Origin of the sequence: Limimaricola cinnabarinus LL-001 (assembly GCF_000466965.1) — a bacterium.
In the GTDB taxonomy this organism is placed as follows: Bacteria; Pseudomonadota; Alphaproteobacteria; order Rhodobacterales; family Rhodobacteraceae; genus Limimaricola; species Limimaricola cinnabarinus.
Window position 1 is genome coordinate 1 of sequence record NZ_BATB01000009.1, and the last position, 56001, is coordinate 56001.

General features: G+C 67.2%; 47 protein-coding genes, 1 tRNA gene and 7 pseudogenes. 35 read left to right on the plus strand and 20 right to left on the minus strand.

What is annotated here, in order from left to right; all coding sequences use genetic code 11:
* From sucC to lpdA, 8 genes are all read left to right on the plus strand, one after another.
* Positions 1-903: ADP-forming succinate--CoA ligase subunit beta (gene sucC / locus MBELCI_RS05245; RefSeq protein ID WP_045319752.1), on the plus strand; the 903-nt coding region annotated here is incomplete at its 5' end.
* A gap of 5 nt (positions 904-908) precedes the next feature.
* Positions 909-1790, plus strand: coding sequence for a succinate--CoA ligase subunit alpha (gene sucD / locus MBELCI_RS05250; RefSeq protein ID WP_021693117.1), 882 nt, complete (start codon positions 909-911; stop codon positions 1788-1790).
* A 107-nt stretch (positions 1791-1897) separates the two neighbouring features.
* A complete protein-coding gene (locus MBELCI_RS05255) occupies positions 1898-4867 on the plus strand; it encodes a 2-oxoglutarate dehydrogenase E1 component (RefSeq protein ID WP_021693118.1) in 2970 nt (989 codons plus the stop codon).
* Positions 4864-6108, plus strand: a complete 1245-nt coding sequence (odhB, locus tag MBELCI_RS05260; protein WP_021693119.1) for a 2-oxoglutarate dehydrogenase complex dihydrolipoyllysine-residue succinyltransferase — start codon at positions 4864-4866, stop codon at positions 6106-6108. Before MBELCI_RS05255 ends, odhB begins: the two co-directional genes overlap by 4 nt.
* Positions 6109-6165: 57 nt before the next feature.
* The gene (locus MBELCI_RS05265; protein ID WP_021693120.1) at positions 6166-6408 is read left to right on the plus strand and encodes a hypothetical protein; all 243 of its coding nucleotides are present in this window, start codon (positions 6166-6168) and stop codon (positions 6406-6408) included.
* Positions 6409-6491: 83 nt separating this feature from the next.
* Positions 6492-6878 (plus strand): MAPEG family protein, encoded by a 387-nt coding sequence (locus MBELCI_RS05270; protein WP_021693121.1) that lies wholly within the window; start codon positions 6492-6494, stop codon positions 6876-6878.
* Positions 6879-6897: 19 nt separating this feature from the next.
* Positions 6898-7308, plus strand: coding sequence for an MAPEG family protein (locus MBELCI_RS05275; RefSeq protein ID WP_045319767.1), 411 nt, complete (start codon positions 6898-6900; stop codon positions 7306-7308).
* Positions 7309-7327: 19 nt separating this feature from the next.
* Complete coding sequence (gene lpdA / locus MBELCI_RS05280; protein WP_021693123.1) at positions 7328-8716, plus strand: dihydrolipoyl dehydrogenase; 1389 nt, start codon at positions 7328-7330, stop codon at positions 8714-8716.
* Between the two features lie 102 nt (positions 8717-8818).
* Here lpdA and MBELCI_RS19785 read toward each other — a convergent pair whose 3' ends face one another.
* From MBELCI_RS19785 to MBELCI_RS05300, 3 genes are all read right to left on the minus strand, one after another.
* Positions 8819-9688: a CAP domain-containing protein gene (locus MBELCI_RS19785; protein ID WP_021693124.1), complete on the minus strand. Its 870-nt coding sequence runs from the start codon at positions 9686-9688 to the stop codon at positions 8819-8821.
* Positions 9689-10019: 331 nt separating this feature from the next.
* Positions 10020-10095, minus strand: a tRNA-Ala gene (locus tag MBELCI_RS05295).
* A 110-nt stretch (positions 10096-10205) separates the two neighbouring features.
* Complete coding sequence (locus MBELCI_RS05300; RefSeq protein ID WP_021693126.1) at positions 10206-10544, minus strand: TIGR02300 family protein; 339 nt, start codon at positions 10542-10544, stop codon at positions 10206-10208.
* Between the two features lie 146 nt (positions 10545-10690).
* Here MBELCI_RS05300 and MBELCI_RS05305 point away from each other — a divergent pair.
* The 3 genes and pseudogenes from MBELCI_RS05305 to MBELCI_RS05315 all read left to right on the plus strand — a co-directional run bounded on the left by MBELCI_RS05305 (position 10691) and on the right by MBELCI_RS05315 (position 12629).
* Positions 10691-11409 (plus strand): annotated as a pseudogene (locus MBELCI_RS05305) (M48 family metallopeptidase).
* Positions 11406-12065 carry a GntR family transcriptional regulator gene (locus MBELCI_RS05310; RefSeq protein WP_021693128.1) on the plus strand — a complete coding sequence of 220 codons (660 nt, stop codon included), beginning with the start codon at positions 11406-11408 and terminating at the stop codon, positions 12063-12065. Before MBELCI_RS05305 ends, MBELCI_RS05310 begins: the two are co-directional and overlap by 4 nt.
* A 93-nt stretch (positions 12066-12158) precedes the next feature.
* Positions 12159-12629, plus strand: coding sequence for a hypothetical protein (locus MBELCI_RS05315; RefSeq protein WP_021693129.1), 471 nt, complete (start codon positions 12159-12161; stop codon positions 12627-12629).
* On the opposite strand, the gene MBELCI_RS05320 is transcribed toward MBELCI_RS05315, so the two are convergent.
* Together MBELCI_RS05320 and MBELCI_RS05325 are read right to left on the minus strand one after the other, a co-directional pair.
* A complete protein-coding gene (locus tag MBELCI_RS05320) occupies positions 12607-13716 on the minus strand; it encodes an ABC transporter ATP-binding protein (RefSeq protein WP_021693130.1) in 1110 nt (369 codons plus the stop codon). The genes MBELCI_RS05315 and MBELCI_RS05320 overlap by 23 nt on opposite strands.
* Positions 13701-14756, minus strand: coding sequence for a LacI family DNA-binding transcriptional regulator (locus tag MBELCI_RS05325; protein WP_021693131.1), 1056 nt, complete (start codon positions 14754-14756; stop codon positions 13701-13703). The genes MBELCI_RS05320 and MBELCI_RS05325 overlap by 16 nt, the downstream gene beginning before the upstream one ends.
* Before the next feature lie 193 nt (positions 14757-14949).
* Here MBELCI_RS05325 and MBELCI_RS22245 point away from each other — a divergent pair, with 193 nt between their 5' ends.
* The 6 genes from MBELCI_RS22245 to MBELCI_RS05350 all read left to right on the plus strand — a co-directional run bounded on the left by MBELCI_RS22245 (position 14950) and on the right by MBELCI_RS05350 (position 21398).
* Complete coding sequence (locus MBELCI_RS22245; protein ID WP_268744177.1) at positions 14950-15249, plus strand: extracellular solute-binding protein; 300 nt, start codon at positions 14950-14952, stop codon at positions 15247-15249.
* Positions 15219-16115 carry a maltose/maltodextrin ABC transporter substrate-binding protein MalE gene (gene malE / locus MBELCI_RS05330; protein ID WP_021693133.1) on the plus strand — a complete coding sequence of 299 codons (897 nt, stop codon included), beginning with the start codon at positions 15219-15221 and terminating at the stop codon, positions 16113-16115. Before MBELCI_RS22245 ends, malE begins: the two co-directional genes overlap by 31 nt.
* A 124-nt stretch (positions 16116-16239) precedes the next feature.
* A complete protein-coding gene (malF, locus tag MBELCI_RS05335) occupies positions 16240-17784 on the plus strand; it encodes a maltose ABC transporter permease MalF (RefSeq protein ID WP_021693134.1) in 1545 nt (514 codons plus the stop codon).
* Positions 17781-18671: a maltose ABC transporter permease MalG gene (gene malG, locus MBELCI_RS05340; protein WP_021693135.1), complete on the plus strand. Its 891-nt coding sequence runs from the start codon at positions 17781-17783 to the stop codon at positions 18669-18671. The genes malF and malG overlap by 4 nt, the downstream gene beginning before the upstream one ends.
* A gap of 699 nt (positions 18672-19370) precedes the next feature.
* Positions 19371-20549 (plus strand): NAD(P)/FAD-dependent oxidoreductase, encoded by a 1179-nt coding sequence (locus tag MBELCI_RS05345; protein ID WP_439645918.1) that lies wholly within the window; start codon positions 19371-19373, stop codon positions 20547-20549.
* A gap of 15 nt (positions 20550-20564) precedes the next feature.
* Positions 20565-21398, plus strand: coding sequence for an NAD-dependent epimerase/dehydratase family protein (locus MBELCI_RS05350; RefSeq protein WP_021693137.1), 834 nt, complete (start codon positions 20565-20567; stop codon positions 21396-21398).
* Positions 21399-21493: 95 nt separating this feature from the next.
* On the opposite strand, the gene rpe is transcribed toward MBELCI_RS05350, so the two are convergent.
* Complete coding sequence (gene rpe, locus MBELCI_RS05355; protein ID WP_021693138.1) at positions 21494-22180, minus strand: ribulose-phosphate 3-epimerase; 687 nt, start codon at positions 22178-22180, stop codon at positions 21494-21496.
* A 235-nt stretch (positions 22181-22415) separates the two neighbouring features.
* Between rpe and MBELCI_RS05360 the strand changes: the two genes are divergently transcribed.
* Positions 22416-23141: a helix-turn-helix domain-containing protein gene (locus tag MBELCI_RS05360; RefSeq protein ID WP_021693139.1), complete on the plus strand. Its 726-nt coding sequence runs from the start codon at positions 22416-22418 to the stop codon at positions 23139-23141.
* A gap of 6 nt (positions 23142-23147) precedes the next feature.
* Here MBELCI_RS05360 and MBELCI_RS05365 read toward each other — a convergent pair whose 3' ends face one another.
* From MBELCI_RS05365 to MBELCI_RS21490, 3 genes are all read right to left on the minus strand, one after another.
* The gene (locus MBELCI_RS05365; protein WP_021693140.1) at positions 23148-23768 is read right to left on the minus strand and encodes a DUF1523 family protein; all 621 of its coding nucleotides are present in this window, start codon (positions 23766-23768) and stop codon (positions 23148-23150) included.
* A 221-nt stretch (positions 23769-23989) separates the two neighbouring features.
* A complete protein-coding gene (locus tag MBELCI_RS05370; protein ID WP_021693141.1) occupies positions 23990-24562 on the minus strand; it encodes a L,D-transpeptidase in 573 nt (190 codons plus the stop codon).
* Positions 24559-24984, minus strand: a complete 426-nt coding sequence (locus tag MBELCI_RS21490) for a hypothetical protein (protein WP_235047574.1) — start codon at positions 24982-24984, stop codon at positions 24559-24561. The genes MBELCI_RS05370 and MBELCI_RS21490 overlap by 4 nt, the downstream gene beginning before the upstream one ends.
* A gap of 66 nt (positions 24985-25050) precedes the next feature.
* Here MBELCI_RS21490 and MBELCI_RS05375 point away from each other — a divergent pair, with 66 nt between their 5' ends.
* A complete protein-coding gene (locus MBELCI_RS05375) occupies positions 25051-26034 on the plus strand; it encodes a P1 family peptidase (RefSeq protein ID WP_045319754.1) in 984 nt (327 codons plus the stop codon).
* A 49-nt stretch (positions 26035-26083) separates the two neighbouring features.
* On the opposite strand, the gene MBELCI_RS05380 is transcribed toward MBELCI_RS05375, so the two are convergent.
* Positions 26084-26884, minus strand: coding sequence for a hormone-sensitive lipase (locus MBELCI_RS05380; protein WP_045319769.1), 801 nt, complete (start codon positions 26882-26884; stop codon positions 26084-26086).
* Positions 26885-26972: 88 nt separating this feature from the next.
* Here MBELCI_RS05380 and MBELCI_RS05385 point away from each other — a divergent pair, with 88 nt between their 5' ends.
* On the plus strand, positions 26973-28451 hold the full coding sequence (locus tag MBELCI_RS05385) for an NAD-dependent succinate-semialdehyde dehydrogenase (RefSeq protein WP_021693145.1): 1479 nt from the start codon (positions 26973-26975) through the stop codon (positions 28449-28451).
* A 241-nt stretch (positions 28452-28692) separates the two neighbouring features.
* On the opposite strand, the gene MBELCI_RS05390 is transcribed toward MBELCI_RS05385, so the two are convergent.
* Positions 28693-29280 (minus strand): DUF1285 domain-containing protein, encoded by a 588-nt coding sequence (locus tag MBELCI_RS05390; protein ID WP_021693146.1) that lies wholly within the window; start codon positions 29278-29280, stop codon positions 28693-28695.
* A gap of 71 nt (positions 29281-29351) precedes the next feature.
* Between MBELCI_RS05390 and MBELCI_RS05395 the strand changes: the two are divergent.
* The 4 genes and pseudogenes from MBELCI_RS05395 to MBELCI_RS05410 all read left to right on the plus strand — a co-directional run bounded on the left by MBELCI_RS05395 (position 29352) and on the right by MBELCI_RS05410 (position 36079).
* Positions 29352-30355, plus strand: a pseudogene (locus MBELCI_RS05395) (AAA family ATPase).
* The gene (locus MBELCI_RS05400; protein ID WP_021693148.1) at positions 30352-31242 is read left to right on the plus strand and encodes a DUF58 domain-containing protein; all 891 of its coding nucleotides are present in this window, start codon (positions 30352-30354) and stop codon (positions 31240-31242) included. Before MBELCI_RS05395 ends, MBELCI_RS05400 begins: the two are co-directional and overlap by 4 nt.
* Positions 31242-34008 (plus strand): annotated as a pseudogene (locus MBELCI_RS05405) (DUF4159 domain-containing protein). The gene MBELCI_RS05400 and the pseudogene MBELCI_RS05405 overlap by 1 nt, the downstream one beginning before the upstream one ends.
* Positions 34005-36079, plus strand: a pseudogene (locus tag MBELCI_RS05410) (hypothetical protein). Before MBELCI_RS05405 ends, MBELCI_RS05410 begins: the two co-directional pseudogenes overlap by 4 nt.
* 76 nt (positions 36080-36155) lie before the next feature.
* Here the strand turns inward: MBELCI_RS05410 and MBELCI_RS05415 are convergent.
* Positions 36156-36848, minus strand: a complete 693-nt coding sequence (locus MBELCI_RS05415) for a DUF599 domain-containing protein (RefSeq protein ID WP_045319755.1) — start codon at positions 36846-36848, stop codon at positions 36156-36158.
* 104 nt (positions 36849-36952) lie between these two features.
* Here MBELCI_RS05415 and MBELCI_RS05420 point away from each other — a divergent pair, with 104 nt between their 5' ends.
* The 5 genes and pseudogenes from MBELCI_RS05420 (at position 36953) to MBELCI_RS05440 (ending at position 42340) form a co-directional block, all read left to right on the plus strand.
* Positions 36953-38383, plus strand: a complete 1431-nt coding sequence (locus MBELCI_RS05420) for an FAD-linked oxidase C-terminal domain-containing protein (RefSeq protein WP_021693152.1) — start codon at positions 36953-36955, stop codon at positions 38381-38383.
* Positions 38383-39488, plus strand: a pseudogene (locus tag MBELCI_RS05425) (FAD-binding protein). Before MBELCI_RS05420 ends, MBELCI_RS05425 begins: the two are co-directional and overlap by 1 nt.
* Positions 39489-39535: 47 nt before the next feature.
* Positions 39536-40825 carry a glycolate oxidase subunit GlcF gene (gene glcF, locus MBELCI_RS05430; protein WP_021693154.1) on the plus strand — a complete coding sequence of 430 codons (1290 nt, stop codon included), beginning with the start codon at positions 39536-39538 and terminating at the stop codon, positions 40823-40825.
* A gap of 81 nt (positions 40826-40906) precedes the next feature.
* Positions 40907-41725 carry a trypsin-like serine peptidase gene (locus MBELCI_RS05435; RefSeq protein WP_021693155.1) on the plus strand — a complete coding sequence of 273 codons (819 nt, stop codon included), beginning with the start codon at positions 40907-40909 and terminating at the stop codon, positions 41723-41725.
* 144 nt (positions 41726-41869) lie between these two features.
* Positions 41870-42340, plus strand: coding sequence for an Hsp20 family protein (locus MBELCI_RS05440; RefSeq protein WP_021693156.1), 471 nt, complete (start codon positions 41870-41872; stop codon positions 42338-42340).
* A gap of 189 nt (positions 42341-42529) precedes the next feature.
* Here MBELCI_RS05440 and MBELCI_RS05445 read toward each other — a convergent pair whose 3' ends face one another.
* The 3 genes and pseudogenes from MBELCI_RS05445 to MBELCI_RS05455 form a co-directional block, all read right to left on the minus strand.
* Complete coding sequence (locus MBELCI_RS05445) at positions 42530-43024, minus strand: pyridoxamine 5'-phosphate oxidase family protein (RefSeq protein ID WP_021693157.1); 495 nt, start codon at positions 43022-43024, stop codon at positions 42530-42532.
* A gap of 83 nt (positions 43025-43107) precedes the next feature.
* Positions 43108-45903, minus strand: coding sequence for a DNA polymerase I (gene polA, locus MBELCI_RS05450; protein ID WP_021693158.1), 2796 nt, complete (start codon positions 45901-45903; stop codon positions 43108-43110).
* 163 nt (positions 45904-46066) lie between these two features.
* Positions 46067-46240, minus strand: a pseudogene (locus tag MBELCI_RS05455) (zinc-finger domain-containing protein); the annotation flags it as partial.
* 106 nt (positions 46241-46346) lie between these two features.
* Between MBELCI_RS05455 and MBELCI_RS05460 the strand changes: the two are divergent.
* The 3 genes from MBELCI_RS05460 (at position 46347) to MBELCI_RS22500 (ending at position 48337) form a co-directional block, all read left to right on the plus strand.
* Entirely contained in the window at positions 46347-47300 is a 954-nt protein-coding gene (locus MBELCI_RS05460; protein WP_021693160.1) for an ABC transporter ATP-binding protein, read from the plus strand.
* A gap of 30 nt (positions 47301-47330) precedes the next feature.
* Positions 47331-47768 carry a mechanosensitive ion channel family protein gene (locus MBELCI_RS22495; RefSeq protein WP_369385369.1) on the plus strand — a complete coding sequence of 146 codons (438 nt, stop codon included), beginning with the start codon at positions 47331-47333 and terminating at the stop codon, positions 47766-47768.
* Between the two features lie 89 nt (positions 47769-47857).
* A complete protein-coding gene (locus tag MBELCI_RS22500; RefSeq protein ID WP_369385372.1) occupies positions 47858-48337 on the plus strand; it encodes a hypothetical protein in 480 nt (159 codons plus the stop codon).
* Positions 48338-48384: 47 nt separating this feature from the next.
* Here the strand turns inward: MBELCI_RS22500 and MBELCI_RS05470 are convergent, their stop codons facing one another.
* The gene (locus MBELCI_RS05470; RefSeq protein WP_021693162.1) at positions 48385-48750 is read right to left on the minus strand and encodes an HIT domain-containing protein; all 366 of its coding nucleotides are present in this window, start codon (positions 48748-48750) and stop codon (positions 48385-48387) included.
* Positions 48751-48760: 10 nt separating this feature from the next.
* Entirely contained in the window at positions 48761-50332 is a 1572-nt protein-coding gene (locus MBELCI_RS05475) for a DUF5928 domain-containing protein (RefSeq protein WP_021693163.1), read from the minus strand.
* Positions 50333-50469: 137 nt separating this feature from the next.
* Between MBELCI_RS05475 and MBELCI_RS05480 the strand changes: the two genes are divergently transcribed.
* Positions 50470-51288, plus strand: coding sequence for a sulfotransferase family protein (locus MBELCI_RS05480; protein ID WP_045319756.1), 819 nt, complete (start codon positions 50470-50472; stop codon positions 51286-51288).
* A 6-nt stretch (positions 51289-51294) separates the two neighbouring features.
* Here MBELCI_RS05480 and MBELCI_RS05485 read toward each other — a convergent pair whose 3' ends face one another.
* Positions 51295-52347, minus strand: coding sequence for an acyltransferase family protein (locus tag MBELCI_RS05485; protein WP_021693165.1), 1053 nt, complete (start codon positions 52345-52347; stop codon positions 51295-51297).
* Between the two features lie 139 nt (positions 52348-52486).
* Here MBELCI_RS05485 and MBELCI_RS05490 point away from each other — a divergent pair, with 139 nt between their 5' ends.
* Positions 52487-53212, plus strand: a complete 726-nt coding sequence (locus MBELCI_RS05490) for a phosphatase PAP2 family protein (RefSeq protein WP_021693166.1) — start codon at positions 52487-52489, stop codon at positions 53210-53212.
* Here the strand turns inward: MBELCI_RS05490 and MBELCI_RS05495 are convergent.
* Together MBELCI_RS05495 and nth are read right to left on the minus strand one after the other, a co-directional pair.
* A pseudogene (locus MBELCI_RS05495) lies at positions 53209-54191 on the minus strand (adenosine kinase). The gene MBELCI_RS05490 and the pseudogene MBELCI_RS05495 sit on opposite strands and share 4 nt — an antisense overlap.
* Positions 54188-54832 carry an endonuclease III gene (gene nth / locus MBELCI_RS05500; RefSeq protein WP_021693168.1) on the minus strand — a complete coding sequence of 215 codons (645 nt, stop codon included), beginning with the start codon at positions 54830-54832 and terminating at the stop codon, positions 54188-54190. Before nth ends, MBELCI_RS05495 begins: the two are co-directional and overlap by 4 nt.
* A gap of 220 nt (positions 54833-55052) precedes the next feature.
* On the opposite strand from nth, the gene MBELCI_RS05505 reads away from it, so the two are divergent.
* Positions 55053-55883, plus strand: a complete 831-nt coding sequence (locus MBELCI_RS05505) for a methylated-DNA--[protein]-cysteine S-methyltransferase (RefSeq protein WP_045319757.1) — start codon at positions 55053-55055, stop codon at positions 55881-55883.
* Positions 55884-56001: the final 118 nt, after the last annotated feature.

Sequence of the window (56001 nt, forward strand, 5' to 3'; positions counted from 1 at the left end):
CCGGCGGGCAAGCAGGTCAACCGTATCTACATCGAGGATGGCTCGGAGATCGAAACCGAGCTCTACCTCGCGCTGCTGGTCGATCGCGCCACCTCGCGCATCTCCTTCGTCTGCTCGACCGAGGGCGGCATGGACATCGAAGAGGTTGCCGCCTCCACGCCCGAGAAGATCCTGAGCTTCTCGGTCGATCCGGCCACCGGCTACCAGCCCTATCACGGCCGCCGCATCGCCTTCGCGCTCGGCCTCAAGGGCCAGCAGGTGAAGCAGTGCGTCAAGCTGATGGACACGCTCTACCGTCTCTTCGTCGAGAAGGACATGGAGATGCTGGAGATCAACCCGCTGATCGTCACCGACAAGGGCGACCTGAAATGCCTCGACGCCAAGATGGGCTTTGACGGCAACGCGATCTACCGCCATGACGACATCGCCGCCCTGCGCGACGAGACCGAGGAGGACAGCAAGGAGCTGGCCGCCTCGAAATACGACCTGAACTACATCGCGCTCGACGGCGAGATCGGCTGCATGGTCAACGGCGCGGGCCTCGCCATGGCGACGATGGACATCATCAAGCTCAAGGGTGCCGAGCCCGCCAACTTCCTCGACGTGGGCGGCGGCGCCACCAAGGAGAAGGTCACCGAGGCCTTCAAGATCATCACCTCCGACCAGAACGTCAAAGGCATCCTGGTCAACATTTTCGGCGGCATCATGCGCTGCGACGTCATCGCCGAAGGCGTGATCGCGGCCGTCAAGGAAGTCGGCCTGAAGGTGCCGCTGGTCGTGCGTCTCGAAGGGACGAATGTCGATCAGGGCAAGGAGATCATCAACAATTCCGGTCTCGACGTGATCGCGGCGGACAACCTGTCCGACGCCGCCGAGAAGATCGTCAAAGCGGTGAAGGGATAACAGCAATGGCGATTCTCGTCGACGAAAACACACGCGTCATCTGCCAGGGCCTGACCGGTTCGCAGGGCACCTTCCACACCGAGCAGGCCGTGGCCTACGGCACCAGGATGGTTGGCGGCGTCACCCCCGGCAAAGGAGGGCAGACGCATCTCGACCTGCCCGTGTTCGATAGCGTGCACGAGGCGAAGGCCAAGACCGAAGCCAACGCGTCGGTCATCTACGTGCCGCCGCCTTTCGCCGCGGATTCCATCATGGAGGCGATCGACGCCGAGATGGAGTTGGTGATCTGCATCACCGAAGGCATCCCGGTGCTCGACATGATGAAGGTCAAGCGGGCGCTGGTGAACTCCAAGACCCGCCTGATCGGGCCGAACTGTCCCGGTGTCATCACCCCCGACGCCTGCAAGATCGGCATCATGCCCGGCCACATCCACAAGCGCGGCTCGGTCGGCGTCGTGTCTCGGTCGGGCACGCTGACCTACGAGGCGGTCAAGCAGACCTCGGATTCGGGCCTCGGCCAGTCCACGGCCGTCGGCATCGGCGGCGACCCGATCAAGGGGTCGGAGCATATCGACATCCTAGAGATGTTCCTCGCCGACCCCGAGACCCAGTCGATCATCATGATCGGCGAGATCGGCGGCACCGCCGAGGAAGAGGCGGCGCAGTTCCTCGCCGACGAGAAGAAGGCCGGCCGCTGGAAGCCCACCGCCGGTTTCATCGCCGGGCGCACCGCCCCTCCGGGCCGCCGCATGGGCCATGCCGGCGCCATCGTGTCGGGCGGCCAAGGCGACGCGGAGAGCAAGATCGAAGCGATGAAGCGCGCCGGGATCGTGGTCGCCGACAGCCCCGCCTCGCTCGGCGAAGCCGTGCTCAAGGCGATCGGCTGAGACCTACCGGGAGGGGGCGGCACCGCCCCCTCCCCCTGCATCCGCGCCGCGCGCCCTATCTGGGCCCGGCGCCCCAGTTTTTTGCCCCGAGGATCGAGGATCCTGCCATGACCGAGCAAAGCCCCAACGACGTGTTCCACGCCTCTTCCTTCCTGCAGGGGACGAACGCCGACTACATCGAGCAGCTCCACGCGCGCTATGCCGAGAACCCGTCGAGCGTCGACGAGGCTTGGCAGGAGTTCTTCCGCAGCCTCGGCGACAGCGGCTCGGACGCCCGCGCCGAAGCCGCCGGTCCGTCCTGGGCCCGCGCCGATTGGCCGATGCAGCCCAATGACGACCTGACGGCGGCGCTCGACGGCCAGTGGGCCGCCCCCGCCGAGGCCAAGGGCGCGCGCGACAAGATCGCGGCCAAGGCCGCCGAGAAGGGCGTGGGCCTGAGCGAGCAGCAGCTGCGCGCCGCGGTGCTGGATTCGATCCGCGCGCTGATGATCATCCGCGCCTACCGGATTCGCGGCCATCTCGCCGCCGATCTCGATCCGCTGGGTCTGCGCGAGGAAACCGCGCATCCCGAGCTGGACCCGGCGAATTACGGCTTCACCAAGGCCGACATGGACCGACCGATCTTCATCGACAACGTGCTCGGCCTCGAGATCGCGACGATGAACCAGATCATCTCGTTGGTCCGGCGCACCTATTGCGGCACCTTCGCGCTGCAATACATGCACATCTCGGACCCCGAGCAGTCGGCCTGGCTCAAGGAGCGGATCGAGGGCTATGGCAAGGAGATCCAGTTCACCAAGGAAGGCCGCAAGGCGATCCTGAACAAGCTGGTCGAGGCCGAGGGCTTCGAGAAGTTCCTGCATGTGAAATACATGGGTACCAAGCGCTTCGGCCTTGATGGCGGCGAGGCGCTGATCCCGGCGATGGAGCAGATCATCAAGCGCGGCGGCAGCCTCGGCGTAAAGGACATCGTGATCGGCATGCCGCATCGCGGCCGTCTCTCGGTGCTCGCCAACGTCATGCAAAAGCCCTACCGCGCGATCTTTCACGAGTTTCAGGGCGGCAGCTTCAAACCCGAGGAAGTCGACGGTTCGGGCGACGTGAAATATCACCTCGGTGCCAGTTCGGACCGCGAGTTCGACGGCAACAAGGTGCACCTGTCGCTGACCGCGAACCCCTCCCACCTCGAGGCGGTGAACCCGGTCGTGCTCGGCAAGGCGCGCGCCAAGCAGAGCCAGCTCGGCGACACCGACCGCACGCAGGTGATCCCGGTGCTGCTGCATGGCGACGCGGCCTTCGCGGGTCAGGGCGTCGTGGCCGAGGGCTTCGGTCTGTCGGGCCTCGTGGGTCACCGCACCGGCGGCACAATCCATATCGTGGTGAACAACCAGATCGGCTTTACCACCGCGCCGCATTTCTCGCGCTCCTCGCCCTACCCCACCGACATCGCGCTGATGGTCGAGGCGCCGATCTTCCACGTGAACGGTGACGATCCCGAAGCCGTGGTGCACGCCGCCAAGGTGGCGACCGAGTTCCGCCAGAAGTTCCACAAGGACGTGGTTCTCGACATCTTCTGCTACCGCCGCTTTGGTCACAACGAGGGCGACGAGCCCATGTTCACCAACCCGGTGATGTACAAGAAGATCAAGAGCCAGAAGACCACACTCACGCTTTATACCGAGCGGCTCGTCAAGGACGGGCTGATCCCGGAGGGCGAGATCGAGGACATGAAGGCGCAGTTCCAGGCGATGCTGGGCGAGGAGTTCGAGACCGGCAAGACCTACCGCCCGAACAAGGCCGACTGGCTCGACGGGCGCTGGAGCCATCTCGACCGCCGCGACCACGAGAGCTACCAGCGTGGCCAGACCGCGATCGACGAGAAGACCATGACGGAGATCGGCCGCTCGCTCACCCGCGCGCCCGACGATTTCCCGTTGCACCGCACCATCAACCGCCTGCTCGAGGCCAAGGGCCAGATGTTTGAGACCGGTAAGGGCTTTGACTGGGCCACGGCCGAGGCGCTGGCCTTCGGCTCGCTGCTGACCGAAGGCTACCCGGTGCGGCTGTCGGGTCAGGACAGCACCCGCGGCACCTTCTCGCAGCGCCATTCGGCCTTCATCAACCAGGACAACGAGGAGCGCTACTACCCGCTCAACAACATCCGCGAGGGTCAGGCCCGCTACGAGGTCATCGACTCGATGCTCTCTGAATATGCGGTGCTTGGCTTCGAGTACGGCTACACCTTGGCCGAGCCCAACGCGCTGGTGATGTGGGAGGCGCAGTTCGGCGATTTCGCCAACGGCGCGCAGATCATGTTCGACCAGTTCATTTCCTCGGGGGAATCGAAGTGGCTGCGCATGTCGGGCCTCGTGATGCTCTTGCCGCATGGCTATGAGGGTCAGGGTCCCGAGCATTCTTCGGCGCGATTGGAACGCTTCTTGCAGATGTGCGGTCAGGACAACTGGATCGTCGCCAACTGCTCGACCCCGGCGAACTACTTCCACATCCTGCGCCGCCAGCTGCACCGCTCCTTCCGCAAGCCGCTGGTGCTGATGACGCCGAAATCGCTGTTGCGCCACAAGATGGCGATCTCGGACGCCGAGGACTTCACCACCGGCTCATCCTTCCACCGCGTGCTGTGGGACGACGCCGAGAAGGGACACAGCGACACCGAGCTCAAGCCCGACGCAGAGATCAAGCGCGTCGTCATGTGCTCGGGCAAGGTCTATTACGACCTGCTCGAGGAGCGCGATGCGCGCGGGCTCGACGATGTCTACCTGATGCGGATCGAGCAGTTCTATCCCTTCCCGGCGCTGAGCCTCGTGAAGGAGCTGGAGCGGTTCAAGGGCGCCGAGATGGTCTGGTGCCAGGAAGAGCCCAAGAACCAGGGCGCCTGGAGCTTCATCGAGCCCAACATCGAATGGGTGCTGAGCCGGATCGACGCCGCGCACAAGCGCCCGCAATATGTCGGCCGCCACGCGAGCGCCTCGCCCGCGACCGGCCTCGCCAGCCAGCACAAGACCCAACAGCAAGCGCTGGTGAACGAAGCGCTGAGCATCGAAGGAAACCGAGAATGAGCACCGAAGTCCGCGTCCCCACCCTGGGCGAAAGCGTCACCGAAGCGACCGTCGCCACCTGGTTCAAGAAGCCGGGCGACGCCGTGGCGGTGGACGAGATGCTGTGCGAACTGGAGACCGACAAGGTCACGGTCGAGGTCCCCTCGCCGGTCGCAGGCACCCTGTCGGAGATCGTGGCCGCCGAGGGCGACACCGTGGGCGTCGACGCGCTTCTGGCGCAGGTGAGCGAGGGCGATGCCCCCGCCAAGGCCAAGCCCGAGGCCCCCGCCGAGGATGGCCCCAAGGAGCAGCAGCAAGCGACCAATGTCTCCGGCGATCCGAAGGGCGAGCCCGCCGAGAAGGGCGGGGCCAAGGGCGACACCGAGGACGCCCCCTCGGCCAAGAAGCTGATGGCCGAAAACGACCTCAAGGAAGGCGACGTCAAGGGCACCGGCAAGGATGGCCGGGTGATGAAGGAAGACGTGCTCAAGGCGCTCAACGCGCCGAAAGCCGCCGAGACCTCCAAGCCTGCCGCGCGCGGTCCGGTGTCGTCGGATGACGCCGACCGCGAGGAGCGGGTCAAGATGACCCGCCTGCGCCAGACCATCGCCCGCCGCCTCAAGGAGGCGCAGAACACCGCCGCGATGCTGACCACCTATAACGAGGTGGACATGACCGCGGTGATGGAGCTGCGCAACGAGTACAAGGGTCTGTTCGAGAAGAAGCATGGCGTGAAGCTCGGTTTCATGTCCTTCTTCACCAAGGCCTGCGTGCACGCGCTGAAGGAAGTGCCGGACGTCAACGCCGAGATCGACGGCGATCACGTGGTTTACAAGAACTACGTCCACATGGGCATCGCGGTGGGCACCCCTACCGGCCTCGTGGTGCCGGTGATCCGCAACGCCGACCAGATGGGCTTTGCCGAGATCGAGAAGTCGATCTCCGAGATGGGCCTGAAGGCGCGCGACGGCAAACTCAGCATGGCCGACATGCAGGGCGGCTCCTTCACCATCTCGAACGGTGGCGTCTACGGCTCGCTGATGTCCTCGCCTATCCTGAACCCGCCGCAGTCCGGCATCCTTGGCATGCACAAGATTCAGGACCGGCCGATGGCGATCAACGGCAAGGTCGAGATCCGGCCGATGATGTATCTCGCGCTGAGCTACGATCACCGCATCGTCGACGGCAAGGGCGCCGTGACTTTCCTCGTGCGCGTCAAGGAGGCGCTCGAGGATCCGCGTCGCCTGCTTATGGACCTCTGAACTCCATGCGGGGCCGGGCGTTGAGCCCGGCCCCGTTGTTCAAGAAAGGCGCGCGCCATGCAGATGCTCTGCCAGATCGACACCCCCGACTACGCCTCTTGGAAGACCACCTTCGACAATGATTACGAAGAGCGGATGCAGGCTGGTCTCAGCCAGTTGCAGATCTGGCGCGACGCCGATCACGGTTCGACCGTGTTGGTGCTGTTCGAGGTCAACGACCGCAAGCGGGCCCAAGGCTGGATCACCAAGGAACAGGGCTTTGGCGGCGCCATGACCTGCACCTTTCTCGAGACCGTTTGACATGACCCCTTCTCCTGCCCGACACGCGCCGCGTGCGATCATGCTACACTCGCAGCGTGCATGTCGGTTGCGGGAGGGATTTCATGTCCAGCGAACTCAATATTCTGGCGCTTTACGGGCTTCTGGTGCTCGTATTGATTGTCGTTCAGGTGCTTTTCGCCATGTCGCAGGTCGGCTTGCCGATGCTGGCGCGACCACGCGACGACATGCCCCGGCTGACCGGCGTGGCCGGACGGATGGAGCGCTGCGTGGCCAACTCGGTCACCGCGATGGCACTGCTCGCGCCTGCCGTGCTGATCCTTGCGGCGCGCGAAGGGTTCGGCGGCGGCACGCTTCTGGCGGCGCAGGTCTTCCTGATCGCACGGCTGGCCTATGCGCTGCTCTACCCCGCTGGCATCCCTTGGGCCCGTACTGCCGTCTGGGCCTTGGGATTCTTCGCGACCCTCTATCTCTACGTCGCCGCGCTCTAGCGCCGTGGGGGGCATAATGATGGCCCCCGAATTGCAGGTTCTCGCCTTGGCAGGGCTACTGCAGGCGATGCAATACGCTTGGCTGTCGGTGCGCGCCAATCGCGAACTCGGCTTCGCCAAGACGCTTTCCGCGCGCGATCCGCAGCGGCTCGGCGGGACGCTGGAATCAATGGCCAGCCCCCGCACAGGACGGCTCTACCGGGCGCTGAACAACCATTTCGAAGGGCTGATCCTCTTTACCCTCGCGGTCGTCGTGCTGATCCTCGGCGACAAGACCACCGGTCTTTCGGCGCTGCTCGCCTGGACCTATCTCGCGGCGCGTATCCTGTACGTGCCCGCCTATTATTTCGGGCTCCGGCCCTGGCGGTCACTGATCTGGCTGGTGGGCTTTCTTGCCACCATCGCCATGATCGGTCTCGCCCTCGTCTGACACCCCACAGGAGTTTTCCATGGCATCCTACGATCTCATCGTCATCGGCGCCGGCCCCGGCGGCTATGTCTGCGCCATCAAGGCGGCCCAGCTCGGCCTCAAGACCGCGGTAGTCGAAGGGCGCGAGACGCTGGGCGGCACCTGCCTCAACGTGGGCTGCATTCCCTCCAAGGCGCTGCTTCATGCCACCCACGCGCTGCACGAGGCCGAGCACAACTTTGCCAAGATGGGTCTGAAGACGGACAAGCCGCAGGTCGATTGGGACCAGATGCTCGCCTACAAGCGCGACAGCGTCGGCCAGAACACCAGCGGCATCGAATTCCTGTTCAAGAAGAACAAGATCGACTGGCTCAAGGGCTGGGGCTCGGTCCCCGAGGCGGGCAAGGTGAAGGTCGGCGAAGAAACCCACGAAGCCAAGAACATCGTGATCGCGAGCGGCAGCGTCCCCACCTCGATCCCGAATGTCGAGATCGACAACAAGATCGTCGTCGATTCCACCGGCGCGCTGGAGCTGGGCCGCATCCCCGAGAAGATGGTCGTGATCGGCGCGGGCGTGATCGGGCTCGAGCTGGGCTCGGTCTATCGTCGTCTCGGCACCGAGGTCACCGTGGTCGAGTATCTGGATGCGATCACCCCCGGCATGGACGCCGAGGTGGCCCGCAACTTCCAGAAGATCCTGACCAAGCAGGGGCTGAAATTCGTGCTCGGCTCCGCCGTGCAGGGGGTGTCCGTCGAGGGCGAGCAGGCCACCGTCACCTGGAAGAGCCGCAAGGATGACAGCGAAGAGAGCCTGACCGCCGACTGCGTGCTCGTGGCCACGGGCCGCAAGCCCTATGTGAAGGGTCTGGGCCTGGAAGAGCTTGGCGTCGAGATGACCGATCGGGGCCAGATCAAGATCGACGACCACTTCAAGACCAGCGTCGACGGCGTCTATGCGATCGGCGACGCGGTGCCGGGGCTGATGCTGGCGCACAAGGCGGAGGACGAGGGCGTCGCGATCGCCGAGATCCTCGCCGGCCAGAAGGGTCATGTGAACTACGAAGTCATCCCAGGCGTGGTCTACACTCACCCCGAGGTGGCCACCGTCGGCAAGACCGAGGAACAGCTCAAGGAGGCAGGCCACGCCTACAAGGTCGGCAAGTTTCCGTTTCTGGGCAATGCGCGCGCCAAGGCCAACCACTCGGCCGAAGGTTTCGTGAAGATCCTCGCCGACAAGGAAACCGACCGCATCCTCGGCGCGCATATCATCGGCCCGATGGCAGGCGACCTGATCCACGAGGTCTGCGTGGCGATGGAGTTCGGCGCGGCGGCCGAGGATCTGGCCCGCACCTGCCACGCGCATCCGACCTATTCCGAGGCCGTGCGCGAGGCGGCGCTGGCATTGGGCGACGGAGCGATCCACGCCTGACCGCTCCCCGCTTGGCGAAAATGACCAACGGCCGCCCGAGGGCGCGTTGGCATGTCCGGTACAGGCGCGGAACCCAGCGTGGAACGCCTGTTCCCGGTCCGATCAGGCGGTCGTCCAGTCCTCGGCGGACAGGGTGGTCAGGGTAAAGCTTTCCCAGTCGCTCACCTTCCTCCCATCGAACGCACGCACCTCGAGCTCGGTATCGCCGGGGCGACCATCGGCGCCAATCCTTATCGCGCCGAGATCGTCGGCGTCGATCCGGATCCCATTCTCGGCGTCCAGGCGGCCTTTGCCCTTGAAGATGAAATTGTCGCGCCCCTCGGTGTCACGCAGCTCGTACCATGCGATGGTGTCGCCCTCGGCATCCTTGACCTTAAGATGATCCTCAAGCGAGGTACGATAGCCGCCCCGCACCCGGGCGACCGTCACGTCGTCCATGGTGACCACCGGCGCGGTGTTCCGCGCGACAAGGCTGTCGCCGGGCGGCGTATCGGGCCCGGTCACCGGGTCCCCCCCGTCCAGATCGACAGATCCGCCCGTGCGGGCGAAGTTCTGGGTGACCATGACGCCGTCCCAGCCCTTGAAGTCGCCCCTTTCGATGCCGATGCCGACATATTCGAAATTCGGGTTGAGGATGTTCGCGCGGTGGCCGGGGCTGTTCATCAGGGAGTCGTGCAGGTCGACCACGTCGTCCTCCAGACCCGCCGCGCCACGTTCCGATTGCCAAGCGATGTTCTCGCCCGACGCCCAGCTGCCCGAGAAGTCGAAACTGGCGTCGCGCATCCGCTCGGTCGCGCTCGATCCGCCCTGACCGGTGTGGGAGAAGCTGTCAGTCCGCAGCATCCAGCTGCTGTGATCCTCGCTCGAGGCGTTGAGATTGGTCTCGAGCTTGACGGGGTCGAGCCCCGCCGCCGTCCGCTCTTCGTTGATCAGGGAGAGCATCTGGCGCTCGAGGTCGTTCGCGATGGACATGAAGGTTCTCATCCTTGCTCGGTTCGGTGTTGCGACGCCCGCCCTAGGGCGCAACTCGGCAAGAACGAAGACCTCATGCCGCAGCGCGGCGCCAAGGGCGATTTTGCGCCGCAGCCCGCCGCTTCGCTTGGCCGACCTCCGCCGAACAAGTGGCACTTAGCCGATGCCCGCCGGGAGCGCGGAATCATGCCGCCACCTGGAGATGAATTGGTATACAGAGATAAAGCCAATTTCGCGCAGCCTGACGGTGCCCGCGGACATGACGAAACCGACCATGGAACGCGCCATGCCCGTGCGAGTCGATCCGGATCTGCTGCTGTCGGTAAGGTGATGGTGGAGCCTAGGGGGATCGAACCCCTGACCTCTTGCATGCCATGCAAGCGCTCTCCCAGCTGAGCTAAGGCCCCATCATGTCCGGCGTTTCCACCGTGTCGGTCAGCGTCGCTGCCCGTGTGCCGCTCTCTAAGCGTGGGACCGGGCGGGTGCAAGCGGAAAACACACGCCCGGGCCGAAATTCTCAGTCGTCGTCGTTGGCCGGGACGTCGGCCAGTTCGTCGAGGGAAACCTCGTCGCTGTCGTCATCGTCGTCGTCAAGCACGTCGTCGCCCAGATCGACGTCGTCATCCTCTTCGTCGTCGCTGTCGTCGAGCAGCAGCTCCTCGTCATCCTCGGAGGATTTCTTCATCTTCTTGGTCTGCGCGTCCTCGGCATCCGCGACCATGGTGCGGTGCTTGCCGGTGTCGAGCGTCACGACCTGGCCCGTATAGGGGCTGACGATCGGGTTGGCGTTCAGGTCGTAAAAGCGCTTGCCCGTGGTCGGGCAGATGCGCTTGGTTCCCCATTCTTCCTTCGGCATGGGCTGTCCTTCCAGTTCCGTGCGGCGGTGATCGGCAGGCGCGCGGGCCCGGGCGCGAACGCGCCTCGGCCTTGCGGCGGATCGCGCTCCCCTGCCATAAGCCGGGCAGGGTGTCAAGCCTTTGGCCGTGGGGGAGTAGACGGGATATGGGTGAACACGTGCTTCCGGGCGACCCGCCCCTGACGGTGGCGCTGCGCCGCTCGGACCGGGCGCGGCGGATCACGCTGCGGGTCTCGCATCGTGACGGCCGGGTAACGCTCACCTTGCCCAGACGCACGCCCGAGCGCGAGGGGCTGGCCTTCCTGCGGGACCGCGAGGCTTGGGTGCGCGGCCATCTCGACCGGGTGGCCCCGTCGCGCGAGGTGCGCTTGGGCGGCTCCCTGCCCTATCTGGGCCGCGAGATCGCGCTGCGCCCCGCCGCCGTGCGCGGCCCGCGGCTCGACGGCGATACCCTGTTGATGCCGGACGACGCCGTCCGTGCCCCGGCCCGCGCCATGGCCTTTCTCAGGCCCGCGCCCGCGACGCGCTTTCGACAGCGGTGGACCGGCATGCCGCCGTGCTGGGCCGCCCCGTGGGGCGGCTGACGTTTCGCGACACGCGCTCGCGCTGGGGGTCGTGCAGCTCGGCTGGCGACATCATGCTGTCGTGGCGGTTGATGATGGCGCCGCCCGAGATCGGCGATTACGTCGCCGCCCACGAGGTTGCGCATCTGGCCGAGATGAACCATTCCGCCGCCTTCTGGACGGTCTGCGCGCGGCTCTATCCCGACCATCGCGCCGCGCGCGACTGGCTCCGAACGCATGGCGACGCGTTGCAGCGGATCGACTTCGCGCCCCCCGCCGCCCCGTTCGAGGCGCGCGCATGATCCCGGCCACCGCCAGCCCGCGCACGCCTGACCCGACCGGGGCCGCGCATGACCGGGTTTACCGGGCGCTGCGCACCCGGATCATGCATGGCGAGATGGAGCCGGGCGAATCGCTGACCCTGCGCGGTATCGGCAAGCTGTTCGGCGTATCGATGACGCCGGCCCGCGAATCGGTGCGGCGGCTGGTGGCCGAGGGGGCGCTGTCACTGTCTTCTTCGGGCCGCGTCGCAACACCCGCGCTCACCAACGAGCGGATCGAGGAGTTGGCGAGCCTGCGGGCAATGCTCGAGCCGGAGCTGGCCTCGCGCGCCCTGCCGCGGGCGCATTTCGCGCTGATCGACCGGCTCGAGGCGATCAATGCGGGCGTCAGCCAGATGGTCGCACGGCATGACGCCTCGGGCTATATCCGCATGAACCTCGAATTTCATCGCACGCTCTATCTGCGCGCCCAGTCGCCCGCCATCCTCGCCATGACCGAGACGGTATGGCTGCAGCTCGGCCCGACCATGAGGACGCTCTATGGGCGCCTCAGGCGCACCGATCCGCCCTATCACCACAAGCTGATCCTCGCGGCGCTGCGCGCAGGCGACGAGCCGGGGCTGCGGCTCGCGGTGCGCACCGACGTGACCCAAGGGCTGCGGCTCCTCAAGGGGTGATTGACATATCCGACATTTATTGTCAGGAATGAGGCAGCCACGACGGCCCTGCCCGTCGCAAGCCGGACGCGTTCAGGACCATCGAGGCCCGCCATGCCCCGCGACTTTCTCCAAGATTTCCCTTCGAATGATGCCCGTGTTCCGATCGGCGGCGCCCCGGTCGGTCGCATCGACGATCTCGGCCCGATCGAGGCCCGCGCCGTGCGCCTGCTGCGTCTTTGGTGCGAGAGCGGCGCAGAGGCCGTGGCGGCGCGGCTGACGCCCGATCTCGATCCCGGCCCGGCCCGTGCCGCCGCGGGTGCGCTCGACGCTCTGGCGCGGCTCTGCGCGGCTGCGGGGCGCAGGCCCTTGATGCGTCACGCCGCCGATTGCGCCTGCCTCGGTGCGGACGAGGCGTGGTTCGCCCGGCTGATCGGCCATGGGGCCGAGGCCGCGCGCGAAGAGGCGATGATGCTCGCCATGGCGTTCCTGAGGGCCGAGGCGGCGGGCGAGGCCGCGCATCTGGCCGAGGCGCTGGGCCTCGGCCTGCGCCGCGCCGGGATCAGCCGGCGGCGGCTTCACTGAGGGTTCGCGCCCGGTCGATACGGGTGCCGGTCTCGATGTCGAACAGGCACAGACCGCCCCGCGCCACGGCGAGATCGACATGGTCGGTCGCGTCCTCGGGGATGCGGCCGGGCAGCCGCGCGGTGATCGTCTCGCCGCCCAGCACGAAGTTCACATAGGCCTCCGCCCCGGTGTTCTCGATCATCTTCGGCGCGACCACGAGGTCGGGCGCGACGTCGGCGCGGCTCAGATGCTCGGGCCTGATGCCGAGCGTCACCCGCGCCGGCAGATCGGCGGCACGCCAGCCCGGCCCCATGGCGAGCGGCGTGCCGTCGATGTCGAGCCCGGTCCCGGTGACGCGGGCAGGCACGAGGTTCATCGGCGGCGAGCCCATAAAATCCGCGACGAAGGTGTTGGCGGGCGTGTCGTAGATCTCCTGCGGCGTGCCGATCTGCTGCACCACCCCGCCCTTGAGCACGACGATCCGGCTGGCCAGCGTCATCGCCTCGATCTGGTCATGGGTGACGTAGACAATGCTGGCATGGGTGGTCTTGTGGATGCGCTTGATCTCGGCGCGCATCTCGACCCTGAGCTTGGCGTCGAGGTTCGACAATGGCTCGTCGAAGAGAAACAGCTTGGGGTCGCGCACCAGCGCCCGGCCCATGGCGACGCGCTGACGCTGACCGCCCGAGAGCTGGCTCGGCTTGCGGTCGAGCAGGTGGTCGATCTGCAGGAGCTTCGCCACCTCCTCGATCCTCGCTTGCGCCTGCGCCTTGGGCACCTTGCGCACCTTCATGCCGAAGCCGATATTCTCGGCCACGTTCATCGTCGGGTAGAGCGCGTAGGACTGGAACACCATCGCGATGTCGCGGTCCTTGGGCGGCTCGTGGGTCACGTCGCGCCCGCCGATCTCGAGCGCGCCGCCTGAAATCTCCTCGAGCCCGGCGATGCAGTTCAAGAGCGTGGACTTGCCGCAGCCGGAGGGGCCGACGAGGACGAGGAACTCGCCCGGCTTCATGTCGATGTCGATCGAATGCAGCACCTCGACGCCGCCATAGCTCTTTTTGAGCCGATCGGCACGCAGCGCGCTGGTCACGGAATCTGCCATGGTATGTCCTCTCCCTTCGGGACGGGGCCGGTCGAGGCCCGGACGATCAGCCCGGCCCGGATCACGGTTTGCAGGCGCGCGGGCGGCGCGCCGTTCAGATGGTCGACGAGCATCTGCGCCAGCGGCGCGCAGGCCTCGCGCAGCGGCGCATGGGTGACGGTCAGCGCCGGGTTGAAATGGGCGGGGCGGATGTTGGGCAGCGCGTCGTCATGCGCCATCACCGACAGATCGCCCGGCACCGAGAGCCCCAGATCGCGGGCCGCACGCAGCACCCCGGCCGCGACCGGCGTGGTGGCGCAGAGGATCGCCGTCGGGCGCGGCCCGGTCCGGCCCGAAAGCCATGACAAGGCCAGCGTGTAGCCGGTGTTTTCGGTGGGCGGGCCATCGGCCACGGCGCTGTCGGGCACCGCCCCCGCCCCTGCCGCCATGGCGGCGCGGAACCCTGCCTCCCGCTCGGCGGCGAAGGCAAAGCGCGCCTCGCCGTTGATCAGCGCGATCCGCCGGTGGCCGAGCGTGGTCAGAAGCTCGACCGCGTCAGCGCTCACCGCCGCGTTGTCGATGCCGAAGAAGGCGTAATCGGGCGCATCATGCGCCTGACCGTGCATCACGAAGGGCACGTCGCGCGACATGAGAAAACCGGGCCGTGGATCGTTCGGCACCGGCGCGTTGAGCACGAAGCCGTCGAGCAGATCGCGCTCCAGCATCCGCTTGTAAGGGGCCACGGGATCGTCGCCCTGATCGACCGAAAGCACGAGATCGAGGTCGCGCGCCGCCAGTTCGGCGGTGAGCGAGGTGATCACGTCGAAGAAGGTCTGGTCGGCCGACATGTCGGCGCGCAGCTTGACGATCATGCCGACGACGCCCGAACGCCCGGTGGCCAGCCGCTGCGCCGAGCGGTTGGGCCGATAGCCCAGCCGCGCCGCCGCCTCCTGCACCCGGGTCCGGGTCCGGGCACCCACTTCGGGAAAGCCGTTCAGCGCCCGGCTCACCGTGGCGACCGAAAGGCCGAGTTCGACCGAGATGTCCTTGAGAGTCGCCATGCCGCGACCCCTCCCTTGGTCGTTCAAAGCGTTTGCAGCGGCAATCTAGGCGTATCGTCTCTACGAATGCAACGAAAAGCGAGATGCCTATGGGTCATTTTCAAAACGGTTTGAGAAGCGGCTCCGCTTTGCTATCGTGCCGCGAATCGCGCGGATCGGAGGAGCCGGCGGCGCGGTGATCTGGGAGGATGACATGATCAAGACGAACACACTCGGCGCCGTGGCGCTACTGATGCTGTCGGCCGCGCCGGCGCTGGCCTTCGAGGATGGCAAGCTGCTGATCTGGACCGGCGACAACCGCGCCCCCGACGCTCTGCGCGAGGTCGGCAAGCGCTTCGAGGAGGAGTTCGGCGTGCCGGTCGAGGTCGCCATCGTCGAGCCGCTGCCCGAGAAGTTCCAGCAGGCCGCCGCCACCGGTGACGGGCCCGACATCGTGATGCACGCGCATGACCGCCTCGGCGAATGGGCGCGGGCGGCATCATCGCCCCCGTGACCCCCGGCACGGGCTTTGCCGACGGCATCCTGCCCGCGGCGATGGAAGCCGTGACATTCGACGGCGCGACCTGGGGCTACCCGGTCGCGGTCGAGGCCGCGCACCTGATCTACAACAAGGAATTCGTCGAGACGCCGCCCACCGACTTCTCCGACATCGCCGGGATGGATCTGCCCGAGGGCGTCACGCCGATCCTGTGGGACTACAACAACACCTATTTCACCTTCCCGCTGCTCGCCGCGAAGGGCGGCTTCGCCTTCCAGAAGGTCGACGGCTCCTATGACGGCTCCACCTCGGGCGTGAACACCGAAGGCGCGGTCGAGGGCGGCGAGGTGCTGGCCTCGCTGATCAAGGACGGGGTGATGCCCTCGGGCGTCGATTACGGCGTCATGGAGGGCGCGATGAACAATGGCGAGGTCGCCATGGTCATCAACGGGCCCTGGGCCTGGTCCAATCTCGACAGCTCGGGCATCGATTTCGGCGTGGCGCCGCTGCCCCGGGTCGACGGGGAACTGGCCCCGCCCTTCCTCGGGGTGCAGGCGCTGGCGTTCAACGCCGCCTCGCCCAATCTCGACCTCGCACAGGAGTTCATCGAGAGCTACCTGCTCACCGACGAGGGCCTCGCCACATGGAACGAAAGCGGCGCGCTCGGCGCGCTGGCCGACAGCTCGGCCGCCGAGGCGCAGGACGACGCGCGGGTGAGCGCGATGCTCGAGGTCGCCAAGGACGGCGTGCCGATGCCCTCGAACCCCGAGATGGGCGCGTTCTGGGCCGCGATGCAGCCGGCGCTCACCAGCATCACCAATGGCGCGCAGGAGCCCAAGGCGGCGCTCGACGACGCTGCCGCCCGCATCAAGGGCGAATAAGCCGGACGCGCCGGGGCGGCATTACCCGCCCCGGCCACGGCCTTCATGCGGCCCCCGCCCCCACCGCCGCCGGGGGAGCCTTGGGGCGAGGAGACGCGGCGCGCCCTCGGGGGGGACCACCGACATGACCACAGCAGATGCGGGCTTCGGCCCGGCCGAGACCCGTACCGAAGCCCGACCATGGCTGCGCTTGACCATCGTCGCCCTCCTCGGCCTGATGATGCTTTACGGCGCCTTCTTTCTCTACCAGATCGCGCAGCCGCTGTTCGGTGCAATCCTTCTGGCCGTCACCACGGGCTTCGTGGTGATCTTCGGTGCCAACCGCTTCTACGGCGCGCGATTCATCTTTCCGGGCGTCGCGGCGGTGCTGGTCTTCATCGCCTTCCCTGTCGCCTACACGATCTGGCTGGGCTTCACGAACTACTCCTCGTTCAACCTGCTCTCCTACGAGCGCACGATCGAGGTGCTGATATCACGCGGCACGGTCGATCCCGAAACCGAACAGCCTTTCGCCGTGGCCCGCGACGGCGAGGTCTACCGCATCTGGCTGCCCGAGAGCGGGCTGTTGTCCGCCCCCGTCAGCCTCACCGTCGAGGAAGAAGAAGTGGCGCTGGAGCCGGGCGAGGCGCCCGCCGCGTTGCTCACCCCGCGCGACGCCATCGCCCTTCGCAGCGGATTGCAGAGCCTGACGCTCAACACCCCCGATGAGGTCGCGCTACGCAATGCGGGGCTGCGCAGCTTTGCCAGCGTCACCCCCGACTTCGTGCGCACCGGCGAGAACGAGCTGACCCGCAGCGCCGACGGCCTCACGCTCACCGCCAACCACGAGACCGGCTTCTTCGAGACACCCGAGGGCGAGGCGGTGCCGCCGGGCTGGCGCGTGGGCGTCGGCTTCGACAATTTCGAGCGCATCCTCGAATCCAAGGGCGTGCGCGGACCGATGCTGTCGATCTTCGCCTGGACCTTCGCCTTTGCCGGGCTGTCGGTGCTGGGCGTGTTCACGGTGGGGCTGTTGCTGGCGGTGATCCTCCAATGGGAGCATCTGCGCTTCAAGACGCTTTACCGGATCCTGCTGATCCTGCCCTACGCGGTGCCGGGCTTCATCTCGATCCTCGTGTTCCGGGGCCTGTTCAACCAGAACTTCGGCGAGATCAACCTGATCCTCGAGGCGTTGTTCGGCCTGCGCCCGAACTGGTTCACCGATGGCAACCTCGCCCGCGTGATGATCCTCTTCGTGAACATCTGGCTGGGCTATCCCTACATGATGCTGCTTGCCATGGGCTTTCTTCAGGCCGTGCCGCAGGATCACAAGAAGGCCGCGGCGCTCGAAGGCGCATCCAGCCTGCGAGTGTTCTTCACCATCACCCTGCCGCAGATCATCCCGCCTTTCCTGCCGCTCTTGATCGCGGCCTTCGCCTTCAACTTCAACAACCTTGTGCTGATCCTGCTGCTGACGCGCGGCGGGCCCGACATCCCCGGTACCGTGATCCCGGCGGGCGAGACCGACATCCTCGCCTCCTTCACTTATCGCTTGGCCTTCCAGGATTCAGGCCAGCAATTCGGCCTTGCGGGCGCGATCACGTTGCTGATCTTCCTCGTGGTGGCCGCCATCTCCTATGCCAACTTCGTGGCCATGCGCCGCGCCGCCAACAAGAGGTCCGGCCGATGATCGTCGAACGCCCGCGCGACCTGAGGATCAAGAAGATCGCGGCCCATGGCTTCATGCTGGTCTTCCTGCTGCTGATCCTGTTTCCGTTCTTCATGATCGTCTCGATCAGCTTCCGGGAGGGAAACTTCGCCACCGGCGCGCTCTGGCCCGAGAACCCGACGCTGGAGCACTGGTACCTTGCCTTCGGGCTCGACTACACCCGCGCCGACGGCACGGTGGTCTCGCCGCCCTACCCGGTGCTCTTGTGGATGTGGAACTCGATCAAGATCGGGCTCATCGCCAGCATCGGCGTGCTCGCCCTTTCGACCATCTCGGCCTATGCCTTCAGCCGTATCCGCATCCGCGGCAAGCAAGGCATGCTCGACGGGCTGTTCCTGATCCAGATGTTCCCAACGACGCTGGCCCTCGTCGCGATCTTCGCGATCTTCGACGCGCTGGGCGAGGTGACACCGGCCTTGGGCATCAACAGCCACGCGGCGCTGATCCTCGTCTACCTGAGCCAGATCACCCTGCACATCTGGACCATCAAAGGCTATTTCGACAGCGTCGACACCGCGCTCGACAAGGCCGCCGAGATCGACGGGGCCAGCCCGTGGCAGACCTTCCGCTTCATCTTCCTGCCTCTGGCGGTGCCGATCATGGCGGTGGTCTTCGTGCTGACCTTCATCGGCGTGATCAACGACTACCCGATCGCCAGCGTGCTGATCCGTTCCGAAGACCAGATGACGCTGGCGGTGGGTTCGCGGCTCTATCTCAACGAATTCAAGTATCTCTGGGGCGATTTCGCCGCCGCCGCGATCCTGTCGGGACTGCCGATCACGGTCGTGTTCCTGATCGCGCAGCGCTACCTTGTCTCGGGACTGTCGGACGGGGCGGTCAAGGGATGACTCCCCCACTTTCGAATCAACACCGCGACGGCCCCCTTTGCGGCGCTACTCTTTGGGGTATATTAATAACCTATTGAGAAAGAATGGCAATTTTTATGACGTTGGGTCGGACTATTCGTAACGTGGGGTTCCCCACCGACCGGTCATGTCTGCCACATTCCTGCCACAATCGGCCGTGAAACGGGGCCCGTTCTCACGATTAACCAGGTTCCCATAGTAATTTCCGGGCTCAACATTCAGATTGAAAGGCAGAGGCATGTATCAACCTATCGACGTGTTTATCGAGTTCCGCCTCTCCTCTTGCCCTCAGGCCCTGCGCCGCATCTCTCCGCAAGAGCGAATGTCTGAAGAACCGGTCGGACAGGTCCGGCGGCATCGTTTCCCGAATGTTTCGAGAGCGACGACCGCCGCGACCTTCCGCCATCATCCCACCCTGTCGGTGCGCAGCAGAACGCTGCCCGTCGGCCTGCCCGCCGCATGCTCTCCGGCATGCTGCGCACAGGGATGACCGGCATGGCGCACGATCCCGCCATGCCGACACACTGTATCGATCCGGGCGCCGCCCTGCGCCCGGCTTGATTTTCCGCCCCACCGGGACACCTCGCCCGGCCACCTTCACAGCGCTCCTTCGGGAGCGCTTTTTTTTCGCCCGCTCTGCCCCTTTCGCCATGCCAAGGGAGGCTCTAGCCTGATCGCATGATGGCTGCGCATTCCTTTTACGACGTGGTGATCATCGGCGGCGCGATGATCGGCAGCGCCGTGGCATGGTGGCTCGCGCGCGATCCCGGCTTTCATGGCCGCATCCTCGTGATCGAGCGCGATCCGAGTTTCGCCGAAGCTTCGACCAGCCACACCAATTCCTGCATCCGCATGCAGTTCGGCACCGAGGTGAACATAGCGATCAGCCGCTTCGGGCTGGCCTTCATCCGGTCCTTCCGGGACCATGCGGGCGCGGATGCGCCCGAAATTTCCCTCGATGATTTCGGCTATCTCTACCTTGCCGACGATCGGGCCTCGGCCGACCGGCTGTGTGCCGCACAGGCGTTGCAGGCGCGGATGGGCGCGGGCACGCGGCTGCTTTCACCGGCGCAGCTTCGAACGGCCTTTCCGTTCATGAGGTGGGATGACGTATTGCTCGGCAGCCACGACCCCGGCGAGGAGGGCTGTTTCGACGGTGGCACGATGTTCTCCGAATTTCGCCGTCGGGCGCGGCGCATGGGCGTGGAAGAGATCCGCGCCGAGGCCACCAGTCTGCGCAAGGTTGGCGATCGCATCACCCATGTGGAGCTCTCGGACGGCAACGCCATCGCCTGCGGCCATGTCGTCAACGCCGCCGGGCCGCGCGCGGCAAAGGTGGCGGCGATGGCCGGGATCGCGATCCCGGTGGAGCCGCGCAAGCGCTACACCTTCACCTTCGAGGCCGAGGACAGGCTGCCGCGCAAGCTGCCGCTCACGGTCGATCCCTGCGGCATCCATTTCCGCTCGGACGGCGCGCTCTACATGGCGGGCTGCCCGCCCCAGGCGGACGACGCCTGCGATCCGCGGGATTTCGAGATGGATCATTCGATCTGGGAGGATCGGGTCTGGCCCGCATTGGCCGCCCGCGTGCCCGCCTTCGAGCGCATCCGCCTGCGCAACGCATGGGCCGGTCACTACGCCTACAACACGCTCGACCAGAACGCGCTTTTGGGCGTGCATCCTGCCGTTTCCAACCTGCTCTTCGCCAACGGGTTCTCGGGCCACGGCCTGCAACAGGCCCCGGCCGTCGGGCGCGGCATCGCCGAGCACATCATCCACGGGGGCTGGCGCAGCCTCGACCTGTCGCCGCTGTCGGTGGCCCGCCTCGCCGAAGGCGGGCACTCACCGAAGCCGCGGTGATCTAAGGGAGTCGTCATGAAGAAGATCGTTCTCACTGGGGCCTGCGGGGCCCTTGGATCGGTGCTGCGCGCACCGCTGGCAAAGCTCGCGGAGGAGTTGGTCTCCACCGACATCGCCCAGGCCCCGGCGGAGTTGATGCCAAACGAGCGCTTCGTGCAGGCCGATCTCACCGATCTCGCCAACGTCGAGGCAGTAATGCAAGGCGCCGAGATGGTCGTGCATTTCGGCGCGATCCCGGACGAAGCTCCGTTCGAAGAGTTGCTCGGCCCGAACTTCATCGGCGCCTACACGGTGTGGGAGGCGGCGCATCGGGCGGGCGCGCGGCGCGTGGTCTACGCCTCCTCGGTGCATGCCGTCGGGCTTCAGGAGACGATGTCGGGCCATGACACGGAGGTCCCCCATCGTCCCGACACCTTCTATGGCCTGTCGAAATGCTTTGCCGAGGATATGGGCCGGATGTTCTGGGAAAAGCGCGGCCTTGAGGCGGTGTGCCTGCGCATCATGTCCTGCACGCCCGAGCCGCAGAACGCCCGCGCCCTGTACAGCTGGCTTTCTCATGGCGATCTGGTGCGTCTGGTCGAAGCCTCGGTCACCACTCCTGTCACCGGCTTCACCATCGCCTGGGGTGTTTCCGCCAACAGCCGCGCGCCGGTGTCGAACGCGCGCGTGTCGTTCCTTGGCTACCACCCGCGCGACAACGCCGAGGATTGGGCCGACAGGCTCCTGCCGACACCCAAGTCGCCCGATCCTTCGGATCCCGCCCAGCGGTGCCTCGGCGGCCCCTTCGCGGTAGTACCCTTGGGCGAAAGCGGCGTCGCGGCGATCCGGCGGATGACTGAGACCGGCTGACGCGATCTGAACGCTGCCGCGCCCGTGGCAGGGGCAACGCCCCTGGCCACTTCACTCTTCAAATACTCACGGCGCTCCGGCGCGCCGTCGAGCGGTCAGGTCTGCGCCGCTGCCCGAATCGCGGCAATGTTCTCGCCATAGACCGAGGCTGCCTCGACCGAACCGCCCCGGAACACTGCCGAACCCGCAACCAAGGCGTCGGCCCCGGCGCGCGCCACCAGCGGCGCGGTCTTGGCATCGACGCCGCCATCGACCTCGACATGGATCTCCCGGTCGCCAATCATCGCGCGCAGGGCGGCAATCTTGTCGAGCATGGGATGCAGGAACTTCTGCCCGCCAAAGCCGGGGTTCACCGTCATCACGAGCACGAGGTCGACATCGTCCAGCAGCGGCGCCACCGCCTCGACCGGCGTGCCGGGATTGAGCGCCACACCTGCCTTCATGCCCGCGCCGCGGATCGCCTGAAGCGTACGATGGATATGCGGCCCGGCCTCGACATGGGCGGTGAGGATATCGGCCCCCGCCTCGGCGAAGGCGTCGATATAGGGGTCGACCGGCGCGATCATCAGGTGCACGTCCATCACCGTCTTCACATGCGGACGGATCGCGCGCACGAGCTGCGGCCCGAAGGTGATATTGGGCACGAAATGCCCGTCCATTACGTCCACATGGACCCAATCCGCGCCCTGCGCCTCGATGGCGCGAACTTCCGCGCCGAAGGCCGCGAAATCGGCGGAGAGAATCGAGGGGGCAATCTTGAGAGTGCGGTCGAAAGCGGTCATCGGCAGGGCTCCTCATGCAGATGCGCCCTGCCCTAGCGCGAAAAACCGCGCGCGTCACGCCGGCCGCGCGCCCTGCCTCTCGCATCTGCAGAAAACCCTGCTAGCCTCGCAGCATGCAACGCCCCGCCGTGATCCTGTCCCATACCGATATCCTCGCCCCCGGTGCGAGCGCCGCGCTGACCCGTGCCGCGCTCGGGTCCACGCGCCCGGCGCTGCATGGGCATGATTCTTCGAAATGGCGTGGGTGCAGAACGGCCGGGTGCGCCATCACCTGCCCGAGGGGCGCGAGGATCTGGTCGAGGGCGACGTGATCTTTGCGGCGCCGGGGCATCTGCATGGGTTGCAGGGGCGGGGCGATGATGCGCTTCTGGTGTCGGTGACGCTGCATCCCGACCTCATCGCCGATCTCGGGAAGCGGCATCCGGCGCTGGCGGGCCGGCTGTTCTGGGCCGAAGCGGCCACGCCGCAGCGGCTGATGCGCGACAGCCACCAGATCGCCGAGCTGAACCGCGCCGCGCTGCGGCTGGAGCGCGGGCGGCGCGACGCCTTGGGAGCAGAGGCGTTCCTGCTGCCGCTCCTATGCGGGCTGGCGGACGAAACCGCGCCGTTGCCCAACGGCGCTCCCGATTGGCTGGCGCGCGCCTGCGCCGCCTCGCGCAAGCCGGAGGTATTCCATGACGGGGCCTCGGGATTCGCGCGCGTTGCCGGCAAGGCGCATCCGCATGTCAGCCGTTCGATGCGGCGGTTTCTCGACATGTCGCCTTCGGACTGGGTCAACATGCAGCGGATGGATTATGCCGCGCGCAGGTTGACCGGCAGCGCCGACAGCCTTGCCGAGATCGCCGCCGAATGCGGCGTGCCGAACCTGTCGCATTTTCACAAGCTGTTCCGCGTCGCGCATGGCGAGACGCCGCAGCGGTTTCGCCGGGCCCGGCAGCGCGACGTGGTGCAGCCCGGCTAGGAGCGGCTACTTGCGCGCCGCGCGCCGCCTGCGGATCGCATCGCCCCAAGTCGCGACACGACGGTCGCCACGATCGAGCCATGGCGAGACGTGATGGCGCGACCATCGCCGCAGCCTGACGCCCACGGCCCAGATCACCGCCACGAGCAGCAGCAGGAAGACGATGTTGAACCACGGGATCAGCCGCACGTCCGGCCCGGCGACAGGCTTGGCCGACAGGGCGTTGGGATAGACCGAGAGCAGCGGCAGGCGCCAGCCGTAATAGCGCATCGCCACCCATTGCGGATCGGAGGACGAGGAGACGAGGTTGCGCGCCTCGGCCTGCAGGTTGGCGCTGTCGAACTTGAAGTAGGGTGGCCATCCGCCGCCCGTATCCTCGTTGCGAAACACCATGACGCCGCCATCGGCGCGCACCGTGTCGATGAAGCGCACGTCGCGCTCGACCGGCCCGTTCAAGGGCGTGCCGGTATCAGGCGCGGCCCAGAACACCGAATTGGGGTCGATCCGCTCGAGCTTGATCTCGACGCCGGTGATGCGGACGATCTCGCGCTTGGGCAGGTTGTAGTGCAGGAGCGCCGCGAGAAACGCCAGCAGCACGCCCCAGAAGATCCAAGAAATCCAGCGCATCGCATTTCTCCCTGTCGGTCGATCGTGACTTAGACCATCCGGCCCGCAGGGCCAATCGATACCATGCTTTGGGTCGCCGATGGCATGGCAGGCATGCGATCACCGGCCTGAGGATTGAAGCGACGCCGAATTTCTCGAAAGAACCCGCCGCCCCGGTTGCCGGGGCCGCCCTATCGGCGCAGGCAGGCTTGGCACCGGTGGGACGGGACCTCGGCTTGGCGTCAATAGCCAAGGCTTTCGACGCCCGACGCCGCGCCGAATTGCGGCGGTCCGCTGTTGGCGGCGGCCGAGTAGAGTTCTTCGGGCGGCACATAGGTCGGCGGCAGTTCGCGGCCCCGATTCGCCACGGCCTCGCCTTCGATGGCGACCGAATCGGCATAGTCGCGAATCGTCACACGGGTCTGCATCGGCACCTTGGGGAAGAGGAAGATGACGTCGTGGTTGAACATGCGGATGCAGCCCGCCGAACCCGAGTTGCCGATCGATCCCAGATCGTTGGTGCCGTGGATCCGGTAATAGGTGTCGCGGTTGCCCTGATAAAGGTAGAGAGCGCGCGCCCCGAGCGGGTTGGCGAGACCGCCGGGCACGCCGTTGCGATACTCTCCATAGATCTCGGGTTCGCGCTTGAGCATGTTCTGCGTCGGGGTCCAGCTCGGCCACTGTTCCTTGCGCTTGATCACGGTGTCATAGCTCATCGACAGGCCCTGCCGGCCGACACCGATGGGAAAGCGCCAGGCCATGCCGTCGTTCTGGATGAAATACAGGAACTTGGCATGCAGGTCGGCTTCGATCACGCCAGCGGATTCATAGCCGCGATAGGGCACATAGGCGCGACGATTGAGGCCCTGGAGGTATTGCGGCGGCACCGGCGGCAGCCGGTAGCCGCATCCTCGATCAAACCGTAGCCATCGACGATCTGGCTCAGCGGCACGCCGCCAATCTCCTGCTCGCTGACAGGAGCGGCGGAGGTCGGGACGCGGGCGGCGCAGGCGGGGAGGACGGACAGAGCGGCCGCGCCGGTCAGCAGTCGACGGCGCGTGATCGCGGAAGGGGTGGAGATCATCTGGGACAGCCTTTGACGCAAGGGTTCGCGGCAACCTATCATCGCGGGCCGGAACCGCAATGAGGCCGGCTTTTTCGAAGGCGCACGGAGCGAAAGCGTTGCCGTTTCGGCAAAACGGGATGAATCACGAATGATTTCAATCGAATGCGCCAATCGTTTGGCCGGCAAAGATGCGGGTTTGATCGCACCGAGGGGTCAAATCTGCTTGAGCGTTATGTCATGACATCCGGCGCGCGCGACGCGATAACCGATATCATTGGCCTGAAGGTGGGTCAGACGCATGACGGGGCGCTGCGCTCGGGCGTCACGGTGCTGACCGCCGAGATGCCTTTCGTGGCCTCGGTCGACGTACGAGGCGGCGCGCCCGGCACCCGCGAGACCGAGCTTCTGGCCCCTGACAAGCTGGTCGGCGCAGTCGATGCACTGGTGCTGTCGGGCGGCTCGGCCTTCGGTCTCGACGCGGCTTCGGGCGTGATGGATGCGCTGCGCGCGGCGGGGCGCGGATTCGAGGCGGCGGGCCAGCGCGTGCCCATCGTGCCCGCCGCGATCCTGTTCGATCTCGGCAATGGCGGCGACAAGGCTTGGGGGGCCAACCCTTATGCGGCGCTGGGCCGCGCCGCGTTCGAGGCCGCGGACGCACGTGTCGACGAGGGCAGCTTTGGCGCGGGCCATGGGGCCACCACGGCGGATCTGCGCGGCGGCACCGGCACCGCCTCTATGCAGCTCGCTAGCGGCCATGTGGTGGGCGCTCTGGTCGCGGTGAACGCCGTGGGCTCTGCCTGCATCGGCGGCGGGCCACGATTTTGGGCCGCCCCATGGGAGATCGGGGACGAATTCGGAGGGCTGGGCCCCGCGATGCCACCCCCCGGCCCGCCGCCGAGCAAGCTCGCGCGGCCGGGCGAAAGCACCACCATCGCCATCGTCGCCACTGATGCCGTGCTCGACAAGGCGGGGTGTCACCGGATGGCGGTGGCGGCGCAGGACGGCCTCGCCCGCGCGCTGCTGCCCGCGCATACCCCGCTCGACGGCGATCTGGTCTTCGCCGTGGCGACGGGTGCGCGCCCGCTCGCCGATCCCGTCACCGAGGCGCTCTGGATCGGGCATGCGGCGGCGGTGTGCCTGTCGCGGGCCATCGCGCGGGCCGTGTATCACGCCGCGCCGGGCGGGTCGCAGCCGTCCTGGGGGGAAAGATTCGGCAATTGATTCCCCTTCGCCGTGCCGGTGCGCCGGGACGAACCGAAGAGTCGCCCCCTCAGGCCAGAAGCGCCTGTATCAGCGGGCTGTCGGCCTCTGCCAGACCCTCGATCACATCGAAATGGTGCCGCCCCGGTGCCTCAACCAGATCGCAGCCGCGCCTCTCGGCCAGCCAGCGCGCCTGATCTAGAAAGGCCGGGCGTTCGGCCGCACCGACCCAGACCGTCATCGGCAGGTTCACCTGATCGCACAGCACGGGGCTCTCGGCCACGGCCTCCTCCTCATCGAGACCCAGATCGTCGTTTATCGTGGCCCCCATCAACGGGCGCAGATCCGACAGGGGCGAGATCGGCACGATCCGCGCCACCCTGTCGCGCCAGCCGGGGGTGAGATCGGCGCAGGCCATGCGCGCCACCAGATGCCCGCCAGCCGAATGCCCGGCGAGCCTGATCGGGCCCGGAACGACCTCGGCCACCGCGCCGATGGCAGCCTCGATCTCGCGGGTCATCGCGCCGATCCGGGCCTCGGGCGCCAGCGTGTAGGAGGGCATCACCACGGCCCAGCCCCGATCCAAGGCCCCCGCTGCCAGATGTGACCAGACGCTCTTGTTGAACGCCTTCCAGAAGCCGCCATGCACAAAGATCACCGCGCCCTTGGCCACGCCTTCGGGCCGAAACAGGTCGAGCTTCTGCCGCGCGCCGTCGCCATAAACGATAACCTGTGGCGGATGGCTTTCGCGAAAAGCGGCGGCGGCAGCGGCCCAGCGCGCGGGGTAGTCCATGCCGCCGGGGATGTGGCTGGCATTGGCATAGGCCTCGTCGATCTCGGCACGGCTTTGCCCATGCGTTGCGGCGCGCATCTCGGTCACCTCATTCCTCCCTGTTCCGGGGCTGGACCCGCCCTACCCTCGCGGTGAAGGATGCGCCCGAACCTCTGGAGGAAAAGTCATGCTCGACGACCGCACCGACATCAAGTCACTGCTCAGCCGCCCCGACCTCGTTCGCGACCGCGCCTTTCTCGGCGGCAAGTGGGTCTCCGCGAAGGACGGCAAGACCTTCGACGTCACCAACCCCGCGCGCGGCGACGTTCTCGCCACGGTCGCCGATCTGGGCCGGGCCGAGATCGCGCAGGCGATCGACATCGCCCACAAGGCGCAAAAGCCCTGGGCCGCGAAAACCGGCAAAGAGCGCGCCAAGATCCTGCGCCGCTGGTACGACCTGATGATGGAGCATCAGGAGGATCTGGCGATCCTGATGACCGCCGAGCAGGGCAAGCCGCTCGCCGAGAGCCGTGGCGAGGTGGCCTATGGCGCGAGCTTCGTCGAATGGTTCGGCGAAGAGGCCAAGCGCGTCTATGGCGAGACCATCCCCGGCCACATGCCCGACAAGCGGATCACCGTGATCCGCCAGCCGATCGGCGTCGCCGCCGGGATCACGCCGTGGAACTTCCCCAACGCGATGATCGCGCGCAAGGTGGCCCCGGCGCTGGCGGCGGGCTGTTCCTTCGTGATCCGCCCCGCCTCGCTCACCCCGCTCTCGGCGCTCGCCATGGCTGTGCTGGCCGAGGAGGCGGGCGTGCCCGAGGGCGTGTTCTCGGTGGTCACCTCGACCTCCTCCTCCGAAGTGGGCAAGGAGTTCTGCGAGAACCCCAAGGTGCGCAAGCTGACCTTCACCGGCTCGACCGAGGTGGGCCGAACGCTGCTGCGGCAGGCCGCCGATCAGGTGATGAAATGCTCGATGGAGTTGGGCGGCAACGCCCCCTTCATCGTGTTCGACGACGCCGATCTGGATGCGGCGGTCGAAGGCGCGATCCAGTGCAAGTTCCGCAACAACGGCCAGACCTGCGTCTGTGCCAACCGCATCTACGTGCAAAAGGGCGTCTATGACGAGTTCGCCAAGCGCCTGAAGGTCGCGGTCGAAAAGCTGCGTGTCGGCGACGGTCTCTCTGACGGCACCGATCTCGGACCGCTGATCGAGGCTTCGGCCATCGACAAGGTGCGCGATCACCTCAAGGACGCGCTCGATCACGGTGCGACGCTGCTCACCGGCGGCGAGGCGCATGACCTGGGCGGCCAGTTCTTCCAGCCCACCGTCGTCACCGGGGCGAAACAGGGCATGAAGGTCGCACATGAGGAGACATTCGGCCCCTTCGCGCCGCTCTTCGCCTTCAAGGACGAGGACGAGGTGATCGAGATGGCCAACGACACGATCTTCGGTCTCGCCTCGTATTTCTACGCCAAGGATCTGAGCCGCGTGACCAAGGTGGCCGAGGCGCTGGAATACGGCATCGTCGGGGTGAACACCGGCATCATCTCGACCGAGGTCGCGCCCTTTGGCGGGGTCAAGCAGTCGGGGCTGGGCCGCGAGGGGTCGCGCCACGGAATCGATGACTATCTCGAGATGAAATACATCTGCAGCTCGGTCTGACCCGGCTGCCTCGCGGCGGGGCGGCGTTCGGACGCGCCCGCCTTTCGGGCATCCACACCGCTTTGCCGCACGGATGCCCGGCCTTGGCGAAACAGCCCCGCTGCTTTAAGATGCCGTTACGTCAATGTCGCAGTTCTCCGACATGATACGAGACGACGCCCGATGCAGCCCCGTGGCGTCGGTTGACGAGTGGCCTTGGTAGCGCGTGGCGCGGAAGCCCTGCCCCGGGCTTCCGCGTTCTTTACGGAAGTTCGGCTGCCGGGATGATCGGAAAGAACACGTCGTTCGACCGCACGCCGAACCAGTCTTCATCCTCATGCGGCGCGGTTTCGCCAAGCTCCACCAGCCGGTAGAAGCTCTTGCGGTCGATCAGCGCCTCCAACCCCGAACGGATCTCGATATAGGGCGACGGCTCGCCCGTTTCGGGATCGCGGATCACCCGGATCGGATGCTCCGGGCCCGCCATCGCCGTTTCGTCCAAATTGGTGGTAAAGCGCAGCCCCTCCCCGTCCCGCGCGACATCGACCGCGACAAAGGGCGCGTCGTCAACGGTGATGCCGACCTTCTCGACCGGGGTGACGAGGTAATGCCTGTCGCCCTCGCGCTTGAGAATCGAGGCGAAGAGCTTGACCATCCGCTCGCGACCGATCGGTGTGCCCTCGTGGAACCATGTCCCGTCGCGCGCGATCCGCATGTCGAGATCACCGCAAAAGGGCGGATCCCACAGATGCACCGGCGCGGGGCCCCGCGCACCCGCCCGGCTTGCCGCCGATGCGAGGCTTTCCGCCGAAGGGGCGGCGGTCGTCTCACTGTTCTTTGTGTTTGCCATCGGAACCCGCCACGGTATCTGCTGAGACTGCAATGCTAGACTAGGACGGGAAGGCTGTCATGCCAGAGCAGATGAGCGATGCGGACCTCCTCGCGGCAATCGAGAACCTCGGCGACCGGCTCGCGCAGGCCCGCGACAGCGTGGCACGGCGTTTCGTCGGTCAGGAGCGGGTGGTCGAACTGACGCTCTCGGCTCTCTTGTGTGGGGGGCATGCGCTGCTCGTCGGACTGCCGGGCCTCGGCAAGACACGGCTGGTCGATGCGCTTTCGACGGTGATGGGGCTGCGGGGCAGCCGCATCCAGTTCACTCCCGACCTGATGCCCGCCGATATTCTGGGCAGTGAAGTGCTGGAGACCGCCGCCGACGGGTCCCGCTCGTTTCGCTTCATCGAGGGCCCGGTGTTCTGCCAGCTTCTGATGGCCGACGAGATCAACCGCGCCTCCCCCCGCACCCAATCCGCACTCCTGCAGGCGATGCAGGAGCGCGAGGTGACCATCGCGGGACAGCACCGCCCGCTGGGCCGCCCGTTCCACGTGCTCGCCACCCAGAACCCGCTGGAGCAGGAGGGCACCTATCCGTTGCCCGAGGCGCAGCTCGACCGGTTCCTGTTCCAGATCGACGTGCCCTATCCCACCCGTGACACCGAACGCGCAATCCTGCTGGCCACCACCGGCATCGAGGAGGGCGCGGCCGAGGCGGTATTCACCGCGCAGGAGTTGCTCGACGCCCAGCGCCTGCTACGCCGGATGCCGGTGGGCGAGACTGTGATGGAGTTGATCCTCGATCTGGTGCGCGCCTGCCGCCCCGACGAGCCCGAGGCTCTGGCGGATCTGCGCCAGTCGGTGAGCTGGGGGCCGGGGCCGCGCGCGGCGCAGGCTTGATGCTCGCGGTGCGGGCCGAGGCGCTGCTCGACGGGCGTCTCGTGCCGGGGCCGCAGGACGTGGCGCGCCTCGCCGTGCCGGTGCTGGAACACCGGATGGCGCTGGGCTTTGCCGCGCGGGCGCGGGGCGAGACCCTGCCCGCGGTCATCGCGCGGGTGGCCGAGCATGTGACACGGGCCGAGGCGGCGGCGTGACCGCCAGCCCCGCCCCGGACTTGAGCCCTCTGGGCCTGCGCGGGCGGGCCGAGGACCTCGCCGCCCCGCTGCCGCCGCTTCTGGCCGAGGCCGAGCAGCTCGCCCAGACGGTGCTCATGGGCGAGCATGGCCGCAGGCGCGCCGGGGCGGGCAGCAATTTCTGGCAATACCGCGCCGCTCAGCCGCATGACACGGCGCGCGCCATCGACTGGCGCCGCTCGGGGCGCGCCGACCACGCCTTCATACAAGAAAAGGAATGGCAGATCGCGCAGAGCGTCGCGCTCTGGGTCGATGACGGGGCCTCGATGGGCTTTGCCTCGACGCCGAGGCTCGCCTCCAAGGGCGACCGCGCCCGGCTTCTGGCGCTGGCCCTCGCGGTGGCGCTGACGCGGGGTGGCGAAAGGGTCGGCCTCGCGGACCATCGGTTGCCGCCGCGGCGGGGGCGCGGGCAGCTGTCGCGGCTGGCGCAGATCCTGTCGCAGGACGGGACCGGGGATCACGGCACCCCGGACCCCGAAAGCCTCGCGCCGCAAAGCCGCGCGGTGCTGGTGTCGGATTTCCTCGGACCGGTGGAGCCGGTCGAGGCGATGCTGACGGCCAGCGCGGATCGCGGCGTGCGCGGCGCGATGCTGCAGGTGCTCGATCCCGCCGAGGAGGCATTTCCCTATGACGGGCGCACGATCTTCGAGAGCATGTCGGGGGCGCTGCGCCATGAGACGCTGAAGGCGGGCGACCTGCGAGACCGCTATCTCGAACGGCTGGCCGAGCGCCGCGACCGTCTGGCCGGGCTGGCCCATGCCACCGGCTGGCAGTTTTCCACCCACCGCACCTCCGAGAGCGCCGCCTCGGCGCTGCTGTGGCTCTATGCCGCGCTGGAGCGCCGCTGATGTGGAGCCTCGGCCCCGTCGGTTTCCTCTCGCCCTGGCTGCTGGCCGGGCTGGTGCTGCTGCCGGTGCTCTGGCTGATCCTGCGCGCGGTGCCGCCCGCGCCACTGCGCCGCCGCTTTCCCGGCGTGGCGCTGCTTCTGGGCCTGCAGGACCGCGAGAGCCAGTCGGACCGCACGCCGTGGTGGCTGCTCTTGCTGCGCATCCTCGCCGTCGCCGCCGCGATCATCGGCTTTGCCGGACCGGTCCTCAACCCCGCCGAGCGAGGCGCGCCGGGCAGTGGCCCGCTGCTGATCCTCGCCGATGGCACATGGGCCGATGCGCGCGACTGGCCGGTGCGGCTGGCCCGGATCGAGGCGCTCCTTGGCGAAGCACGGCGCGCGAACCGCCCCGCCGCCGTGGTGACCTTGTCCAACCCACCGCCGGAGACCCGTTTCGACCCCGCCGAGGCGGTCCTGACCACCCTGCCCGGCGTTGCCCCGCACCCATGGGAGCCCGACCCGCAAGCCCTCGCCGACTGGACCGCCTCGCTGGAGGTCGGTTCGAGACCATCTGGCTCTCGGATGGGCTCGCGCGCGACAACCGCGCCGCCCTGCTCGACACGCTGGAGGCCCATGGCTCCGTCCGGGTGATCCAGACCCCGCGCCGCATCCTCGCGCTGCGTCCGCCGCGGCTCGACAGCACCGAGATCGCGCTCGAGGCCGTCCGCACCCCCATCGGCGGCGCGGCGCAGGCCAGCATCGCCGCCCACGGCCTCGATCCGGCCGGGATCGAGCGGCGGCTGGCCACCGCGACGCTGTCCTTCGCCCCCGGCGACGCTGTGGCGCAGGCGGCGCTGGCGCTGCCGCCCGAACTGCGCAACCGCGTCACCCGCTTCGAGATCGAGGGCGCGCGCTCGGCCGCCGCCGTGGCACTGACCGACGACGCGCTGCGCCGCCGCGAGATCGGCCTCGTCGAGAGCCGCGAGACCCGCGAGGCCGCCGAATTGATGTCGCCGCTGCACTATCTGCGCGTGGCGCTGGAGCCGCAGGCCGAGCTGATCTCGGGCGACCTGCCCACGTTGATCCCCGCCAATCCCGACGTGATCGTCCTTGCCGATGCGGGCGCGCTGCCCCCTTCGGAGGCCGAGGCGCTGCAGGTATGGGTCGAGAGCGGCGGCTTGCTCCTGCGCTTTGCCGGGCCGCGCCTCGCCGCATCGGATGCAGGCCGCGACGGCGACGATCCCCTGATGCCGGTGCGGCTGCGCGTCGGGGGCCGCTCGGTCGGGGGCACGATGAGCTGGGGCGAACCCAAGACCATCGCGCCCTTCGAGGCCGACAGCCCGTTCTTCGGCCTCGCGGTACCGGGTGACGTGACGGTGCGCGCGCAGGTCGTGGCCCAGCCCGGCCCCGACCTCGCCGCCCGCGTCATCGCGCAGCTTTCGGACGGCACGCCGTTGGTCACGCGCAAGCCTCTAGGCGACGGGCAGGTCGTGCTGGTCCATGTCACCGCCAATGCCGAATGGTCGTCGCTGCCGCTGTCGGGGCTGTTCGTGTCGATGCTCGAGCGTCTCGCCATCTCGGCGCGCACCGATCCCGACGCTGCTACCGATCTCGCGGGCACGAGCTGGCAGGCCGTCGAGATCATGGACGCCGAAGGCGCCTGACCGAGACCGACACCCGCGCCGCCGTGCCGGGAGAGGCCTTGGCGGCCGGCGATCTCGGCCCCGATCTGCCGCCGGGGCTTTACGCGGGCGAGGCGGGCCGCTTCGCGCTCAACGTCACGCGCGCCGATACCACGCTCGCCCCTGCCCGCTGGCCCGCCCGCATCGCCGTCGAGGGGCTGGAACGCCCGGCCGAGCGGCCTTTGGCTGGGCTGCTGCTAGCGCTGGCGCTGGCGCTGATGGCAATCGACGCCTTGGCCTCGCTCGCGGTGGGCGGGCGGCTGCGGGCGCGGGCGGCGCTGCTGCTTATGGCGCTCGTGCTGCCACCTGTCCCCGGCGCGCAGGCGCAGGAGCCGCCGATGGACCCGCAGGCCGAGGCCTTCGCGCAGGCGGCAACCGGATCGGTGGTGCTGGGCTACATCCTGTCCGGCGATGCGCAGGTTGACGAGGTCGCGCGCCAGGGCCTCGAAGGTCTCGGGCGCGCCCTGTGGCAGCGCACCTCGGTCGAGCCCGCCGCGCCGATGGAGGTCGATCCAGAGACCGACGAGCTGTCCTTCTTCCCGCTGCTCTACTGGCCGATCACCGGCACCACGCCGATCCCGTCGGAGGCCGCCTATGACCGGCTCAACGCCTATCTGCGCGGCGGTGGCATGATCGTGTTCGACACGCGCGACGCGGGCATCGCGGGTCTCGGGGCCGCGACGCCCGAGGGCCGCCGCCTGCAGGCCATCGCGCGTCCGCTCGACGTGCCGCCGCTGTCGCCGGTCCCCGAGGACCACGTGCTGACCCGCACCTTCTACCTGCTGCAGGATTTTCCGGGCCGCCATCAGGGCCGTGACGTCTGGGTCGAGGCCGCCCCCGAGGAGGAGCCGACCCCCGGCATGCCGTTTCGCAACCTGAACGACAACGTGACTCCGGTTGTGATCGGTGGCAACGACTGGGCCGCGGCTTGGGCGATGAACCCGGTGGGCATGCCGCTCTACCCGGTCGGGCGCGGCATGGCCGGTGAGCGGCAGCGCGAGATGGCCTATCGGTTCGGCGTGAACCTCGTGATGCACGTGCTCACCGGCAATTACAAATCCGATCAGGTCCACGTGCCCGCCCTGCTCGAAAGGCTCGGACAATGACCGGCACGGTGATCTTCGATGCGCTGCTGCCGTGGCCTGTGCTCTGGGCGCTTGCGGCGCTGACGGGTCTGATCGTCGCGTTCGCGCTGTGGCGCGGCCTGCCGGGCTGGTGGCTGCGCGCGCTGGCCGGGATCGCGCTTCTGACAGGTCTCTCGAACCCGGCGCTGCGGCAGGAAGAACGCCAGCCTTTGTCGGACATCGTCATCGCCGTGGTGGACGAGAGCGCAAGTCAGACCCTGTCGGACCGGGCGGCGCAGACCGAGACCGCCCTCGACGATCTGCGCGCCCGGATCGCCGCGCGCGCCAATACCGAGCTTCGGGTCGTGCGCGTCACCGACGCGCCCGAGGATGGCGGCACGAAGCTGATGACCGCGCTTGCCGAAGCCCTCTCCGAGGAGCCGCAGGGCCGCGTCGCGGGCGTGGTGATGCTCACCGACGGGCGCCTTCACGATGCCGCCCGCGCCCCCGACCTGCCCGCGCCCGCGCATGTGCTGCTCTCTGGGCGCGAGACCGATTGGGACCGCCGCCTCGTGGTGCGCAACGCGCCGGCCTTCGCCATCCTCGGCGAGGAGATCGAACTGACGCTACGGGTCGAGGACAGCGGCGCCGCCCCAGAGACAGGGAGCACTGTCCCGCTCACCATCGCCGTCGATGGTGGTGAGCCGATGCGCTTCGAAGTACCGCTCGGCCGCGACATCGCCCTGCCCGTGACGCTGCCGCATGGCGGCATGAACGTGCTGCAGTTCGCCACGCCGGAGGCGCCGGGCGAGCTGACCGCGCGCAACAACGAAAGCGTGGTGCAGATCAACGGCGTGCGCGACCGGCTGCGCGTGCTCTTGGTCTCGGGCGAGCCTATGCAGGCGAGCGGACATGGCGCAACCTGCTGAAATCCGACCCTTCGGTCGATCTGGTGCACTTCACCATCCTGCGCCCGCCCGAAAAGCAGGACGGCGTGCCGGTCGAGGAGCTGTCGCTCATCGCCTTTCCGACGCGCGAGCTGTTCATCGAGAAGATCGACGAATTCGACCTGATCGTGTTCGACCGCTACCGCCGCCGCGGAATCCTGCCCTCGGACTACTTCGCCAATGTCGCGCGTTACGTCGAGGAGGGCGGCGCGGTGCTGGTCACCGCCGGTCCGGAATATGCGGGCGCCGACAGCATCTACCGCAGCCCTCTGGGCTTCGTGCTGCCCGGCGCGCCCAGCGCGCGGGTGGTGGAGCGGGCGTTCCGCCCCGAGCTGACCGAGCTTGGCGCGCGCCATCCCGTGACTTCGGGCCTCGCCGATCCGTGGATCGAGGCCGACACCGATCCGCTCAGACCCGATTGGGGCCGCTGGTTCCGGCAGGTCGAAATCGAACCGACGCAGAGCGCCACCGTCGCCCTCGCCGGACCGGACGACCGCCCCCTGCTGACGCTCGACCGGGTCGGCGACGGGCGCGTGGCGCTGCTGGCTTCCGATCAGGTCTGGCTCTGGGGGCGCGGCTATGACGGCGGCGGCCCGCAACTCGACCTGCTGCGCCGTCTCGCGCATTGGATGATGAAGGAGCCGGAACTCGAGGAAGAGGCCCTCTGGGCCGAGCCTTCGGGTCTTTCCATGCGCATCATCCGCCGCTCGCTCTCCGAAGAGGTCGGCCCTGCCACCGTGACCGCCCCCGATGGCACCGAGACGCAGGTGCCGCTGGAGGAGGTCGAGCCGGGCCGCTTCGAGGCGCGGTGGACCGCGCCGCGCATGGGGCTCTACCGGCTGGCCGAGGGCGAGCAGTCGGCGGTGATCGCGCTCGGTCCCGCGGCCCCGCGCGAGTTCGAGCAGACCATTGCGGGCGGCGAGGCGCTGGAAACCGCGGTGGCCGCGACGCGCGGCGGCATCGTGTCGATGGAGGACGGGCTTCCCACCTTGCGCGACGTGCGGCCCGGCCGCCCCGCCGCCGGTCGCGGCTGGATCGGTCTCACCCCGCGCGGGGCGTACCGCACGCTCGACCTTACGGTGACGCCGCTGCTGCCCGCTTGGGTGCTGCTGGCGCTGGCGGCGGGCCTGATGCTCGGAGCGTGGCTGCGTGAGGCGAGGCGCTGACCCGCCGCTCCCCTTCCGGCCACTTCACTCAAGAAATACTCACGAGGGGCACGCAGCGGCGGGGGCAGCGACCCCCTCAGACCCCGTTCGCGAGAACCGCGCGCGGCACGGAGGCGAACTCCCGGCTCCACAGCAGCCAAAGTACCGCGACCATGGCCACGACCAGCGCCCATGACCCCAATAGCCAAGCCAATGCACCCAGCGAGAAATACATTGCCCTCAGCCCGCGATTGAAGTTCCAGGCCGCGCGGATGTTCAACTCCGCCGCCTGCATGGCGCGCGGCAGCGCGCGCGCGTCGTCGGCGGCATTGGGAACCGAGGCCATCAGCACCGAGCAGTAACCGAAGATCCGGTGCGCCCAGACGAACTTCAGGAAGGCATGCGTCAGCAAGAGCGCCACCGGCAGCAGCTTGATCTGCCACAGCACCGCCGGTTGCCGCCCCTGTCCCAGCCCTTCGGCCACCCCTTGCAACGGCTCGGTGTTGCCGATGAGGGCGAGCACGCCGCCCACGGCGAGAAGACAGGTCGAGGCGAAGAACGATGTGCCCTGCCGCAGGCTGCCCATGATCGTCGCGTCGAAGATCCGGTTTCCCCTCTGCACGAATTCGCGCATCCATTCGCGCCGATGCTCGGCCATCAGCACGGTCACAGAGGGCCGTCGTCCGGGATGCTCGATGCGCCAGCCGATGCCCCAATAGCCCAGCAGCAGCAAAAGCAGCCCGGCGGCGTCGACAAGGGAAAGATGCGGCAGGCTGGCAAGCGGATCCATGCCCGGCACCCTAGCGGCGCTTCGCCGCGCTTGCCATGGGGGCGCTTTGGTTATATTTCCTTACCAATCCCGCGTGAGGCCCTTGCGGGCAGGAGGAGCGACCCATGCAGATGCCATCCCCAGATGCCCGCGTCATGGCGAAGAAGGCGCAGGTCGTCGCACGGCTCACCGAAGCGTTGGGCGATCGTGGCGTGATCTACGACCCCGCCGAGACCCGCGCCTACGAGTGCGATGCGCTCACCGCCTATCGCTGCCCGCCGCTTTGCGTGGTGCTGCCCGCCACGACCGAGGAAGTCTCGGCGGCGCTCAGGATCTGTCACGAGGAAAACGTGCCTGTCGTGCCGCGCGGCTCCGGTACTTCGCTTGCGGGCGGCGCGCTGCCGACCGCAGATTCGGTGATCCTCGGCGTGTCGCGGATGAATCGGGTGCTCGAGACCGACACGGCGGATCGGATCATCCGGGTCCAGACCGGGCGCACCAATCTGAGCGTCACGGGCGCGGTCGAGGAACTGGGTTTCTTCTATGCCCCTGACCCGTCGAGCCAGCTCGCCTGCGCCATCGCGGGCAACATCGCGATGAATTCGGGCGGCGCGCATTGCCTGAAATACGGGGTGACGACCAACAACCTGCTTGGTGTGACCATGGTGCAGATGGACGGCACGGTGATCGAGATCGGCGGCGCTTACATGGATGCGGCCGGGCTCGACCTTCTGGGCGTGATCTGCGGCTCCGAGGGCCAGCTCGGCGTCGTGACCGAGGCGACGCTGCGCATCCTGCCCAAGCCCGAGGGCGCGCTTCCCGTCCTCATGGGATATGACAGCGCCGAGGCCGCGGGTGCCTGCGTGGCCGACATCATCGAGGCGGGCGTGCTACCGGTGGCGATCGAATACATGGACCGCCCCTGCATCCGCGCCTGCGAGGCCTTCGCCCAGGCGGGCTACCCCGATTGCGAGGCGCTCTTGATCGTCGAGGTCGAGGGGTCGGCCGACGAGATCAACCACCAGCTCGAGACGATCCTGAAGATCGCCCGCGACCACGACCCCGTGGAGATCCGCGCGGCGCAGGACGCCGACGAGGCGGCGCGGATCTGGCTCGGGCGCAAATCGGCCTTCGGCGCGATGGGCCAGATCAACGACTACATGTGCCTCGACGGCACGATCCCGGTTTCGGCCCTTCCCGAGGTTCTCAAGCGCATCGGTGAGCTGAGCGACCAGTACGGCCTCGGCGTCGCCAACGTGTTCCACGCCGGCGACGGTAACATGCATCCGCTGATCCTGTTCGACGCGAACAAGGAGGGCGATCTGGAGAAATGCGAGGAGATGGGCGCCGATATCTTGCGGCTTTGCGTCGAGGTCGGCGGCTGCCTCACCGGCGAGCACGGTGTCGGCGTGGAAAAGCGCGACCTGATGACGGTGCAGTTCGAACCGCAGGATCTTGAGGCACAGATGAAGGTGAAGGACGTGTTCGACCCCAAATGGCTCCTGAACCCCGCCAAGGTCTTCCCGCTCGCGGTCAGCGAAGGACGCCGGGCATGATCCGCCCCGGCTCCGAGGCCGAGCTGGCCGAGGCGGTGCGCGATGCGTCCGGCCCTCTCTCCGTGCGCGGCGGCGGCACGCGCGGCCTCCTACCCGAGGGCACGCCGCTCACGACCTCCGGGCTGAGCGGCATCGTGCTGCACGACCCGGCGGCGCTGACGCTGGTGGCGCTGGCCGGCACGCCGGTCGAGGAGATCGACGCGACGCTGGCGCGTGCGAACCAGCGGCTCGCCTTCGAGCCCATGGACCACCGCGCGCTTCTGGGCACCAAGGGCACGCCGACCATCGGCGGCGTGGTGGCGGCCAACGTGTCGGGCCCGCGCCGGATGCAGGTGGGGGCGGCACGCGATCACCTGCTCGGGCTGCGCTTCGTCGATGGCGAAGGCACCATCGTCAAGAATGGCGGCCGGGTGATGAAGAACGTCACCGGCTACGACCTCGCCCGACTTCTGGCGGGGAGCCGTGGCGCGCTGGGCGTGATCACCGAGGTCGCGCTCAAGGTGCTGCCCGGCACCGAGACCACGGCGAACCTTGTGATCCACGGCCTCGACGACGCGACGGCGGTGCGCGCGATGTCGGACGCGCTGGGCACGCCCTTCGAGGTGTCTGGTGCCGCGCATGATCCCCATGCCCCGGACGGGCCGCGCACCGAGCTTCGGCTCGAAGGCTTCGGCGCTTCGGTCGCGTATCGTTGCCAAGCGCTGGCCGAGCGGCTCAAGGCCCATGGGTCGTGGGAAACCGAGACCGACCGCGACGCGGTGCGCGCGCATTGGCGCGGCATTCGCGATGCGGCGCGTTCCACGGGCGGACGGGCGATGTCTGGCGCGTCTCGGTGCGTCCAAGCGAGGCGGCCGCCCTCGTGGCGCGGGCCGGGGCCACGCAGGCCTTCTATGATTGGGGCGGCGGGCTGGTGTGGCTGCGCATGCCGGAGGGAGACGACCTGCGCGCGCGGCTGGGCCGCTATGATGGCCACGCCACGCTGGTCCGCGCGGCCCCCGAGATCCACGCCGCATTGCAGACGTCGCAGCCCGAGCCTCCGGCGTTGCAGCGCCTGACCCGTGGCCTGCGCGCCAGGTTCGACCCGCGCGGCATCCTCGCCGCCTGAAACAGCCCGACACCGCCTGACCCGGCACCGACCCGGACGGAGATCCCATGCAGACCACATTCACGCCCGAGCAGCTGCGCGATCCCAAGACCGCCGAGGCCAATGCGATCCTGCGGTCCTGCGTGCATTGCGGCTTCTGCACGGCGACCTGCCCGACCTATCAGGTCTTGGGCGACGAATTGGACAGCCCGCGCGGCCGCATCTATCTGATCAAGGACATGCTCGAGAACGAGCGCGTCCCCGACGACAAGACCGTCACCCATCTCGACCGCTGCCTCGGCTGTCTCGCCTGCATGACCACCTGCCCCTCGGGCGTGCATTACGGCCACCTGATCGACCAAGCCCGCGGCTATATCGAAAAGAACTACGAACGCCCCGTGATGGACCGGCTGCTGCGTTGGACGCTGGCGTGCATCCTGCCCTATCCGGGGCGGTTCCGGTTGGCACTTCTGGCGGCCAAGCTCGGCAAGCCCCTGAAGGGGCTGATGCCCGACAAGCGGCTGCGCGCGATGCTGGAGATGGCGCCCGCGAAGATCCCGCCGGTGTCGCGCAACGACGACCCGCAGGTGTTCCCGGCGCTGGGCGAACGGCGGATGCGCGTCGGGCTGTCGATCGGCTGCGCCCAGCGCGCGCTCGATACCGATATCAACGATGCGACGATCCGGCTTCTGACCCGGCTCGGCTGCGAAGTGGTGATCCCTGAAGGCGTTGGCTGCTGTGGCGCGCTGACCGAGCATATGGGCAAGCATGACGAAGCGCGCGGCACCGCCGCCAAGCTGATCCGTTCGATGTCGTCGATCGAGGGGCTCGATGCCGTGGTGATCAACACTTCCGGCTGCGGCACCACCATGAAGGATTATGGCCACATGTTCGCTGGCCACGAGATGGAGGCCGAGGCCGCGCGCATCGGCGGGCTGTGCCGCGACGTGTCCGAGATCGTCACGCAGCTCGGCCTGCCCGAAGGGACCCAAGCGACCCCGCTTCGCGTGGCCTACCACGCCGCCTGTTCGCTGCAACATGGTCAGAAGCTCAAGGTGGGGCCCAAGGCGCTCCTGAAGCAGGCCGGGTTCGAGGTGTTCGAGCCGGCCGACAGCCACCTGTGCTGCGGCTCGGCGGGCACCTACAACCTGATGCAACCTGAAATTTCGGCCGAACTGCGCAGCCGCAAGGTCGAGACGTTGGAGGTGCTGAAGCCGCAGGTCATCGCGGCGGGCAATATCGGCTGCATGATGCAGATCGGGCGCGGCACCAACGTGCCGGTGGTGCATTCGGTCCAGCTCCTCGATTGGGCGACCGGAGGGCCTCAACCCTCCGCGATTTCGAAACAATCCGCTTGATTGCCCTTTGAAGCCGATCCGCGGTGCCCTAGTCTTATTCTGAGGTCGCGCGATCCCCGCCGACCGCCCGAAGGGGGGCAGATGAGGCAGGCCATCGCGGTTGCCCTTTTGGTGCTGGTGGCCCTGTCGCTGCCGGTGCGCGCGGATCGGCACGATCTCATCGAGATGGTGACGGGTGACGACGCGCGCGGCTGGGAGGCCGTGGGCCGTCTCGACCTCGGGGGGCGCGGGTTCTGCACCGGTGCGCTGATCGCGCCCGATCTCGTGCTCACCGCCGCGCATTGTCTCTATGACCGCGACAGCGGTGATCGCATCGACCCCACCGAAATCGAGTTCAAGGCCGGGATGCGCGGCGGTCGCGCACTGGCCTATCGCGGCATCCGCCGCGCGCTGACGCCCGAGGGCTATGCCTTCGTCGGCACCGGCTCGGGCGCAGCGAGCGCCGAGGACGTGGCGCTTTTGGAACTGGCGCAACCGATCCGTTCGGCGCGCATCATTCCGTTTGAAACCGTGACCGGCGTCTCGGCAGGGGCGCAGGTGGGCGTCGTCTCCTATGCGCATGACCGGGCCGAGGCGCCGTCGCTGCAGCAGACCTGTGACGTGCTGGGTGAGGAGAATGGGCTTCTGGTCATGGGGTGCGACGTGGATTACGGCTCCTCCGGCTCGCCGGTCTTCAGCTTTGAAGGAGGCGAGACGCGGATCGTTTCGGTGGTGTCGGCCAAGGCCGAAATGGATGGCAGGAACGTGGCCATCGGTGTCGCCCTTGATCGTCCCCTGCCCGACCTGCGCGCCCGCATGGCCACCGGCACCGGCGCCTTCGGCGGGCTGTCGACGGGGCAGGTCCGAGTCGTCGGCGCCGGACAGAGAACCGAGATCGGGGCGCGGTTCGTCCGCCCCTGAGATCCGATACCAAGGATCTTGAAACCCTGAAAATCCCCACCCACATTGCAATCACGGAGCGCCACACCGGGCTCCGGATGCCCGGCCTGTCCCATGATGGGAAGGCCATCACGACGTTATCGCTTGAGATAAAGGATGACCGACATGCGTAATTTCGACCTTGCTCCGCTCTACCGTGCCACCGTGGGTTTCGATCAGGTTGCCGACCTGATGGACCGCGCGCTCGCCGGGGAACCGACCCAGAACAACTACCCCCCCTACAACATCGAGAAGACGGATGAGAGCGGCTGGCGCATCTCGATCGCCGTCGCCGGTTTCGGGGCCGACGACCTCGCCGTGGAGGTTCGCGAAAACACGCTCATCGTCACCGCCCGAAAGGCCGAGGACGATGCCGAAGGCCGCACCTTCCTGCATCGCGGCATCGCCACGCGCGCCTTCGAGCGGCGCTTTCACCTCGCCGATCACGTGCGGGTCACGGGGGCCAGCCATCTCGACGGCATGCTGCATATCGACCTCGTGCGCGAAGTGCCCGAGGCGCTCAAGCCGCGCCGCATCGAGATCGCGAGCCAGAAGCCGCAGGACGCCAATCTCATCGAGGAAAAGGCGGTCAACTGATACGACCGGAACTCCAGCCGGTCGTGCATGACGCGACCAGCCGGTGAGGCGACGGTCGTGGCATGCGAAGGCGCGGGTCCGAAAGGGCCCGCGCCTTTCTGTCGTCTCGCTTTGCAAAGACGAGAGGGTCGATGCTCCCACGACAAGGGCGGCCCGAAGGACCGCCCCCATCAGACGTCTGACGGTCCTTCAGAACCGCAACGTGTAGTTGTCGCCCACATCCGGCTTGGCTTCGCGCACGGCCTTGGCCTTGGCGATCTGAAACAGGAAAGCCGCCGAGCTGGTGGTAGTGGTCCAGACCTCGGCCTCGCGCAGGCGCAAGCAAAGCAGGCGCACGTCCGGATCGTTGCGCCCGTCGTCGAACCAACTCGCCGCGACGGCGTTCCAGACCTCATCGAGCTTGGCCTTGTCGTGGCTCAGTTCCAACGTGCCATGGGCATGGGCATAAAGCCCGTGCTTGTCCGAGGAAACCGAGAACAGCGCGTCGCGCGGGCTCGTCTCGACGGCGTTGGTCAACTCCTCGCCATGCGCGGCGATGAACCACAGGCAGCCCGTCTCGTGATCCACGTGATGGCTCATCGGTACGAGGCGGTCGGTGCCCTTGATGCCCACCATGCCAGCGCGCAGATCGGCGAGCCGATCCCAGAACATCCGCACCCGTTCTTCGTTGCTATGCTCGCTCATATGTCGCTCCAATCCCAGCGCGGGCAGCCACGATGCCGCCGCCCGCTTCGGGGATGCAACGATGCGCGCCGGGTGCGGTTCCGTCAGTGGGCGAGCGCCCAGTTCGGCCCCTGCCCGGCCTCGGCGGCGAGATGCACGTCGAGATGCACCGCCGGGTCCGGGGCCCCTTCCATTACCTCGCGCGCGATCGGGATCAGCTTCTCGGCCTCGGCCTCGTCCACCTCGAACAGCAATTCGTCATGCACCTGCAGCAGCATCCGCGCCGAGGGCACGCTCGCGATGGCGTCGTCCATGCGGATCATCGCGCGGCGAATGATGTCGGCCGCCGTGCCCTGGATCGGCGCGTTGATCGCCGCGCGCTTGGCAAAGCCGGCACCCGGCCCCTTGGCGTTGATTTCGGGCGTGTTGATACGCCGCCCGAACAACGTCTGCACATAGCCGTTGGCCTTCGCGAAGGCCGTGGTCTCGTCCATGTAGGTGCGGATGCCGGGGAAGCGTTCGAAGTAGCGGTCGATGAAGCCCTGCGCCTGATCGCGCGGAATGCGCAGGTTGCGCGCGAGACCGAAGCCCGAGATGCCGTAGATGACGCCGAAGTTGATCGCCTTGGCCTGCCGCCGGATCTCGGGCGTCATCTCATCCAGTGGCACGTTGAACATCTCGGACGCGGTGGCGGCGTGGATGTCCTGCCCCTCGCGGAACGCCTGCTTCAACTCCTCGATCCCGGCCATGTGGGCAAGGATGCGCAGCTCGATCTGGGAATAGTCGAGCGAGACGAGAATGCGCCCCGAAGGTGCAACGAAAGCCTCGCGGATACGGCGGCCTTCCTCGGTGCGGATCGGGATGTTCTGCAGGTTCGGATCGGTCGAGGCGAGACGACCGGTGTTCGCGCCTGCGATGGAATACGAGGTATGCACCCGCCCCGTTTCGGGATGAATATGCTCCTGCAGGCTGTCGGTATAAGTCGATTTCAGCTTGGAGATCTGCCGCCAGTCAAGCACGAGGCGCGGCAGCTCGTGCTCGGTGGCGAGGTCTTCGAGGATGTCCGCCCCCGTCGCATAAGCCCCGGTCTTGCCCTTCTTGCCACCCGGAAGCGACAGATCGTCGAACAGGATCTCGCCGAGCTGCTTGGGCGAGCCGACGTTGAAGGGCCGCCCGGCCTTGGCATGGATCTCGGCCTCGAGCCCCGCCATCTTCTGCGCGAAGGCGTTGGACATGCGCGACAGCACTTCGCGGTCGACCTGCACGCCCGCCCGCTCCATCCGCGCCAGCACCGGCACCAGCGGGCGCTCCAACGTCTCGTAGACGGTGGTGACGCGGTTGCGATGCAACTCGGGCTTGAACCGTTTCCACAGGCGCAGCGTGATGTCGGCGTCTTCCGCGGCGTATTTCACTGCCTCGTCGATGCCGACCCGGTTGAAGGTCACGGCGGATTTGCCGGTGCCGATCACCTGCTTGATCGGGATAGGCAGATGGTCGAGATAGCGTTCGCTGAGCGTGTCCATGCCGTGATTGTGCAGCCCGGCATGCATCGCGTAGCTGAGCAGCATCGTATCGTCGAAGGGCGCCACGTCGATCCCGAGACCCGCAAAAATCTTCATGTCGTACTTCATGTTCTGGCCGATCTTGAGGATCGAGGCGTCCTCCAGCACCGGCTTGAGCATTGCCAGCGCCTCCTCCATCGGCATCTGACCCTCGCAGAGCTTCTCGCCGCCGAAGAGATCATCGCCGCCCTCGCTGTGGCACAGCGGGATGTAGCAGGCATGGCCCGGCGTCAGCGCCAGCGAGACGCCGACCAGCTCGGCACGCATCTCGTCGAGGCTGGTGGTCTCGGTGTCGACCGCGACATGGCCCAGTTCGTGGATCGCGTCGATCCAGACCTGCAGCTCCTCGCGCGTCGTCACTTTCTGATAGCTGGCGTGATCGAAGGGCACCTCCGGCTCAGGCTCCGCGCTTTCGGTCGCCGCCACTTCGGGCACCACCGGCGGCTCGGTCCCGAGCTTTTCGGCGACACGGCGGGTTATGGTGCGGAACTCCATCTCGGCCAGGAACGCCAGTAGCGTCTCGGGGTCCGGATCGCGGATCTCGAGATCGTCGAGCGTGAAATCGAGCGGGCAATCGCAATCGAGCGCCACAAGCTGCTTCGACAGCCGGATCTGCTTTTCGTGATCGATCAGGGTCTGGCGCCGCTTGGGCTGCTTGATCTCGCCCGCGCGCTCCAGAAGCGTGTCGAGATCGCCGAATTCGTTGATCAGGAGCGCCGCCGTCTTGATGCCGATGCCGGGCGCGCCCGGCACGTTGTCCACCGAATCGCCTGCGAGCGCCTGCACGTCGACGACGCGGTCGGGCCAGACGCCGAACTTCTCGAACACGCCGTCGCGGTCGATGCGGCGGTTCTTCATCGGGTCGAGCATCTCGACCCCGTCGCCGACGAGCTGCATCAGGTCCTTGTCCGACGAGATGATCGTCACCCGCCCGCCCGCATCGCGCGCCTGACACGACAGCGCGGCGATGATGTCGTCGGCCTCGAAGCCTTCCTTCTCCTTGCAGGCGATGTTGAACGCTTCGGTGGCGGTACGCGTCAGCGGGATCTGCGGCCGCAGATCCTCGGGCATCGCCTCGCGGTTGGCCTTGTAGAGGTCATAGAGATCGTTGCGGAAAGTGTGGCTGCCCTTGTCGAAGATCACCGCGACATGGGTGGCGGCGTCGGGGCCGGTGTTGCCGTCGATATAGCGCTGCAGCATGTTGACGAAGCCCGACACCGCGCCCACGGGTAGCCCGTCGGACTTGCGCGTCAGCGGTGGCAGCGCGTGGTAGGCGCGGAAGATGAAGGCCGAGCCGTCGATCAGGTGCAGGTGGCACCCCTTGCCGAATTGCGTCATGCCCGCGTCCCCTCTTGCGATGTCGCGTGTCTGTCTAGCCGAAACCCCGGAAGGTTTCGGAGAAGATTCTTCGATGATGCCGGGAAAGCCCGCCTCAGCGGGTCTCGTTCTCCTGCCCCGAACGGTCCTGACCGCGGGTGATCTCCTCGAGCCCTTCGGCGCCCTTTTCCGCGTATTCGCGGTGTATGTAGCGCGCGTCGCAATAGGAGCAGTCGACCCAGCCGGTGTCGTGCGGGATCATCAGCCATACGCGCGGATGGCCCAGCCCCGCGCTGCCGCCGTCGCAGGCGATGCGCCAGGTGTCGACGATCTTGGTCTCGGGCGCGGGAAGTGTCATGAGGGGCCTTGCCTTGCTAACGGGAGCGGCCGGGCATGGACCCGGCCCTGATCGGACTACATTCTAGCCGCCCCACCCGCAGGGACAAGACGCGAAAGGACGCATCATGACCGACGCCGCCATCGAGATCACGGGCCTCAGAAAGACCTATGCCCCGAGCGCCAAGTCCCCGGCCAAGCTCGCGCTCGACGGCGTCGACCTGACGATCCCGGCGGGATCGATCTTCGGCCTGCTCGGCCCCAACGGCGCGGGCAAGTCGACGATGATCAACATCATGGCCGGTCTGGTGCTGAAATCCGAAGGCAGCGTGAAGATCTGGGGCTTCGATCAGGACGTGAACCCGCGCCAGAGCCGCGCCGCGATCGGAGTGATGCCGCAGGAGCTGGTGCTCGACCCGTTCTTCACGCCGCGCGGCGCGCTCGACGTGCAGGCCGGGCTCTGGGGCGTGCCGAAATCGCAGCGCCGCACCATGGAGCTCTTGGAGATGGTCGGCCTCGCCGACAAGGCCGATGCCTATGCCCGCTCGCTCTCGGGGGGGATGCGGCGGCGGCTCCTTCTCGCCAAGGCGCTTGTGCACAGCCCGCGCGTCCTCGTGCTCGACGAACCGACGGCGGGCGTCGACATCGAGTTGCGCAATATGCTGTGGCGCAACGTGCGCAAGCTCAACGAGCAGGAAGGCACGACGATCATCCTGACGACGCATTATCTCGAAGAGGCGCAGGAGATGTGCGACGAGATCGCGATCATCGATCAGGGCCGCGTCATCACCCGCGACACCACCGCGAACCTCGTCGGGCGCGTCGGGGCCAAGACGCTGGTGGTCACCCCCGGCGGCCCCACGGCGATCCCGCCCCTGCCCGAGGGCGTCAGCGTCAGCGAACGGCCGGGCGGCGCACTGGCCTTCAGCTACGACGCGCGGGGGATGGGCGCGGGCACGGTGCTCGACGCGATCCGTGCGGGCGGCATGACGCTGATCGACGTGAAGACGGAGGAGGCGGATCTGGAGGACGTGTTCCTGCAGCTTACCTCCAAGGCCAAGGAACCCGTCTCCGCCGCGTGAGGTTGCCCCTCCGATCACCGGAGGGACCGCATGGAAGAAGAGACACAGACCGCATCGCGCGAGAACATCGACAGCCTCGCGGGCGTCGACGCCGACACCGGCAACATCTTCGAGAAGATCGACGCATGGGTCGACGGCTTCTTCCGGCTGCTGCCCAATATCGCCGTGGCGCTGGTGCTTCTTGTCGTCTTCTGGTTTCTTGCGCGCGGCGTGGCGGCCCTCGTGCGCCGCTCGGGCAAGAAGCGTGGTCGCGACAATCTCGGCGATGTCGGCGCGAGCCTGCTGCGCTGGTTGGTGACGATCCTCGGCCTCATGCTCGCCGTGACGGTCGTCGCGCCGTCGATCTCGCCGGGCGATCTCTTTGCGGGCCTCGGCATCGGCTCGGTCGCGATCGGTTTCGCCTTCAAGGACATCCTGCAAAACATGCTGGCGGGCATCCTGATCCTGATCCGCCAGCCTTCGAGGTAGGCGACCAGATCGTCTCAGGCGGGCATGAGGGCACGGTCGAGCGGATCGAGACCCGCGCCACGCTCATCAAGACCTATGACGGCCGCCGCGTGGTGATCCCGAATTCGGACATCTACACCGACGCCGTGGTGGTCAACACTGCCTTCGACAAGCGCCGCTCGCAATACGATGTGCTGATCGGCTGCTCGGACGATTTCGACGAGGCCTGCCGCATCATGATCGCGACCGCCGGGACATGCGAAGGCGTGCTTTCCGATCCGGCCCCCGAGGCGATCCCGTGGGGCATGGATGCCGACGGCAACACGGTGCGGCTGCGCTGGTGGACGGACTCCAAGCGCTCGGACGTGGTCCATGTCTGGGGCCGGGTGATCCGCGACGTCTACAACGCGCTGAACGAGGCGGGCGTCGATCTGCCTTACCCGACGCGCATGGTGCTGTTCCACGATCAGACCGAGGCGACCGACGGCGACCGCACCGCCCAGCGCGAAGGCTGGCCGCAAAAGGGCGACAGCCCCGAACCGCGCCGCATCGCCGACGCCATTGCCAAGGCGGGCCGGCAGGAGGGGTGACCCCCGTGCCTTGCCCCCCCCCGCGGTGCCGGGGGGCGGCCGGGATCTCAGTCGCGCTCCAGCATTCGGCCCAGAGGCCGACCACCGAGGATATGCAGGTGGAAATGCGGCACCTCCTGAACCCCGTGCAGCCGGGCATTGGAGATGGCGCGGAACCCCTCCTCGACCCCGGCCGTCTCGCATATCTTTGCCACCATGCGGTTGAAGTCGAGGATCTCCGCGTCAGAGGCGTCCCGCGCGAAATGGTCGTAGCTCACATAGGCCCCTTTGGGGATCACCAGCACATGCACCGGCGCTTGCGGCGCGATGTCCTCGAAGGCGAGGCTGTGCTCGGTCTCGAGCACGGTTTTGTTGGGGATCTCGCCACGCAGGATCTTGGCGAAAATGTTCTGGTCGTTGTAATCGAAGCGCATTGCTTTCTCCTCAGTCATCGAACAGATGCGGCGTTTCGGCGATGTCGCGGGCCAGCTCGGGCGTGATTTCCAGAAAGGCCCGGAGCGCCGCGCCGTTCTCCTCTGCCCCCGCCCCTTCGACAAGCCTGTAATGCCCGGCAAGTCCGGCCTCGCGAAGCTCGCGCGTCTCGGCCTCCATCTGCTGGCGCAGGGTGGGCATCAACAGATCCAACCCGGCATCGCTTTCGCCTGCCAGCGCGCTGCGCACCGCATGCGCGCGCAGATAGGTGTCGTCAATCCCCGCATCGATTTCGAGGAGCCGCAGCGCCGCCTTGTCCTTCATCACGTCCCGAATCAGGTCGATCCGCGACGGATCGATGCACAGGGCAATCCGGTCTGTAGCGTGCAACTCGTAGAGCAGCCGCAGCGTCGCGCGACGATGCCGCGACCTCTTGGCAAGATCGTGCTCGATGCCGCCCATCGGCGGCAGATCGGCCACCTCCTCGTCGAACAGGTAGTCGAAGGCCCGCAACCCGGTGTGGTGTTTGATCGACCCCATGAGCCGTTTGGCGACATGCCTCTTGTGGCTGATCACGAGCAGCAGTTCCCGTCCCGCCCCGAGCGATCCGCCGCTGTCCCAGGCGCGCGGCGCGAAGCGCAGGCCGATCCGACCGCGTTCGGTGAGAAACCCATGCAGCAGCCGACCGTCGCCCCCAGTCGGAAAATCGCGCCGTCCCGAGGCCCACAGGTCGCGCAGCCGCGCCCGCAACCCGGTGGCGCCGGGGCTGATCTTGCGCGCGAAAAGCGCATCCTGCCCGAGCAGCAGGTCGTAGTGATCGTTGTGGAACGTCGCGGGCATGCCGTAATCGGTAAATGTCAGGAATGTCGGGCTGCGCGAGCGGATCTCCTCGCGAGGCACGAGATGGCGCACCAGCGTCTGGAACAGAGTCTCGTCGGGGATCCAGCTCCAGCGGAACAGGTGGCGCACATCCGGGCGCGCGTCGAGAAACCGCAGAACCGCCTCCACGGTGGCCCGCCGCAGGCACCACCATTGCGACCCGATCATCGGACGGATGTCGGCGGGGATCGCCCGCGCGATCCCCAGCCTGCCCTGCAGCGCGAGGCTGGCATAGAACAGCCTCTTGCGATCGCGTTCGTTGAACAGGTGCCAGCGGGTCAGACGCTCCTCGCGCATCCCGGTCTTGATCCAGCCGCTCTCGAAGAAATCGACGCTTTCGATCCAATCCGCCGGATCGGCCTGCAACCTGTCATGGGCATGGGCGGCCGATTTGATCGCCATGCAGTCCCCCGAGACGAGGTAGAAATGCGTGGCATCCGAAAATTGCTCCAGCCCCAGCCGCAGCGCCGATATCGTGGCGGCGACGAGACTCCATGCGCCCCAGCCGCAGCGCTGTCTGCGCCGCACCAGCGCGATGCCCTCGTGCCCCGACAGACCCTCCTGCAGAAGCCGCCAGTCGGCAAGGGCGGCGCGCGCGTCCAGATGCACCACCACTGCGTCGCCCGAGGCGGCGAGGCCGCGCGCCTGACGGATCACCGCCTCGGGATCCTTGTGGCACAACAGGATGAAGGCGATGCGCGTCATATGCGTTCCCCGGGCACCACGTGGGCGGGGCCATGCGTGGTTTGCGCCTTGATAGCGCGCGAAGCCGGCGCATAAACAGGTCCATAGGCATTTCGGGGCCCCATGTGGCCCAGGCGCGGCAGCGGATGGGACAGGATATGGGATTTCCGGGCACATGGATGACCGAGAGCGAGAGCATGGTGTACCGCGTGGTACCCAAATGCGCCTGCTCGACGATCGGTCAGATCATGTACCGCTCGGATCACGGCCAGTTCTTCGACGGCGATATCCACGATGCGCAGGAGGGCCTGCACAAATGGGCGCAAGAGCGCAGCCAAGGCCCGATCGCCGACAACGTGACCGCGCATAAGAGCCTCGTCTTCACCTGCGTGCGCAATCCCTACGGACGCATCCTGTCGTCCTTCTTCGACAAGATATGCGGCATTCAGCGCAACGGGCGCCGCTATCGCGGCAACCTCGTGCCGTTGCTGGTGCAGAAATACGGGATCGAGGTGGGCGATCCCGAAACCGGCTTTGAATTCGACCAGATCCGCAGCTTTCGCCGCTTTTTGCTGTTCGCGCGCGATACCATCAGATGGCGCAAGCCAATGGGCCCCGACATCCACTGGTCGGACATGTCGGGCCATGTCTCGACGCTGATCCGGGGCGGCGGGCGCTATGACCGGATCGTGCATACCGAGGCCTTCAACGCGGGCATGGGCGCGGTTCTGTCACACGCGCCGCTGCGTCACCCGGTCGATCTGGGTGCGATGCCGCGCTTCAACGAAAGCGAGGGGCACGGGCCCAGACGCGCCCACCCGGTCGAGGATTTCTTCGACGACCTGTGCATGCATCTCGTGCGCGAGGTCTATGGCCGCGATTTCGAGCTGTTCGGCTATGACATCGACGATCCGTCCAGACGGGACCCGGTGCGCGAGATCGACCTCGATGCGGTGCACGCCCGGCTCGCAGCCTGACGCGGATCACGCGGGCCGTCTTGCCACGGCCACGCCGCGCAACATGGCCCGGCGCAGCCATTCGAGGCCCCATGCCGTCGCCACGGAGCATGCCAGTAGATTGGCCAGCACCAGCAACGACAGCCGTGGCGCATAGATGAAAGCTTGGAGGAAGTAGTAGGCAAAGAAGCTGTGGATCAGCCACAGCGGCAGCGACAGCGCGCCCAGCGCCGCGAACGGACGAGTCAACCGCCCCATGTGCCGCGCGGCCCAGATCCAGAGCACGGCACTCAGGGGGGCGCTGAGGATCAGCGCCGGTGTCATGGCGAAGGGGGCCATGGCCTCCACGACGAGCGTCATCGCTCCGAGCAACACTGCCGTCCCGGCCGCGCGCGGCGCGGTCAGTGCCACCCGGTCGCCATGCCGCGCGATCAGCGCCCCCATCACGAAGGGGAATTGCCAGATCAGCCCGGCGGACAGGGAGAGAGGCTCCGGATCGAGCCGCAGCATGTCCATCACCGCCCCAAGACCGAACAGCCCGAGCGAGACCGGCACCGCCCAGACCATGCGCCGCGCCAGCGCCAGCAGCACCGGAGACGCGAGCAGGACCAGCGCGTAGGCCTCGGTGAACCACCATTCGTAATTATAGTCGTGGCGCAGCATCAGAGCATTGGTCACGAGGCGATAGGGATCGAGGGCGTAGCGCGGCGTGCCTTCGAACAACCGGTCCGAGAAGAACAGCGCGCCGATCGGCACCAGTACCGCGAAATAAAACCAGAATACGCCCGCGAATTGCAGCAGGCGTGCCAGGACCCGACGTAGCCCGCCCGGTGCCCCCGCCAGCGCGGCGCGAGCCAAGCCATAGCCGCTGATCATCAGGAATATCGCGACCACGACCTTGCCGTAACGCCCCAGCATGTATTCGAGCGGCACCCCGGGCAGCAGCGGCAGATATTCGGCAGGAGGCCGGATCAGCCCTGGCAGAGCGAACAGATGATGGACGAACATGCCCAAGATTGCCAAACCCTTCAGCACATCCGTTTCGACACGGCTAAAGGCGAGGGTGCTGGGCGCGGTCATATCTGCCTTTCGGTTCGCACCATCTGGCATCGGTCGTCAGGTGGGAGCAAGAGACCATGGCGATGCAGGGCTTGACGCGCGACGGCGTCGCGGGCCATTGCGGCCGGAACCCCGAGACGACCTCTCCCGTTGGACCGCCATGCCTGATCCCAGCCCGACCGACATCCCCGCCAATCTACGCCGCCGTCCCGAATTGTGGATGGTGCTGCTGTTTCTCGTCTCGCTCGCCGCGCTGGGCTTCTTCCTGCTCGCGGGCGAGGTGGTCGAAGGCGACACGGCGGCCTTCGACGAAGCGATCCTGCTCGCCCTCAGGACACCCGGCGATCTGAGCGATCCGATCGGCTCGCACTGGGTCGAGGAGATGGCGCGCGACATGACGGCGCTGGGCGGGGTGGCGTGGCTGACATCGCTGACAATCGGGGTCGCGGGGTATCTCGCGCTGTCGCGCCATACCCGCACCATGTGGTTCCTGCTGATCGCCATCGGCAGCGGCACGCTGATCAGCCGCAGCGCCAAGATGCTGTTCGAGCGCGCCCGCCCCGACCTCGTGCCACACGGCTCCTATGTCTACACCGCGAGCTTTCCTTCGGGGCACACCATGCTTTCGGCGGTGACCTATCTCACACTCGCGGTGATGCTGTCGCGGCTCGAGCCGCGCCGTGTGATCAAGGTCTATATCATGACCTGCGCGATCCTGTTGACCGGTCTGGTCGGCGTGAGCCGGGTCTATCTCGGGGTGCACTGGCCCACCGACGTGATCGCGGGCTGGACCGCGGGGGCCGGCTGGGCGGTGCTGTGCCTGCTCGTCGCGCAATGGATGCAGCGCCGCGGCCAGATCGAGCCGGCCGAGGACGCCAAGGACTAGAGCAACCCCGCATCCCTGAAGAGGCCCTTCAGATCCGCCTCGGGCCGGGCGCCGAAATGCGAGATCACCTCGCAGCGGCGACACAACCCATACGGCCCGCCGTTTCCAGATCGCGCTCAGTGGCGATGCCATAAAGGAAACCGGCAGCGAAGAGATCGCCCGCCCCGGTCGCGTCGACCGGCTTGACCTTGCGTACCGGCACCACGACCCGCTCCTCGCCCCGGATCAGCACCACATCGGCGCCCGACCGGGTGCAGACCACGAGGCGGCAATCGGCGGCAGCGCGCGTCAACGCCTGATCGAGGCGGCACTCGTAGAGGCTCTCCCATTCATGCTCGTTGCCAATGACGAAATCGAGTTCGCGCACCAGACGCTGGAAATCGGCACGATGCCGGTCGGCGCAGAACGGGTCCGACAGCGCGATCCCCGCCATACCGCCGGCCTTCTGGGTCAGGTCGGTGGCGCGCTCGAAGGCTTGCTTGCCCTTGGGCTTGTCATAGAGATAGCCTTCGAGGAACAGGATCCCCGCCCGTCCGGCCACCGCGTCGGGGACATCGTCCGGGCCGAGCTCGGCGGAAATGCCGAGATAGGTGTTCATCGACCGCTCGCCATCCGGGCTCACGAAGATCATCGAGCGCGAGGTCGGAAGTTCGCCCCCCGCCACCGGCGGGTTGGCAAAGCGCGTGCCGCCCGCCTCCATGCTTTGGGCATAGAACCGGCCTAGCGCATCGTCGCGCACCCGCCCGATGAAGCTCGTGTCGAGCCCGAGATTGCCAAGCCCCGCCAGCGTGTTGGCGACAGAGCCGCCCGGAGCCTGATGGCGGCCCTCCATGGCGCCATAGAGCGTCTCGCCGCGCTCACGCTCGACCAGTTGCATGATGCCCTTCTCGATGCCCATCAGGTCGAGAAAGCTGTCATCGGCCTGCGCGAACACGTCGACGATGGCGTTGCCGATACCGAGTATGCGGGGAATGCTCATAAGGTCTTCTCCTCGAAGAGGCAGAGATCGCGGATCGGGCAGATCGGACATTTGGGCTTGCGCGCCACGCAGATGTAGCGTCCGTGCAGGATCAGCCAGTGATGCGCGTGGCGCTGCCAGCGCGCCGGGACATGGTCCTCGATGCCGCGCTCGACCGCGTCGACATCCTTTCCGGGCGCGAGGCCGGTGCGGTTGCAGACCCGGAAAATATGGGTATCCACGGCTTGGGCGGGATGGCCCCACCACATGCTGAGCACCACGTTCGCGGTCTTGCGCCCGACGCCGGGCAGCGAGACGAGGGCGGCGCGCGAGGATGGCACCTCGCCGCCAAACCGCTCGACGAGGATCTCGCTCATCCGGATGACGTTCTTGGCCTTGTTGCGGTAGAGGCCGATGGTCCTGATATGCTCAATCAGCCCCTCGTCGCCCAGCGCCAGCATCTTTTGCGGCGTGTCGGCGATCTCGAACAGCTTGCGCGTCGCCTTGTTGACGCCGACATCCGTGGCCTGCGCCGACAGCGCGACGGCCACGAGCAGCGTATAAGCGTTGACGTGCTCGAGTTCCCCCTTCGGCTCGGGTTCGGCCTCGTGCAGGCGGGCAAAGATCTGGTCGATCTCGTGATAATCGAGCTGACGGGTCATCGCACCTCTATGCCCGGAGCCGCCCGCCCTCACAAGGGCGGCGGCGGTGCATGCGGACGCGGTCCGCACCATGAGTATTCAGAGTAAGTTGAGAAGGCACGTCCCTTGGTAACTTCACTCTTCAAATACTCATATCCCCGTCATGACGGAGGGGCGCGGCGGTCCGGGATGCGCAGCTTCCGGGTCGCGCAGGCGCCAAGGGCCGCGTAGTCTCGAGGCCATGGATCAGACCCACGCATATCACTATGGTGTCATGCGCCGCGCCATTGCGGCGATCGACGCCTCCCCCGCCCCCCTCGCGCTGGAGGATCTCGCCGCGCGAATGGAGATGTCGCCCGCGCATTTCCAGCGGATATTCTCGGCATGGGTCGGTGTGTCGCCCAAGCGCTACCAGCAGTATCTCGCACTCGGTCATGCCAAGGCGCTCCTGCGCGAGCGCTGCACCACCTTCGAGACCGCACAGGAGGTGGGGCTTTCGGGCACCGGCCGCCTGCACGATCTCTTCTTGCGCTGGGAGGCGATGAGTCCGGGCGATTACGGCGCGGGTGGCGCGGGGCTGGAGATCCGGCACGGCCGCTTCGACAGCCCCTTCGGCCCGGTCGTGGCGATGGCGACGGATCGCGGATTATGCGGGCTAGGCTTTGCCGCCGAGGCCGGGGTCGAGGCGACCTTCGAGGATCTGCGCAGCCGCTGGCCCGCCGCGCGCTTCATTAAAGATCCCGCCGTCCTCGCCCCATGGATCGACGCCGCCTTTTCCGGGCGCGGTGAGGCGCGGGTCGCGCTCATTGGTGCGCCCTTTGCGATCAAGGTCTGGCAGGCGCTCATGGAGGTGCCGAGCGGGCATGTCACCACCTATTCCGACATCGCCGCCCGCATCGGTGCGCCCCGTGCGGTGCGCGCCGCCGCCACGGCGGTGGGCCGCAATCCGGTGTCGTGGCTGATCCCTTGCCACCGGGCGCTGCGCAAGTCCGGCGAGCTTGGCGGCTATCACTGGGGTCTGCCGGTCAAACGCGCGATGCTGGCATGGGAGGCGGCGCGCGACGACGCCTGAGGCAGGTCTGCCACAGTGTATCGGGTTCCCGAAAAAGCCGGAACCTGCCTATCAAAGCCGCGTTATTGCATAGCAGCCGCACGCGGCCTCTATCTAACCGGGACAGGCGCGGGCATCC

Bases quoted from the DNA above. Each gene is read 5' to 3' on its own strand.
- malG (WP_021693135.1), top strand. From the start codon at position 17,781: ATGATCGTCGAACGCCCGCGCGACCTGAGGATCAAGAAGATCGCGGCC.
- nth (WP_021693168.1), bottom strand. From the start codon at position 54,832: ATGACCCGTCAGCTCGATTATCACGAGATCGACCAGATCTTTGCCCGC.
- MBELCI_RS05490 (WP_021693166.1), top strand. From the start codon at position 52,487: ATGCCTGATCCCAGCCCGACCGACATCCCCGCCAATCTACGCCGCCGT.
- MBELCI_RS05325 (WP_021693131.1), bottom strand. From the start codon at position 14,756: ATGGCGACTCTCAAGGACATCTCGGTCGAACTCGGCCTTTCGGTCGCC.
- polA (WP_021693158.1), bottom strand. From the start codon at position 45,903: ATGACGCAATTCGGCAAGGGGTGCCACCTGCACCTGATCGACGGCTCG.
- glcF (WP_021693154.1), top strand. From the start codon at position 39,536: ATGCAGACCACATTCACGCCCGAGCAGCTGCGCGATCCCAAGACCGCC.
- MBELCI_RS05480 (WP_045319756.1), top strand. From the start codon at position 50,470: ATGGGATTTCCGGGCACATGGATGACCGAGAGCGAGAGCATGGTGTAC.
- malF (WP_021693134.1), top strand. From the start codon at position 16,240: ATGACCACAGCAGATGCGGGCTTCGGCCCGGCCGAGACCCGTACCGAA.
- MBELCI_RS05375 (WP_045319754.1), top strand. From the start codon at position 25,051: ATGACATCCGGCGCGCGCGACGCGATAACCGATATCATTGGCCTGAAG.
- MBELCI_RS05350 (WP_021693137.1), top strand. From the start codon at position 20,565: ATGAAGAAGATCGTTCTCACTGGGGCCTGCGGGGCCCTTGGATCGGTG.
- MBELCI_RS05345 (WP_439645918.1), top strand. From the start codon at position 19,371: ATGGCTGCGCATTCCTTTTACGACGTGGTGATCATCGGCGGCGCGATG.
- MBELCI_RS05505 (WP_045319757.1), top strand. From the start codon at position 55,053: ATGGATCAGACCCACGCATATCACTATGGTGTCATGCGCCGCGCCATT.
- MBELCI_RS05315 (WP_021693129.1), top strand. From the start codon at position 12,159: ATGCCCCGCGACTTTCTCCAAGATTTCCCTTCGAATGATGCCCGTGTT.
- MBELCI_RS05420 (WP_021693152.1), top strand. From the start codon at position 36,953: ATGCAGATGCCATCCCCAGATGCCCGCGTCATGGCGAAGAAGGCGCAG.
- MBELCI_RS05415 (WP_045319755.1), bottom strand. From the start codon at position 36,848: ATGGATCCGCTTGCCAGCCTGCCGCATCTTTCCCTTGTCGACGCCGCC.
- MBELCI_RS05475 (WP_021693163.1), bottom strand. From the start codon at position 50,332: ATGACGCGCATCGCCTTCATCCTGTTGTGCCACAAGGATCCCGAGGCG.
- MBELCI_RS05270 (WP_021693121.1), top strand. From the start codon at position 6,492: ATGTCCAGCGAACTCAATATTCTGGCGCTTTACGGGCTTCTGGTGCTC.
- MBELCI_RS05255 (WP_021693118.1), top strand. From the start codon at position 1,898: ATGACCGAGCAAAGCCCCAACGACGTGTTCCACGCCTCTTCCTTCCTG.
- MBELCI_RS05365 (WP_021693140.1), bottom strand. From the start codon at position 23,768: ATGCGCTGGATTTCTTGGATCTTCTGGGGCGTGCTGCTGGCGTTTCTC.
- MBELCI_RS05470 (WP_021693162.1), bottom strand. From the start codon at position 48,750: ATGCGCTTCGATTACAACGACCAGAACATTTTCGCCAAGATCCTGCGT.
- MBELCI_RS05275 (WP_045319767.1), top strand. From the start codon at position 6,898: ATGGCCCCCGAATTGCAGGTTCTCGCCTTGGCAGGGCTACTGCAGGCG.
- rpe (WP_021693138.1), bottom strand. From the start codon at position 22,180: ATGACCGCTTTCGACCGCACTCTCAAGATTGCCCCCTCGATTCTCTCC.
- MBELCI_RS05385 (WP_021693145.1), top strand. From the start codon at position 26,973: ATGCTCGACGACCGCACCGACATCAAGTCACTGCTCAGCCGCCCCGAC.
- MBELCI_RS05440 (WP_021693156.1), top strand. From the start codon at position 41,870: ATGCGTAATTTCGACCTTGCTCCGCTCTACCGTGCCACCGTGGGTTTC.
- MBELCI_RS19785 (WP_021693124.1), bottom strand. From the start codon at position 9,688: ATGTCCATCGCGAACGACCTCGAGCGCCAGATGCTCTCCCTGATCAAC.
- MBELCI_RS05390 (WP_021693146.1), bottom strand. From the start codon at position 29,280: ATGGCAAACACAAAGAACAGTGAGACGACCGCCGCCCCTTCGGCGGAA.
- MBELCI_RS05445 (WP_021693157.1), bottom strand. From the start codon at position 43,024: ATGAGCGAGCATAGCAACGAAGAACGGGTGCGGATGTTCTGGGATCGG.
- lpdA (WP_021693123.1), top strand. From the start codon at position 7,328: ATGGCATCCTACGATCTCATCGTCATCGGCGCCGGCCCCGGCGGCTAT.
- MBELCI_RS05320 (WP_021693130.1), bottom strand. From the start codon at position 13,716: ATGGCAGATTCCGTGACCAGCGCGCTGCGTGCCGATCGGCTCAAAAAG.
- MBELCI_RS22245 (WP_268744177.1), top strand. From the start codon at position 14,950: ATGATCAAGACGAACACACTCGGCGCCGTGGCGCTACTGATGCTGTCG.
- sucD (WP_021693117.1), top strand. From the start codon at position 909: ATGGCGATTCTCGTCGACGAAAACACACGCGTCATCTGCCAGGGCCTG.
- MBELCI_RS05300 (WP_021693126.1), bottom strand. From the start codon at position 10,544: ATGCCGAAGGAAGAATGGGGAACCAAGCGCATCTGCCCGACCACGGGC.
- MBELCI_RS05310 (WP_021693128.1), top strand. From the start codon at position 11,406: ATGATCCCGGCCACCGCCAGCCCGCGCACGCCTGACCCGACCGGGGCC.
- MBELCI_RS05360 (WP_021693139.1), top strand. From the start codon at position 22,416: ATGGCGTGGGTGCAGAACGGCCGGGTGCGCCATCACCTGCCCGAGGGG.
- MBELCI_RS05435 (WP_021693155.1), top strand. From the start codon at position 40,907: ATGAGGCAGGCCATCGCGGTTGCCCTTTTGGTGCTGGTGGCCCTGTCG.
- MBELCI_RS22495 (WP_369385369.1), top strand. From the start codon at position 47,331: ATGGAAGAAGAGACACAGACCGCATCGCGCGAGAACATCGACAGCCTC.
- MBELCI_RS05380 (WP_045319769.1), bottom strand. From the start codon at position 26,884: ATGCGCGCCGCAACGCATGGGCAAAGCCGTGCCGAGATCGACGAGGCC.
- malE (WP_021693133.1), top strand. From the start codon at position 15,219: ATGGGCGCGGGCGGCATCATCGCCCCCGTGACCCCCGGCACGGGCTTT.
- MBELCI_RS05460 (WP_021693160.1), top strand. From the start codon at position 46,347: ATGACCGACGCCGCCATCGAGATCACGGGCCTCAGAAAGACCTATGCC.
- odhB (WP_021693119.1), top strand. From the start codon at position 4,864: ATGAGCACCGAAGTCCGCGTCCCCACCCTGGGCGAAAGCGTCACCGAA.
- MBELCI_RS05265 (WP_021693120.1), top strand. From the start codon at position 6,166: ATGCAGATGCTCTGCCAGATCGACACCCCCGACTACGCCTCTTGGAAG.
- MBELCI_RS05485 (WP_021693165.1), bottom strand. From the start codon at position 52,347: ATGACCGCGCCCAGCACCCTCGCCTTTAGCCGTGTCGAAACGGATGTG.